Below are 56,785 nucleotides of genomic sequence, written 5' to 3' on the forward strand. Positions count from 1 at the left end.
CGCCGGAGGTGCGACGGTCTCGGGCGCTGGCGGGGTGGTCGGTGCAGGGTCGGTCGGCGCGCTGGTCGTGGGCTCGGGGTCTGTCGGCTCGGGCCCCGGGGTCTCCTCGGTGATGCCCGAGCCGTCGCCGCCAGCGGCGGCGCGCTGCTTCTCGGCGCCGACGACGGTGCTGTCCGTCGTGGTGCTGATCTCTGCGACGTTGGTGTACTCGCCGAGAGACGGGTCTGTGAGGTCGACGGCGTAGGAGAGGGTGACGAACTCGTCGGCGCGGATCTCGTCGAGGACGAGTGTCAGGCCGCTGGGCCCGCAGTCGAGGTCGACGATGCGCTCGGGCGAGTCTTCGCCGAACCACGTGACGGGTGACTCTGGTGCGCTCGAGACGGCTCGGACCTGGACTGTCCCGCACACCATCGCCTGCCCGGGACCGAGGTCGTCGGTCACGGTGACAGGGCCGCCCGAACCGGCGTCGGACGCGGGCAGCCGGACCTCCCACGTGAGGGCCTCGCCGGGCTCCGTGGTGCCCTGGTCGGGGCGGTTCCAGTACGCCCACTTCGCGGCGGTCGGGCTGGGTGGGCCTGTGCCCGGCCCCGTCATGGTCACGGTGACCGACCGCCCGGCGATCGTGACGACGGTGGTCACGGGGTCGGTGCCCAAGAGCTCGGTGTTCCACTGGACCTCGAAGAAGCCTGTGCCACCCACCCCGGTCCGTCCGTCGACGTAGTCGGTCAGTGTCACGACTGCGGTGCTGCCCTGCCAGACGGCACGTGCGACCACGACCCCGTCAGGCCCGAGCAGGTCGAAGGGGACTGTCGAGACCGGCACGAGCTCGGGCGGCAGGTCGACTGTGAAGGTGTCACCGGGCTGGGCCGAGTCGGGGACAGCCCACTCGACGTCGAGCCGCACGCCGTCCCACGGGCCGAAGGTCGTGGTCGACAAGGTCGCCGCCGTGACAGCCGGCGGCAGCTCTGCGGCCGAGGCGAGACTGGCCGTGGGGGCGAGCAGCAGGCCGGCGATCAGCGCGGTCACGGAGGCTCGGCGCACCGCGAGTGCACCGACGACCCTGCGGGCGCCACGGGGGCGGTGGACGGCCCGGAGGGCCGGGGCGGCAGAGCCGGTGCGGGCTGGTGCTGCGGCGGGTGTGCCGGTGCGGGCCTCTGGGCTCGAGATCGGGGGGTGCATGAGACTCGGTGCTCCTTGCTGTGGACAGTGCCCGCGACAGGTGCGGCGGGCTCTCGGCTGTCGAGCGACGGCTGGTGCGTCATGAGTGGAGACTCGCGCGCCCAGGCCGCATGACGCGGCGGGGTGTTCTTTCACCCGGTGGGCGTGGTGCCGGTGTCGCTGCAGAGGGAGAGCCCACGCCCCGGCCGGTCCGGTGGCGGGATGGTGCACGGACTGGCACGACACCGGCGACGACGCCCGACAGGGGGAGTCTGGGTCTCTGACGTCAGAGACCCGTCAGGGACCTGTCACCGCACGTCAAGGAACCGTCAACGCCGACGTCCGGGACCCTCCAGCCCGGATAGACCGGTGGTGTGCACCTCTCGTGTGCGCCGACCGCCTGACCCGCGGTCGTCCTGACGTCCGAAGGCGTGACAGACATGGCCGACCTGGCCTACATCCTCCTGACGGTCGCGTTCTTCGCGACCGTCGCCCTCGTCGCCCGTCGCTCCGGCGACAGGGACGCGTCGTGAGCGCGGCCGACTGGGTGGCCCTCGCGGTCTCCGTCGTGGTGCTCGGATACCTCTTCACGGTGCTGCTGCGCGCCGGTCGGGGGCGATGACCATGAGCGAGACCTGGACGGCCGTCGGGCAGATCTCCCTGCTCGTCGCGGCCCTCGCCGCGGTGCACCTGCCGCTCGGTGCCTACCTGGCCCACGTGTACACCTCCCCGCGCCACCTGAAGGTCGAGCGCCTCGGCTACCGCCTCATGCGGGTCGACGCCGACGCCGAGCAGCGCTGGACCTCGTACCTCTTCTCCCTGCTGGGCTTCTCCCTCGTGTCTCTGCTGGCCCTGTACGCGCTGGGCCGCCTGCAGGAGCACCTGCCGATGAACCTCGGTGTGAGCGCCTTCGACCCCGCGGGCGCGTGGAACACCGCGGTGTCCTTCGTGTCGAACACCAACTGGCAGTGGTACTCCGGCGAGGCCGCAGCCGGTCACGTCTACCAGATGGTCGGGCTCGCCGTGCAGAACTTCGTCTCTGCTGCTGTCGGCATCTCGGTGGCCATCGCCCTGGTCCGCGGCTTCGCGCGGTCCGGCACGGACGGGCGCGTCGGGAACTTCTGGTCCGACCTCACGCGCACCTGCGTCCGGGTGCTGCTGCCGATGGCTCTGCTCGCCGCGGTCGCGCTCCTCGCGACAGGCGTGATCCAGAGCTTCGACCCGCACAGCACGGTCCAGACCCTCTCGGGCGGCACGCAGTCGATGCTCGGCGGACCCGTCGCCTCGCAGGAGGCCATCAAGGAGCTCGGCACCAACGGCGGCGGGTTCTTCAACGCGAACTCCGCCCACCCGCTCGAGAACCCCACGCCGGTGAGCAACCTGCTCGAGATCTTCCTGCTGCTCGTCATCCCCTTCACGCTCCCGAGGGCCTTCGGCCTCATGGTGCGCGACACCCGCCAGGGCTTCGCGATCGTCTCGGTCATGGGCTCGCTGTTCCTCGCCGGGGCGGCCCTGCTCACCTGGGCCGAGATGTCCGGCCCAGGCCTCGCGGCCCAGGCCGCAGGCGGTGCGCTCGAGGGCAAAGAGCTGCGCTTCGGCACCGCTGGCTCGGCGCTCTTCGCCGCCGCGACGACAGGTACCTCGACAGGTGCGGTCAACTCGATGCACGACTCGCTCACAGCACCCGGCGGCGGTGTCGCCGTCTTCAACATGCTGCTCGGCGAGATCGCCCCCGGCGGTGTCGGGTCCGGCCTCTACGGCATGCTCGTCCTCGCGATCGTCGCGGTGTTCATCGCCGGTCTCATGGTCGGACGGACACCTGAGTACCTCGGCAAGAAGATCGGCCGCCAGGAGATCACCCTCGTGGCGCTGTACATCCTCACCGTCCCGCTGCTCGTCCTCGTCGGCACGGCACTGGCCATCTCGTTGCCCGCTGGCCAGGCCGGCATCCAGGAGGCCGGCCCGCACGGGCTCTCCGAGGTGCTCTACGCGATGACCTCGGCCGCCAACAACAACGGCTCGGCCTTCGCCGGGCTCACCGTCGCGACGCCGTTCTACAACACGCTGCTCGGCGTCCTCATGCTCGTCGGACGCTTCGTGCCGATCGCCCTCGTGCTGGCGCTCGCGGGCAGGTTCGCCAGCCAGAAGACCGTCCCCGCGACCGCAGGCACCCTGCCCACGCACCAGCCGCTCTTCGCGGGGCTGCTCGGGTCTGTCGCGCTGGTCGTCGTCGGTCTCACCTTCATCCCCGTCCTGTCCCTCGGTCCGATCGTGGAGTCGCTCTCATGAACCGCCCAGCCACCCGTCACCCGGCCGCACAGCAGCCGACCGACCAGCACGTGGAGCAACCTCCCGCAGGCTCGACCACCGACCCCGTCGCGCCGGTCGCCGACGGCGCAGCACAGCCTGGTGGATCCGCGGCAGCACCCTCCGGACGCCGCGCGTCGAGCCTGTCCTGGCCGCAGGTGCGCTCCGCCCTGCCCGGTGCCTTCCGCAAGCTCGACCCGCGCGAGCTGCTCGACTCGCCGGTCTTGCTGATCGTCGAGATCGGCGCCGTCGCCTCGACGGTCCTGGCCGTGGCCGACCCGTCGGTCTTCGCCGTGACCATCGTCGTGTGGCTGTGGGCCACAGTCCTGTTCGCGACCCTCGCCGAGTCCATCGCCGAGAGCCGCGGCAAGGCGCAGGCCTCGTCGCTGCGCGCCACCCAGACCCAGACGACGGCCCGCCGCGTCGACGCCCCTGTCGACACGACCCGGTACACGGGCAACCTGCTCGCGCTGCCGACCGTCGACGTCGCGTCGTCCTCGCTCTCCGTCGGCGACGTGGTCGTCGTGCGGGCCGGCGAGGTGATCCCCGGTGACGGGGACGTGATCGAGGGCGCCGCGTCGGTCGACGAGTCGGCCATCACGGGGGAGTCCGCGCCGGTGATCCGCGAGTCGGGCGGCGACCGCTCGGCCGTGACCGGCGGCACCGTGGTGCTCTCCGACACGATCGTCGTGCGCATCACCGCGGCCGCAGGGTCCACCTTCGTGGACCGCATGATCGCCCTCGTCGAGGGGTCGGAGCGTCAGCGCACCCCCAACGAGATCGCGCTCAACATCCTTCTCACGTCGCTGACGATCATCTTCCTGCTGGCTGTCGTCACCCTCCAGCCCTTCGCCGTGTACTCCGGGTCGCGCCAGTCGCTGCTCGTCCTCACGGCCCTGCTCGTCTGCCTCATCCCGACGACCATCGGTGCGCTGCTCTCGGCCATCGGCATCGCCGGGATGGACCGTCTCGTGCAGCGCAACGTCCTCGCGATGTCGGGCCGGGCCGTCGAGGCCGCCGGTGACGTCGACGTGCTCCTCCTCGACAAGACCGGGACGATCACCTACGGCAACCGGCAGGCGAGCGACCTGCTCGTCGCCCCCGGAGCGACGATCGCCGACCTCGCCTCTGCTGCTCGGCTCGCGTCGCTCGCCGACGAGACGCCCGAGGGACGCAGCGTCGTCACGCTCGTCGACGCCGGGTACGCCGAGCACGTCGCGGCGACCACGCAGGACGACGGGGCCGTGGTCGAGCTCGTGCCGTTCAGCGCGACCACCCGGATGAGCGGCATCGACGTGAGCCCGGCCGAGCGTGCGGGCACGACCTCCACCCCGCGGACCAGCATCCGCAAGGGGGCCGCGAGCGCAGTCCACGCCTGGGTGCACTCGACCGGGGGGCACACACCCGACCAGGTGCAGACCCTGGTCGACGGGGTGAGCGCGTCGGGCGGGACACCGTTGGTGGTGGCCCGGCAGACGGGCGCCGGACCCGCGCAGGTGCTCGGGGTGATCCACCTCAAGGACGTCGTCAAGACGGGCCTGCGCGAACGCTTCGACGAGCTGCGTGCCATGGGCATCCGCACCGTCATGGTCACCGGTGACAACGCGATCACCGCCCGGGCGATCGCTGAGGAGGCCGGGGTGGACGACGTCCTCGCGGAGGCCACGCCGGAGGACAAGCTCGCGCTGATCCGCCGGGAGCAGGAGGGCGGTCACCTCGTGGCCATGTGCGGGGACGGGACGAACGACGCCCCGGCCCTCGCGCAGGCCGACGTGGGTGTCGCGATGAACACCGGGACCTCCGCGGCCAAGGAGGCCGGGAACATGGTCGACCTCGACTCGGACCCGACCAAGCTCATCGAGGTGGTGCAGATCGGCAAGCAGCTGCTCATCACGCGCGGGGCGCTGACCACCTTCTCGATCGCCAACGACATCGCGAAGTACTTCGCGATCCTCCCGGCGATGTTCATGGTGGTCTTCCCCCAGCTCGAGGTGCTCAACATCATGCGGCTCTCGAGCCCGGAGTCCGCGATCGTCTCCGCGGTGATCTTCAACGCGCTGATCATCGTGGTGCTCATCCCGCTCTCGCTGCGCGGGGTCGCCTACAGACCGGCGTCGGCGTCGACCATGCTGCGTCGCAACCTCCTCGTCTACGGGCTGGGCGGCCTGGTCGCCCCGTTCCTCGGCATCAAGCTCATCGACCTGCTCGCCTCGCTTCTCCCTGGGATCGGCTGACATGGCACACGACAACTTCTCCGCACGCCAGCCCGCAGGGGCTCGCTCGTTGAGCACCCGCCGCGGTGCGGTATCTCTTGCCCGGCAGAGCCTCGCGGGGCTCCGGGTGCTCGTGGTCCTCACGGTCCTGCTCGGGGTCGTCTACCCCCTGGCGGTGTGGGGGGTCGGGCAGGTGGCCTTCCGCTGGCAGGCCGAGGGCTCGCTGCTCACGGCCTCGGGGGATCGGACCACGTCGCGCTCCGACGCCGTCGGCTCGGCGCTGGTCGGGCAGGCCTTCACCGGGGACGAGTACTTCCAGCCGCGTCCCTCGGCTGCTGGCGACGGGTACGACACCCTCGCATCGGCGGGCTCGAACCTCGGACCGCTCAACCCCGACCTGGTCGCGACGATCGAGGAGCGCCGAGCAGCCGTGGCAGCACAGGACGGCACCGACCCGGCCGCCGTGCCCGCCGACGCGCTCACGGCGTCGGCCTCGGGGCTCGACCCGCACGTCTCGCCCGAGTACGCCGAGCAGCAGGTAGCCCGCGTCGCGCAGGCTCGCGGGCTCGACGAGGGGACGGTCCGGGCGCTCGTGGCCGAGCACACCCAGGGCCGCGACCTCGGGTTCCTCGGCGAGCCGCGGGTCTCCGTGCTCGAGCTCAACCTCGCGCTGGGCATGATGTCCTCATGAGGTCGAACGATGGGTGACAGGCGCACGGGGCGGCTCACGGTGTACCTGGGGGCCGCCCCCGGCGTGGGGAAGACCTTCGCGATGCTCGACGAGGCCCGACGCCGCCGCGACCGCGGCACCGACGTGGTCGTCGGGCTCGTCGAGACCCACGGACGGCAGGCGACGGCCGAGCAGGTCGGCGACCTCGAGGTGCTGCCACGTGCGGTGATCTCCTACAGGGGGACCGAGCTCGGGGAGCTCGACGTCGCCGCGGTGCTGGCCCGCGCACCCCAGGTGGTGCTCGTCGACGAGCTCGCGCACAGCAACGCGCCGGGGTCGACGCACCCCAAGCGCTGGCAGGACGTCACCGACCTCCTCGAGGCCGGGATCGACGTGGTGACGACGGTCAACGTGCAGCACCTGGAGTCCCTCGGTGACGACGTGCACGCCATCACCGGCGTGCGCCAGCGCGAGACCGTGCCCGACCACGTGGTCCGGGCCGCCGACCAGGTCCAGCTCGTCGACCTGTCGCCCGACGCCCTGCGCCGCCGGCTCGCGCACGGCAACGTGTACCGCGCCGAGCAGATCGACGCGTCGCTGTCCTCGTACTTCCGTGTCGGCAACCTCACCGCGCTGCGCGAGCTCGCGCTGCTGTGGCTCGCCGACAGCGTCGACGACGCCCTCACCCGCTACCGCTCCGACCACGCGATCGACGGGACGTGGCCCGCCCGCGAGCGCATCGTCGTCGCCGTCACCGGCGGGCCCGAGGGGGAGACGCTGCTGCGCCGCGGGGCGCGCATCGCCCAGCGCACCGCCGGGTCCGAGCTGCTCGCCGTGCACGTCCTGGCGACCGACGGCCTGCCCTCGGCGCCACCGGCCGCGATCGCCGCCGACCGCGAGCTCACCCTGGCGCTCGGCGGGACCTTCCACACGGTCGTCGGTGAAGACGTCCCGTCGGCTGTCGTCGACTTCGCGCGGGGCGTCAACGCGACCATGATCGTCGTCGGCGTGTCCAGGCACTCCCGCGTGCGCGAGGCGCTGCTCGGCTCGTCGAGCACCCAGACCGCCCAGCTCGCGGGGAGCATCGACGTGCACCTGGTCACGCACGAGCAGGCGCGGTCCGGGTCGCCGCTGCGCCGACGGTGGTCGGCGCTGTCCAGGGCCCGGCAGGTGGCGGGGTGGGCGCTCGCGGTCGTGCTGCCGGCACTCCTCACGGGGTTGGTGTGGTGGTTCCGCGGCGACGTGTCGCTGACGACCGAGCTCATGCTGTTCCTCGCCGGGACTGTCGGGGTCGCGCTGGTCGGCGGGCTGTGGCCGGCCGTGGCCGCGGCGCTGCTGTCCTTCGTCTGCGTCAACTGGTTCTTCACCCCGCCGACGGGGATGCTCACGGTCTCCAGCCCGGAGAACGCCCTCGCCCTCGTCGTGTTCGTGGTGGTCGCGGTGTCGGTCGCCTCGGTCGTGGACCTCGCGGCGCGCCGGACCGCCCAGGCGTACAGGGCGCGGGCCGAGGCCTCGACGCTCGCGGCGCTGTCCCGCTCGGTGCTGTCCGGCGACGACTCTGCCGACGCGGTCGTGTCGCGGCTCGCCGAGACCTTCGCGGTCTCCGAGGTTCGGCTCGAGGAGCGCGCGGGCCCGAAGGCTCCGTGGGAGACGGTCGCCTGCACCTACCGAGCCGGGCAGCGCGGTGGCGACGACGCCTCGACGTCGACGGTCCGGATCGACGACGACCGCCGTCTGGTGGTCGTCGGGCGGACGCTCCCTGCGAGCGACCAGCAGGTCCTCGAGGCCTTCGCGGCACAGGCGGGCATCGTCCTGGAGTACAGGCGGCTGCGCGAGGCCGCGTCCCAGGCTGCCGTGCTCGAGCAGGCCGACGCGACCCGCACGGCGCTGCTCGCCGCTGTGTCCCACGACCTGCGGACACCGCTCGCCTCGATCCGGGCGGCGATCGACGGGCTCAGCGCGCACGACGTGGCGCTCGCCCCCGAGGACGAAGAGGCGTTGCTCGACACCATCGGCGGGTCGACCGCGCGCCTCGAGGCGCTCATCGCGAACCTGCTCGACCTGTCCCGCATCCAGACCGGCAGCGTGCGCGCCGTGCTCCAGGCACGGTCCGTCGACGAGATCGTGCCCGTGGCGGTCGAGGGGCTCGGTGCGGGGGCTGTCGACCTCGCAGTCCCGGACAACCTGCCGCTCGTGCTCACCGACGCTGGGCTGCTCGAGCGCGCCGTCGCCAACGTGGTCGCCAACGCTGTGCGTTTCTCGCCGGCCGGGGTCCCGGTGCTCGTCACGGCCTCGGCACGGCCGGGCGAGGTCGAGATCCGCGTGGTCGACCGCGGGCCCGGTCTCGACGACGAGCGCAAGGACCGCATGTTCGAGCCGTTCCAGCGGCTGGGGGACACCTCGCCCGACGGTCTCGGGCTCGGCCTCGCCGTGGCGCAGGGGCTCGTGCGGGCCGTCGGGGCTACCTTGGTCGTCGACGACACCCCGGGAGGTGGGCTGACGATGGTGCTGACGGTGCCGACTGCGGAGGGCGCTGCTGACGCCGTCGCCAGAGCTGACGACCTGGACCGTGCCGAGACGACTGACGTGTCGGTCGGGACGGTCTCGCCCCGGCTGTCCGAGGTCGCGCGGTCCGGTGACGCCGGGTCTGGTGGTTCGGCACGCTCCGGCGACGGCGGCCTGCTGTGACGGCCGCGGGTGCAGCTGGAGCCTCGGCTGCGGTCCCCGGCACCGCAGTGCTCGTCGTCGACGACGACGCCGGTCTCGTGCGTGCCCTCGCCATCAACCTGCGCACCCACGGCTGGGTCGTCACGACCGCGACGAACGGGGCCGAGGCCCTCGACGCAGCGGCGAGCAGCCATCCTGACGTGGTGCTCCTCGACCTCGGCCTGCCGGACATGAGCGGCCTCGACGTCATCGCCGGGATCCGCGGGTGGAGCCGGGTGCCGATCGTCGTGCTCTCGGCCCGCCAGCTCGGTGACGACAAGGTCGACGCCCTCGACGCCGGCGCGGACGACTACGTGACCAAGCCCTTCGCGATGAACGAGCTGCTCGCCCGGCTGCGCGCTGCTGTGCGGCGGGCCGCGCCCGTCGACGAGGTGCAGACGCCCGTGGTCGAGGCCGGTGACCTGGTGATCGACCTCGCGCGCCGCAAGGTCCAGCGCGCGGGGGAGGACGTGCGGCTCAGCCCCACCGAGTGGTCGCTGCTCGAGGTGCTGGTCCGCAACCGCGGCAAGATGGTCGGCCGTGTGCAGCTCCTCCACGAGGTGTGGGGCCCGTCGTACTCGGCCGAGACCAACTACCTGCGGGTCTACACAGCCCAGCTCCGCCGCAAGCTCGAGGCCGACCCCTCGGCGCCGCGCCACATCATCACCCAGCCGGGCATGGGCTACGTCTTCGAGGTGTGAGCGGGGGCGTCAGCTCTCGTCCGGGACTCCTGACATGAGCTCTTTGAGCCGGGCCGTGTCCGTGTCGTCCCAGCCCTCGGGTGCGCCGAGCGCCGCGAGGCCGTCGGAGTAGGCCAGGTGGTAGGAGTGCCCGTGCCCCTGGGGCACGTTGCCGGCGACGAACATGTCGAAGGTGACCTGCCAGAAGGTCACGACGGGGACCCAGGTCATCTCGAGGCGGTCGGGTCCGGGTTCTGACACCCAGTCGGGCTCGCGCCAGAGCACGTCGAGGGACCACCAGATCACGGCGTCGGAGGCGTGCTGCAGGTAGACCACCCGGGGTTCTTCCCACGTCCCGGGGATGTCCCACACGTCCGCTCCGCTGCCGGGCTCGGTGCCGAAGCGCACCTGGCGCCCGCCCTCGTACACAGGGCTGTACTCGAGGCTGCCAGGGTCGCGGTTCTTGGTGAAGTACGCCCAGTTGGGCGTGAAGCTCGGCGTGCCGACGAACAGCGCACCCTGGGTCCGCTCGGTCATGTCCTGCAGGCCGCTGAAGGCACCCTGCGCGCCGAAGCTGCCGAGCGAGAGACCGTATGCGACGAGGAAGGGCCGGGAGTCCTCGGGCTGCTCGAGCCACGCGTCGTACACGGCCTCGTAGAGCGCCTTGCCGGCGGCGGGCGGGGTGTCGCGGTCGGAGAGGAAGCTCACCCAGCTCGGCAGGTAGGAGTACTGCATGGCGGCGATCGCCGTGTCACCACCGTGCATGTACTCCAGGGTCTGGGACATCGACGGGTCGACCCACCCGGTCCCGGTGGTCGTCGCGACGACGAGGATCTCGCGGTCCCACGCGTCGGTCCTGTCGAGCTCGTCGACGACCAGCGCGGCCACGGCGTCGATGTCCTCGGCGGACTGGAGCCCTGCGTAGACGCGGATGGGCTCGACCACGTCATCGGCTGCCACGACGTCGCCGCCCGCCGCGAAGTCGACGATCTGCTCGACGCTCGGCCCAGAGCTGACGAAACCGCGTCCCTGGAACCCGAGGTCGTCCCAGTCGACCACGGACTCGGGCGATCCGGACCGCAGCGGTGACGTCGGCTCGACAGCACCGTCGGGGGTGCCCGCGTCGGTCGCTGCGCTGATGTTCTTCAGGGCGGTCATCGCCCCGTTGATCAGGGTCCCGTTGACGAGCAGCACGGCGACCACCGTGACCGTGACCGCCCCGACGAGCCGTGCGACGCGGGCCGGGACCCACCGGCCGAGGAGGTCTCCGGCGCGCCGGCTGCACCAGCGCAGCCCTCGGGCGACCAGCAGTAGCACGAGCGCGAGCCCGACGCCGAGGAGCACCACGAGCATGACGTGCGACTCGGGGGTCGCCTCGATGCCGAAGAGCGTGCGCAGGTCGCCCTGCCAGCGGGACGCGAGGACGAGGAACCACGGCACCAGGACCGCAGTGAGCCCGGCGAGCACGAACCAGAGCGTCCGGGTGGTGCTCGCGTCCCACCGCGCGTGGAAGCCGAGCCGCCGGGTCGCCCAGCCGAGGAAGGCGCCGGCCGCGTAGCCCGCGATCATCGACAGCCCGGTGAGCAGCCCCTGGAACAACCAGCCGCGGGGGATGAGCGACGGCGTCATGGAGATGCAGTAGCAGGTGAGGGCGAGCACGAGCCCTGTGGGGGAGAAGCGCCGGGCGAAGGACTCCAGCCGGAGCCTCAGGCCTCGCGGGCGCTCGTCGTGCTGCTGGTCCGCGGCCGCGCTCTCGCCGTGCTGTTGGCGCCGGCCTGGACTCTCACCCTGCTCCGGACGCTCAGCGGGATCTTCACCGTGCTGCGGACGACCTGCCGAGGGCTCCATGTGCGTGACTCTAGCGGGAACCGCCCTGGTCGCGGCAGGGCGGTTCCCGCGGTGTCGTCAGCCCGGGGCGTCAGGACTTCTTGTCGCCGATGTGGTCGGTGATGTCGTCCGGGATCCCGTCGAGGTTCATGTCGTTCGTCCGGTCCGTGCGGCGCGCGTCGTGGCGCAGCGCCAGGGCTCCGAGGGTCGCGGAGATCACCGAGGCGAGCAGCACGGCGATCTTCGCGCCCGTCCCGTGCTCGCTGCTCGGGTCGAAGGACAGCTCGACGATCAGCAGCGACACCGTGAAGCCGATCCCGGCGAGCAGGCCGACCGGCAGCAGGTCACGGATACCGATGCCCTGCGCGAGGCGCAGGGGAGTCAGACGGGTGACCAACCAGGTGGTGCCCAGGATGCCCAGGCACTTGCCGACCACGAGTCCTACGACGATCCCGATCGTGACTCCCTGGCCGAGCACGTCGAGCAGCGAGCTGCCGACCACGGTGACGCCCGCAGCGAAGAAGGCGAAGACAGGCAGGGCGATGCCGGAGGAGAGCGGGTTCCACGTCCGCTCGAAGCGGTGCGTGCGCGTCTCCTTCTCGCCGTGGACGACGAGGGCCGGCACGAGGAAGCCCATCGTCACGCCGGCGACAGTCGCGTGGATCCCCGAGGCGTGCACGAGGGCCCAGACGACCACGGCTAGCGGGAGCAGGAGCCACCACCGGACGGTCCTGGCCCTGACCAGGAACCTGAAGAGGACCAGGCCGAGCACTGCGAGGGCGAGCGGACCCCAGGACAGCGAGTCCGTGTAGAAGATCGCGATGACGATGATCGCCAGCAGGTCGTCGACGACGGCGAGGGTCAGCAGGAAGGTGCGCACAGCTGTCGGCAGCCCTCGCCCGAAGACCGCGAGGACGGCGAGCGCAAAAGCGATGTCGGTGGCCGTGGGGATCGCCCAGCCACCGAGGGCTGTGGTGTCGCCTGTCACCAGGACGACCGTCACGAAGAAGATCGCCGGGACGGCCATGCCGCCGACAGCGGCGAGCATCGGCACGGCCGCCTGCCGTGGTTCGCGCAGCGAGCCTGCGACGAGCTCGTGCTTGAGCTCGAGACCGACGACGAAGAAGAAGATCGCGAGCAGGCCGTCCGCCGCCCACCCGGCGACCGACAGGTCGAGGTGCAGGGAGGCCGGACCGATCTTCGTCTCGGAGAGCGTGGTGTAGATCTCGCGCCAGGGGGAGTTCGCCCAGACGATGGCGAGGATCGCGGCGCCGATGAGAAGCATGCCGCCGGTCGTCTCGCGCGTGACCCACCCGGCGAGACGCGCCGGGACGGTCTGCGCCGCGGGCGGAGCCGAGTCCTGCGGGGACCGGGTCAGCGGCTCGTGGCCTGACACACCGTCAGGCTCGTGCGTGGGACCTGGAGAGACAGGGGTAGACATGGGGGCTCCTTCGGAGGGTCGACAAGGTCATCGCCGACCAGACTTCCCGGCACACCACGAGACAGCGTAGTCGCCAGCCTCGTCCCCTGCCTCCGGGCTGGCATGCTGGCACGGTGACCGACGACACGCAGACCGACGACACGCAGATCACCGATGCCCAGCCCGGCGAGTCCCAGACCGCTCCTGCCCCGCTCGACCGCCTCGTCTGGCCCCGCAGGACCGAGCGTCTGAGCCTGCGCCGCGTGACCATGGCCGACGAGGCCGCGATCTGGGAGTACCGCCGGCTCGACGAGGTCAGCCGGTGGGGTTCGTGGCTCCCGACCGACAGGGCAGACTGGCACGAGATCCTCGGCAGGCGGCTGCGCGACCTCCTCGTGATCGAGCTCGACGGCCGCGTCGTCGGGGACCTCATGGTCCGTGTCGAGGACTCCTGGGCACAGCGCGAGGTGGCCGAGCACGCGAGAGAGCAGCAGGCCGAGCTCGGGTGGACCCTGAGCCCCGATGTCGGAGGCCAGGGCTACGCGACCGAGGCCGTGCGAGAGGTGCTGCGCCTGTGCTTCGAAGACCTCAAGGTCCGCCGGGTGGTCGCCGAGGCCTTCGCGGACAACGAGCCGTCGGTCCGCCTGGCCGAGCGCGTCGGGATGCGCCGCGAGCACCACGCCGTGGCCGACGCGCTCCACCGCGACCTCGGGTGGGTCGACTCGGTCGGCTACGCGCTCCTCGCCCACGAGTGGGCTGCCCGGCAGTGACCGTCCGCAGGTGAGGCCGTCACCACTCAGCCCCAAGTCTCAGCGCTCAGCCTCGTAGGCGAGCAGCGCCAGCTGGATGCGGTTGGTGAAGTCGAGCTTGGTGAGCGCACTCGAGATGTGCGACTTCACGGTGCCCATCGACAGGTACATCTGCTCGGCGATCTCCGTGTTCGAGAGCCCCTGCGCGACGGCGCTCGCGACGTCGCGCTCGCGGTTGCTCAAGACCGACAGCCGGGCGACTGCCTGGTCCGCCCGGGACGAGCCGACCGGCGCAGCCGCGGCAGCGCCGGGCACGGACTCAGCTGTCGCCCGGTCGATGAGCACCTTCATGACGTCGGGGGAGAGCACGGGGTCCCCGTGCGCGGTCCGGCGCACGGCGTCGACGATCTCCTCGGGCGGGGTGTGCTTGAGCAGGTAGCCCGACGCACCGGCCTGGAGGGCCCCGAGGATGGTCTCGTCTCCGCCGAAGGTCGTCAGGACGATGACCTGCGGTGCCTCGACCTCGGGCGCGGCACCCGAGTCAGCATCTGCGCCCGCCGGCTCGCCCGGCTGCGCGCTCGTCTGCGTGCCCCCGCGCAGGGCGCGCGTCGCGGCGATCCCGTCCATGACGGGCATGCGGATGTCCATGAGGACGACGTCAGGCCTGTGCTCGGCGACGGCGTCTGCGACGAGGGAGCCGTCCGCGACCTCCCCGACGACCTCGATGTCGGGTGCCCCGGCGAGCATCAGCCGGAGCCCGGCACGCACGAGGGCGTCGTCGTCGACGATGAGGGTTCTGATCATGAGCGCCACGGTAGCCGGACCTTGAGCCTGAAGGCGCCCCCGCTCGCCCCGGCCTCGAGGGTGCCGCCCTCGAGCAGGACGCGTTCGGTGAGCCCTGTGAGGCCCGCCCCGGCCCCGGGGATGGTCGAGCGCGGTGTGGAGATCTGCGTGACGTTGGTGACCTCGACGACCACCTCGTCGCCCGCGGTGCCGCGCAGCAGGACGTTGACCGGCACCTCCGGCGCGTGCTTGCGGGCATTCGTCAGGCCCTCCTGGACCACCCTGAACACCGTGCGCTGGAGCTGCGGGCGGGCCTCCTCGAGTCCCGGCGCGTCCGAGGTGACGTGGATCTGCTGACCCGCGGCGCGTGCTTCCTCGACGAGGGTCGCGAGGTCGGAGATGGCGGCCTGCGGGGCGGCTGTGCCGGTCTCGTCGTCCTGGTCGTCGCTCGTGTCGGTGCGCAGCACGGTCAGCACCTCGCGGAGCTCCTCGAGCGCCTGGTGGGCGTTCTCGCGGATCACCGTGACGGCGTCGTGCACCTCAGTCGCCGTGAGCGGGGCGGCGTTGCCGCTCTCCGCCTGCCGAGTCCTGTACTCGAGCGCGCCCGCGTGGACCGACAGCAGCGAGATGCGGTGCGCGAGGACGTCGTGCATCTCGCGGGCGATGCTCGAGCGTTCACCGCGGCGGGCGTCGACGAGGCGCAGCTCTTGCTGGCTGCGCTCCTGCTCGGCGCTCTCGCGCAGGCTCAGCACCAGCTGGCGTCTGGCCCGGACCGCGATGCCCCAGGCGAGGACCATCATCCCGATGAGCGCGCCGAAGATCAGCGATCCCCAGTCGCCGGCACCCCCCTCGGTGATCCTCAGGTGCAAGAACGAGACGGGGATCTGCAGCAGGTTGACCGGGACGGACACGGGCCACGGTCTGTGCACGGCGAGGGTGAACAGCAAGATCACTGTCGCGGCACCCGTGCTCAGGGTGAAGGTCGACAGCACCAGCGCGACGAGGCTCAGGGCGAGCGGGAACCGTCGGCGCCACCAGAGCGCGAGGGACAGCAGCACCCCGAGGACGGGGTCGAGGACGCCGTCGACGAGCGGGAGCTCCCGGGGACCGTCGAGTCCGAAGGACACCTCGCCTGTGCTCGGGTCGGGCGCCTGGGCGAGAGCCGTGAGCGCCACGAAGCCGAGCGAGACGAGGAAGGCGATGCTGTCGATCGCCCAGTCGCGGGCGGTCCGGCGGGGGACGCGCCGGGTCGCCCCGTTCTGCGCGGCCCCGGCGAGGAGCCCGGGCAGCGCCCAGCGCGCGTCGACCACAGGGCTGTCCGAGACTCGCATGCGACGACCCTACGGCGCGCCGGGAGCAGGGCGCGACGGTCGATGGGCCGATCTTCGCTGCTGGATCGGCACCCGGCTCTCGACCGATCGACCGAGTCTCACCCCGCCGCGGCGAGGTCGCGCAGCCGGAGGACGGTGGTCCAGTTCCGGGCGGTCCCGTCGACACCGAGGGTGCGGCGGAGCAGTGCGGGGGTGAGGCGGGTGGTCCCGGCGCCCTCGGGGTAGACCGTGTAGGAGGTCCCTTCGTGCCATGCCATCTGCTCGGGGTGCGGCGTCAGGTCGAGACCGGCGACGGCTTCGGCCGTCGGTCGGGTCGCGTAGAAGGTGACGAGCAGCTTGGACGGTGCTGACTCCGCCTCGGCGGGGAAGGGGTTGTTCTCGACGACAGCGTCGAGGGTCTCGGGGGACACCACGACGATGTCGACGTCGAGGCCGAGGCGGTCCAGCAGCCCGGCGTGCACCAGCGCACCGACCTCGGCCTCGGTGGTGCAGGTGGCTGCGGGGCTGCCCGGGGTGGGCGCTGAGACCACGAGGTTGCCGCTCGCGAGGATCGTCGTCGCTCGCGTCCAGCCGGCGGTCTCGCCGACGGCGCGCAGGTCGGCCGAAGGGACCTTGCGGTGCCCGCCGACGTTGACGCCGCGGAGCAGGACGACTGCTGTGGTGAGGGTCACGGGTCGAGACTAGCGGTGGTGGGTGTCGGTGGCCGGGAGCAGACTGAGCGGGCGGTCAGGTGCCGCCACCCGAGACTGCGCTGGGACGCGCACGGCCCAGGCCTGCATCCCTGCGCCTCGGGCACGTCAGCTCGACCAGCGAGGACACATGATGAGCGCTCCCAGCTCGACAGGACCGTCGGCGCAGGTCGACCTCGGCGGACGCAGCCCGTGGAGCGTTCTGCCACCGCTGCTGCTCGGGTTCTTCATGATCATGGTCGACACGACCATCGTGAACATCGCGGTGCCGACCCTCGTCGACAGCTTCGACGTGGGGCTCTCGGCCGTCGGGTGGGTGACGAGCGCCTACCTGCTCACCTACGCCGTGCTGCTGCTCGTCACCGGGCGGCTGGGGGACAGGTTCGGGCCGAAGAACATCTTCGTCGCGGGTCTGGTCGTCTTCACGCTGTCCTCCCTGTGGTGCGGGTTCTCGGGGAGCATCGGCATGCTCATCACCGCGCGGGCCGTGCAGGGGGTCGGTGCGGCGCTCATGACACCCCAGACGATGGCGATCATCACCCGGGTGTTCCCGCCGCAGAAGCGCGGCGCCGCGATGGGTGTGTGGGGGTCGGTCGCGGGGATCGCGACCATCACCGGGCCTGTGCTCGGCGGTCTGTTCGTCGAGACGCTCGGGTGGGAGTGGATCTTCTTCATCAACGTGCCGGTCGGCCTCGTGGCGCTGTTCTTCTCGTTCCGGGCGCTGCCGGCGCTCGCCACGGACAAGAAGTCCTTCGACGTGCTTGGGGTGGTGCTCTCGGTCATCGGGCTCGGTGCGCTCGTCTTCGGTGTGCAGGAGGGGGAGACCTACGACTGGGGTCAGGTGTGGGGGCCGGTGTCGATCCCGCTGATCCTCGGGGTCGGCGTCGTGGTGATCGTCGCCTTCGTGCTGTGGCAGCGACGGCTCGGGCCGGACGCGCTGCTGCCGCTGAGCCTGTTCCACCACCGCAACTTCTCGCTCGCGAACGTCTCGGGCATGACGGTGTCCTTCGCGATGATCGGGATCTTCTTCCCGCTCACCCTGTTCTTGCAGACGACCCTCGGCCTCTCGCCCCTGCACGCCGCGCTCGTGAGCCTGCCGAGCTCGGTGGTCTCGGGCGTGGTCGCGCCCTTCGCAGGTCGCCTCTCCGACAGGGTCCCGGCCAAGTGGGTGATGGTCACCGGCTTCGCGTCGCTCGCCGTCGCGACGGTGTGGCTCGATCTCGTCATCGCCCCCGGGATCTCGGCGTGGACGATCGTCGTGCCGATGCTGTTCTTCGGGCTCGGCACGGGCTGTGTGTTCTCGCCCATGGCGAGCCTGGCGACGGCAGGGCTCGACCAGTCGACCGCCGGCGCCGGGGCCGGGGCCTTCAACACGACGCGTCAGGTCGGCGGGGTCATCGGCTCGGCTGCGATCATCGCGATGCTCCAGACCCGCCTCGCCGTGACGCTTCCCGCAGCGGCGCAGGATGCCGCAAGGGCTCTGCCGGAGCAGTACCGGCAGTCCTTCGTCGACGGCTTCGCGTCGATGGGCGGTTCCTTCAGCGGGGCTGGCGGGTCGGTGCCCGTGCCCGACGGCGTCCCGGCCGACGTGGCCGACGCGATCTCCTCGGCGGGGTCTGCGGCCTTCGGGACGGGGTTCGCCCAGGCTGCCGGGGACACGATGCTCCTGGTCGCGGGGGTTCTTGTCGTCGGGCTGGTCTCGGGGGTGCTGATGCGCCGCGAGTCCGGGCACGTCTGACGGGCACGCCCCCCGCCGTCGCCCGTGTGAACTTTGGGTGACATCTCGCGACATCTGTCCCACGAGGGATGTGCTCTGAATCACACGGGCGTAGTTTGCAGGAGACGGACGACACCCGTCGTCCTCCGGGAGGCCAGCCCATGGAGCATCAGCTCCGAGCAGGACGGCCGTCCGCGGCCACGCCCCTGCGTGGACCGGCGGACCGCCAGACCCACTCGCCCGACGGTGACGTGCCCCGCACGCACCGCCCGGACGGCAGGCGCACACAGTGCGCCGGAGGGAGCTCGTCGTGGTTGCTGAGAAGTCTGTGGTAGCTGGGAAGACTGCTGGGACGGTCGTCGGGACCGACACGTCAGGGAGTGACGAGGCTGTCGGGACGGAAGGCCGCAAGACCTTCGTGCTCGACACGTCTGTCTTGCTCTCCGACCCGAAGGCGCTCGTGAGGTTCGCCGAGCACGACGTGGTCCTGCCGATCGTCGTCATCACCGAGCTCGAGGCCAAGCGCCACCACCCCGAGCTCGGGTACTTCGCCCGGAGCGCCCTGCGCATGCTCGACGACCTCCGCGTCAAGCACGGCGGGCTCGACCACCCGATCCCCGTCGGCGACGGCGGGTCGTTGCGCGTCGAGCTCAACCACACCGACCCCTCCGCGCTGCCTGACGGGTTCCGGCTCGGCGACAACGACACCCGCATCCTCGCGGTCGCAGCGAACCTCGCGGCTGAGGGCGCCGACGTCACCGTGGTCTCCAAAGACCTCCCGATGCGCGTCAAGGCGTCGGCCGTCGGGCTGAGCGCCGACGAGTACCGTGCCGAGCTCGCGGTCGACTCCGGCTGGACGGGGATGGGCGAGCTCGACCTCGCCGAAGACCAGATGGCCGAGCTGTGGGAGCACGAGTCGATGGAGCTCGCCGCCGTCGACGCGGCGTCGGTGACCGCCGCAGAGCCGCTGCTCTGCCACAAGGGTCTCGTGCTGCACTCGACCCGCGGGTCGGCGCTCGCCCGGGTCACGCCTGACAAGCACCTCCAGCTGATCCGCGGCGACCGCGAGGTCTTCGGGGTCCGGGGGCGCTCGGCCGAGCAGCGCATCGCGATCGACCTGCTGCTCGACGACGCGATCGGCATCGTCTCCCTCGGTGGCCGCGCCGGGACCGGCAAGTCGGCCCTCGCGCTCTGCGCGGGCCTCGAGGCCGTGCTCGAACGACGCCAGCACCGCAAGATCATGGTCTTCCGGCCGCTCTACGCCGTCGGCGGGCAGGAGCTCGGTTATCTGCCGGGCTCCGAGGCCGAGAAGATGAGCCCGTGGGCCCAGGCCGTCTTCGACACCCTCGGTGCGCTCGTGAGCAAAGACGTGATCGACGAGGTCATCGACCGCGAGATCCTCGAGGTCCTGCCGCTGACCCACATCCGCGGCCGGTCCCTCCACGACGCCTTCGTGATCGTCGACGAGGCCCAGTCCCTCGAGCGCAACGTGCTGCTCACGGTGCTCTCGCGGATCGGGCAGTCGTCGCGGGTGGTGCTCACCCACGACGTCGCCCAGCGCGACAACCTGCTCGTCGGGCGCCACGACGGCGTCGCCGCGGTGATCGAGGCGCTCAAGGGGCACCCGCTCTTCGCGCACGTGACGCTGACCCGGTCCGAGCGGTCTGCCGTAGCGGCGCTGGTCACGGACATGATGGAGCGCATCGAGGTGTGAGGGTGTGGGCGTGGGCCGTCTAGGTCGCGTCGTCGGACGCGCCGGTCCACGCCCGACGGCACGTCAGTGGGCTGCGGCACGCCGTTCGCACACGATCGTCCCCACGGGTCGCTGCCCGCGGGTGGCCCTGCGGTGGGTCTCGACCACGTCGAAGCCCGCTGCGTCGAGCAGCCTGTGCAGGTCGTCGGCCGGCCACCTGTAGGCACGCAGGACAGCGTGCTCGAAGGCTTCGCACGAGGCGCCGTCAAAATAGCCGAGGACGAGCTCGCCGCCGGTCTGCAGGATCCGGGCGAACTCGGCGATCGGCGTGCCGATGGTCGACGGGTCGTGGTGGATCGTGGAGAACCAGGACAGGACGCCACCCAGGGAGGCGTCGGGGGCGTCGGTCCGGTCGATGCTCTCGAGGTCGAAGCGGATGCCGGGATAGGTCGACCGGGCGTGCCCGACGAACTCGGGCACCACGTCGATCCCGCGGGCGTCGAGCCCGAGCTCCGCCAGATGGTTCGTCCAGTGACCGGGACCGCAGCCCGCGTCGAGGACGGGGCCGCTCACGCGTCCAGCCCACGACTCGACGATCTGGCGGTCCGAGGGATGCACCGCTGACATAGAACCCAAGAGGGCCGTGTACTCGGCTGCTCGGGCGGTGTAGGCGGCGGTCGTCTCGGTCACGTCTCGACGGTACCGGGGGTGACGGAGTCGCAGAGGGCGATCCGCGCTGTGCGCACGACAACCGCCTCCGCTCGTCTCGGGTACTGAGCGTCACCGCCGTACGTCTCGGGTACTGAGCGTCGCCGGCGCACGGCTCGGGGCTGCCCGTCGACGTCCCTCACCCACCGAGGTGGGACGCGTCCGGGAGCATCTCGGGGCACGTGCCGCCCGGGGTCGTCGCGAGCTCGAAGTGCCAGATCTCGTTGGCGTAGGTCTGGCACAACCCGTAGTCGGGTCCGTGCTCCAGCAGCCAGTACATCGCGTCCAGCGGACCGATGTCGACGGCTGTGCCGGTGACGTGGGTGGACGTCTCGGGGGTGGCGACGAACTGGCGTGCGTCCTCCTCGCTGCCGTAGGTGGCCAGCGCCTCGTCGTAGAGCTGTCCCTGATAGCGGGCGCTGCGCCAGCCTGTCGTGACGTAGAGGGGCTGGCCGTCCAGGGTCGCCTCCGCGGTCGCGGCCTCGACGGCGGCGCGCAGCGCCGGGTTGAGCCTCGTCACGGCGGGCAGGTCCGCTCCCGCGGTGATGTCGGTCCCGGCGGGGATCAGGCCGTCGGCCTCGGTGAGCGGTCCGGTCTGGGGCGGCTCGTCGGACGTGACGTCGGAGCCGACGGAGACGGACGACGTATGCGCCGACGCTGTCTCGTCAGGGCTCTGGATCCACCCCGTCACGCTGAGCAGGACCAGTCCCACCAGGGCTGCTGCGAGCACTGTCCCGAGGAGGATCGCCAGCAGGGTGAGGATCCCGGAACGGACGGGTCGGGTCGGGCGGGGTGCGGTGCTGTTCGTGATCTGCATGGTGACCATGCGACCTCGGCGGATGTTGCCAGGACGTATGGCCGGGCGCATACGCTCCCGACATGTCGTGCATCCTAGGGTGAGCGGATGCGAGTACTGATCGTCGAAGACGAGGCCTTCATGGCCGAGGCCGTGCGTGACGGGTTGCGGCTCGAGGCGATCGCCGCCGACATCGCCGGGGACGGCGACACAGCCCTGGAGATGCTCGCGGTGAACGAGTACGACGTGCTCGTCCTGGACCGTGACGTCCCGGGCCCGGACGGCGACGAGATCGCGAGGATCGTCTCCCAGGAGCCCGGTGGGCCTCGGATCATCATGGTGACGGCCGCGAGCCGGATCGACGACAAGCAGGCCGGGTTCGGCAGCGGCGCCGACGACTACCTCACCAAGCCCTTCGTGATGCGTGAGCTGGTCTTGCGGCTGCGGGCGCTCGAGCGCAGGAGAGACGTCGGTCGACCCCCGGTCGTGCGGTCGGCCGGCCTTCGCCTCGACCCGTTCCGGCGAGAGGTGTACAGGGACGGTCGGTACGTCGCGCTGACCCGCAAGCAGTTCGCTGTGCTGCAGGTGCTGCTCAACGCCGAGGGTGGCGTGGTGAGCGCCGAGCAGCTGCTCGAGCGTGCCTGGGACGAGAACGCCGACCAGTTCACGAACGCGGTCCGCATCACCATCTCCGCGCTGCGCAAGCGCCTCGGTGAGCCGGCGCTCATCCGCACCGTGACGGGCGTGGGCTACCAGATCGACGACGCGACGGACGTCGACCACGATGCCTAGGACGCGCCCAGGCTCCTCGCGCCCGCGCGGGCTGTCGCTGCGGTGGCAGCTGACCCTGAGCTACGCCGCCTTCGTCGTCGTGGTCGGCGTCGTGCTGATCGCCGTCGGTGTCCTGCTGCTGCGGTTCGTCCCCGAGGGCAATCTCGTGTCGTTCGGCGGTGGGTTCGCACCGTCCCGTTCCGACCTCATGCCGGTCTTCGTCAGGTACGCCTCCGCCGGGCTGGTCTTCCTCGCCACGATCGGCCTCGGTGGTGGATGGTTGCTCGCCGGGCGCCTGCTGCGGCGCCTGCGCCTGATCACCGGCACGGCCGAGCAGGTCAGAGCCGGTGACCTGGACCACCGGATCGACATGGTGGGTCGCTCCGACGAGCTGTCCGGGCTCGCCGACACCTTCGACGACATGCTGGACCGTGTCCAGGCCTCCGTCGACGAGCACCGACGGTTCGCGGCGAACGCCTCCCACGAGCTCCGGACACCGCACGCGGTGATCCGCACGATGCTCGAGGTCGCCCGTGCGGACCCCGACCGTGACGTGGAGCAGCTGCTCGGACGTCTGGAGATCGTCAACGAACGTTCCATCGCGCTCACCGAGGCCTTGCTCTCCCTCGCCCAGGCGGACAGTGCCGCGCAGGGACGCGAGCCGGTCGACCTTGCGGCGCTGGCGGCCACCGCCGCCGAGGACCTGAGTGCCGCTGCTGCCAGCCGTGACGTCGTCGTCACCTGCGACCTCCTCGCGGCAGCGACCACCGGCCACCCCGGGCTGCTCGGACGGCTCGTGACCAACCTCGTGCAGAACGCCGTGGTGCACAACCACCCCGGCGGTCACGTGCAGGTCGCCACGTGGACGGACGAGCGAGGTGACGCCCTCGTCGAGGTGGCCAACACCGGTCCGGTCGTCAGCGACGAGGTCGCGGCCACCCTCACCGAACCCTTCGTCCGCGCAGCGGGCAGGACGCGACCGCGCGACCCGTCGCACGTCGGCGCGGGGCTCGGTCTGTCGATCGTCGCCTCGGTCGCGCGCGCCCACTCCGGGCGCATCACCGTGGTGCCCCGTGCCGGTGGTGGCCTCACGGTGCGGGCGCAGATCCCTGCGTCGTAGAGAGAAGTCACAGTGATGGGACAGGACGACAGACCGCGCTCGCGGTCTGCAGCGGGACGGTCGACGACCACGGCGCCGAGCGGCAGGCTGGAGCGCACCAGCGTGCTCGGGTGGATCGCCGTCGTGGTCGTCGCGACGGCAGCGGTCCTGTCGATCGCCCCCGGGACGCTCGGCTGGTCGACCGAGAAGGGGATCGCGCAGGCCGTCGCGCTGCGCACCTGGCTCCTGTGGGGCTTCGCCGGGATCGCTGCGGTGTCGCTGCTCGCCGCAGTCGGGATCGGCTCCCGAGGACGGCGCCCGGTCCGCACGACGGCCGTCGCCGTCGTCTGCGTGCTCGCGGCAGGGTCGCACCTGCTCGTGCTCGACGCCCGCGGTCTGGACGCCGGCGCCCCCGTGCTCGCCAGCGACGAGCGCGACGGCGACATCACCGTGCTCACCGCCAACGTCCGGGGCGAACGGGCAGGGGAGGAGGCCGTCTCGGCCGTCGTCGATCGTGTCATCAGCAGCGGAGCCGATGTCGTCGCGCTCCCCGAGGGGCAGCCTGTCGTCGGCGAGGTGGTCGCGCAGCTCACCGCCCGCGGTGAGTCCTTCCAGGTCTTCCCTACCTTCGGCGCCGGCCCCAACCGGGGCACCGCGCTCCTGGTCGCGGAGTCGCTGGGGGCCTACCGCGAGGTCGACGGGCCCGTCGGCGGGGTCCGGGTCGAGCCTGTCGACGGCGACGGCCCACCGATCGCCGCCGTGCACCCGACCTCCTTGCCCCCGGACCCGACCGACGACCTGGGGGCGTGGCGCAGCGAGGGCTCTCAGGTGCAGGAGCTCTTCCAGACCATGACGGGCGGCATCGTGGCCGGAGACATGAACGCCACGCTCGACCACGAGCATCTGCGCGAGACCGGCACCTACGTCGACGCCGGATCAGCCGTCGGGATCGGCGGGTACGGCACGTTCCCCAGCTCTCTGCCCGGTGTGCTCGGCACGACCATCGACCACGTGCTCGTCGACGGGGGACGGTTCGCCGTCCACGCGGGTGCGGTCGTCGACGTCCCCGGCACCGACCACCGTGCCGTCGTGGTCCGGGTCGCGCCCAGGTGAGTCACCGGGTGGTCGACAGAACCTGCCCGCTGATCGTCAGGACGGTCCACGGACGCCACCAGACGTCCGAGATCGTCCGGACAGGTCTTGCTACCTTTCATCTCATGGGCCACCTCTCGACGCACGTGCCGGTGTTCACCACCGACCTCGACGACCGGCTGGCTCCCGTGGACGACGGTCGCTCGTGGCGGCCCTGACCGCCCGGCGACGGCACACGGTGAGCGTGGCGGTCGCCAGCACCCTCCTTGCGCTGGCGGGCTGCAGCTCGACAGTCGCGCCGTCCGAGCAGGGCACCGTCGTCGACCTGCTGCGGCAGGACTGGGGGCACGTACCCGGGGTCGTCGTGGACGGCGCAGGTCTGCGGGTGACGGCGACCGGGCGGAGCATCGTCGAGCAAGACGGCGGGGGAGGCCACCCGGACCCGGCGGTCAACCTCGCGGGGACGCACCTGGTGGCCCCAGAGGACTTCACGCTCCGGGCGACGTTCACTGACGTGACAGCCGACGCCACCTTGGCCGTCTACGACAGCCCGCCGGTGATCGCCGACGAGTTCCGGATCGAGCCCGCGGGTGTCCAGCTGACGCTCCGCGGCGACGACCTCCGGATCGCTGTCTTCGACGGCTCGCACCCGCAGGACGTGACCGACCCTCAGTCGGCGCACGAGGAGCACGTCACGCTCCTCGACCCCGCGGCGGAGCTGTCTGTGCACAGTTCTGGTGATCGGCTCGAGATCGCGAGCGACGGTGAGACGCTGTCCTCCCTGCCCGTCGGCGACGTCTTCGGCTCCGGCGAGCTCTGGCTGGGGTTGTCGAGCGAGGAGGGAGCCTTCACGGTCAGCGCGCTCGATGCCGCTGCGCCGAGCGGTGCTCACCTGGCCGCTGCCGGGCCCGCCGTGGCCGACGCTGAGCCGTCTCCGGACGGTCTTCAGGCTCTGGCCGCAGGCTCCCGCCCGGACTTCCTGGTCGGCGCGGCGGTGGCCCTCGGGCCGCTCGTCTCGGACGCGCAGTATGCGGACGCCGTCGTGGGCAACTTCGGCGTGATCACACCGGAGAACGCCATGAAGCCGCAGGCGCTCTCCCCGCGGCAGGGGGAGTACAGCTTCGAGGAGGCTGACGCCCTCCTCGACGTCGCGGCGAGCGCGGGGATCGCCGTGCACGGCCACACCATCGCCTTCACCGAGGCGATGCCGCGCTGGATGCGTGAGCTCCCCACGGGCTCCGAGGAGGAGCGCCAGGAGAGCGCCGAGGTCCTGCTCGACTACGTGACCACCGTCGTCACGCACTTCCGGGGGCGTCTCGACTCGCTCGACGTCGTCAACGAACCCTTCGACCTCGAGCAGGGGACCAGCCTGCAGGAGAACGTCTGGTTCCGTGTCTTCGGGCCGACCTACCCGGTCGTCGTCTCGCAGGCTGTCCACGACGCAGACCCGGACGTCAGGCAGTTCATCAACGAGAACGGTGCCGACGTGCCGGGTCCCCGTCAGGACGCCCTGCTCCAGCTCGCCCTCGACACGAACGCGCAGGGTGGGCACATCGACGGTGTGGGTCTCCAGGCTCATGTGTACGACCTCGACACCGATGCCCTCTCAGCCGACGATCTCGCGACGACCTTCGCCAGCGTCGAGGACGCCGGGCTGCTCGTCCGGATCTCCGAGAACGACGTGACGGACAGCGAAGGCCAGACGGTCCAGGCGGAGCAGTACGCCACCGTGCTCGCGGCCTGCTTCGCGTCGACCGCCTGTGTCTCGTACACGACCTGGGGCGTGGACGACGCCTTCGACTGGTGGGTCGACGACGACTGGACCCTCCAGCAGGGCCACGACCTCCTGTTCGACGACGGAGAGCCGACGCCCGCGTACGACGCTGTGAGAGAGGTCCTCGCGGGCTGACGAGCTCTGGGCCAGCCAGGCGCCGAGGTCAGCTGCGGATCACAGGGCGTGCACGGCGAGCGGTGCTCTCCGGGCTACGGTCAGCCGTCGTAGGCGACGTAGTGCAGCTCTGGCTCCCGGCGCTCGTCGTAGAGGGTGCCGTACGCCGTGGCGATGACGGAAGGTTCCGCGTCGGGGTGACCGCCGCCGATGAGAGCCCTGATGCCCACGTGAGCGACGTAGACCCCGTGGTCCCGCAGGGCGTCGTGCAGGTTCAAGGCCCAGTTCCGAAGACCTGCTGCGGCGATGTTGACGTTGCCGAGGAAGGGCGTGGGGTTGATGGAGCCGCCGCCCGTGGTGATGAGGACGGTCCCGGTGCCGGCGGCGATCATGTCCGGCAGGACGGCTCCGACGGCGCTGAGGGCACCGCCGAGGTAGAAGTCGATCTGCGGCTGCAGGTTCTCCATCGTCACCTTCAAGACGTCGACCGGCGTCAGGGTCGGGTCTGCGGGTGAGAACTCCAGGACGTCGATCGGTCCGAGCTCGTCCTTGATCGAGCGGAGAGCGCTGACGACCGTCTCGGGCTGACTGACGTCGGCGGTGAACCCCCGTGCGTGGACACCCTCGTCTGCCAGGGTCTGGGCGAGGGCGTCGAGCTTGGTCTGGTCGCGCGCCACGAGAGCGACATCGAAGCCCTTCCGGCCGAAGGTGCGGGCGATCTCGAGACCCAGGCCCGGGCCTGCTCCGATGATGGTGATGAGCGGCATGGTGCGTCCTTCTGCGGCCCGGCGTGGTGCGGGTCGGCGTGCTCGTGGGATAAGTTGAGGGCGTCCTCAGCTGTGGCCACCTTATGTTGAGGCCACCCTCAATGTCTATGGGAGTCGACATGCCGCGCACCCCGGGTCTCCGTCGAGACGCCCAGGCCAACGTCGAGAAGCTGCACGCAGCTGCCCTGGCGGTGTTCTCACGCAAAGGGCTGTCGGCCCCGCTGGACGACATCGCCCGGGAGGCCGGGGTGAGCATCGGGACGCTCTACAACCGCATGGGGTCACGAGAGGCTCTCATCGACGCCGTGGTCCCAGCCGTGGCGGGGGAGAAGCTCAAGGCGCTCACGGAGCAGACGCTGAGCCGCACCTCCCCCCGCGCGAGGCTGGAGACGTTCATCTCCGAGATGATCGACCTGCAGCTCAGCGACCCGGCGCTGAACGACGCCATGCTCCGGCTCTTCCCGGACGCCACCGCGCTCATCAATGCGTGCGACCGGTCGACTGCGCTCGGGAAGGAGCTCGTCGACGAAGCCCATGCCGCGGGAGTTCTCTCCCGGGACTTCACGGCCGACGACCTCATGGCCGTGCTGTGGATGGCAGGGACGGCGAGCAAGGACCCGGCCGCCCCCGAGGGCTGGCGTCGGGTCGTCGACCGCAGCATCGCGTCCGCCTGGATCGCGTGACGGCGCTCCAGGCCTAGGACCGTGCGGCTGACCCGGGACTGTCGTCTCCGGGCAGGCGCATCTGCCCGGAGACCGTCGGCTCTAGGGCGCCGACGCCCCGAGCTGTACCGCCAGCTCCATGCAGCGCACGCGGGCCGGGGAGACGTCGTACGGCATGCTCCAGATGACGTCGGCCACGCTCTTGGCGCGGGAGCCGTCTGCCGGGTCGGGGTCGGGCATCGTGTCGCCGTCCTCGGGCGGGTGCCGCTCGTCCCATGCCTCGAAGATCGCGTCGTCCTCCGCCAGCTGACCGGACTCCTCGATGACGCGCATCAGCTCGGTCTCGAAGGCGGCCCGCTCGGCCGCCACCTGCGCCACCCGGGGGTCGTCGACGGCGACCGTGTCGTCGAGCGCCGCCTCGGCGGCGTCCACGCGGTCGGCCTCGGCGCGCAGCTCTGGATCGAGGGCCAGGGCGAGGAAGCGGCCCGCCTGCATGACGGCGCCGAGCGGACCGAAGACTCGTTCGGTGACCAGCAGGGTGTCGAGGTCCTCCTGGCGCAGCGAGCCCTCGGGCGCAGCCGCGAGGCGACCCGAGACGAGGTCGTCGAGCAGCCCCTGCCGGCTGCCGAGGGCCCGCATCCGCTGCACAGTGGCGCGCCTGCGCTGCAGCTCAGCCTCCTGCGCTGCGAGGGTGTCCTCGAGCCGGGCCAGAACATCGTCGACCTCGCCCTCGTCGCCGTGACCGTCGGGTGCAGCGCCGGCGAAGGCGTCGCGGATGTCCTCGAGGGCGATCCCGGCGTCAGCCATGCGTCGGACCCAGAGCAGGCGGATGATCTCCTCGTAGCCGTACCGGCGTCGGCCGTCGCTGCCCCGCTCGCGCTCCGGGAGCAGGCCGACCTGGTGGTAGTGGCGGATCGTCCGGGGAGTGATGCCGACGAACGCCGCGGCGTCACCGATCAGGACCTCACGGGGCGGGGGCGGGAACAGGGGCATGGTCGACCTCTCGGAGCGGGACTGGACGTGCTTCGAGCAGACCACATGACGCTGCGGCAGGAGCAACCCGACCTCGCGCAGGCATCGATCCTGTCGTCAGCGTGCGGGGGAGTCTGGGGTCGGTGCGGCCTCCGCGAGCTGCTTCAGCGAGATCACGGCTTCGGCCCACATCTGGCGCATGCTGGGGGCCCACTCGTCAGGGACCTCGACCTCGACGTCGAGCGTGGTGACCCCGTCCGTCTCGCTGAAGGCGTACGACTCGCGCAGGCCGACGACCGGGCTCTCGCGCGTCACGACGCCGCGGTCGATCTCTCCGTCGTACCGGATCGTCACGAGCTCGGTGGGCCTGTTCTCGACGATGGTCCCGACGAGACCGCTCGTCTGGCCGTCCGCGCTCGGGCCGACGAAGCGGATCTCCGCGCCCTCGTCCCACCCGCCCTCGTAGGTCGATCCTTCGTGGAAGGCACCCGTCCACTGCTCGTACGTGTCCCGGGCGAGCATGGTGTCCCACACGGTGCGAGCGGGGGCGTGGACGTCGACGCTGGCTCTGATGATCTCCATGGACGATCGTAGGCCTCTGCACCCCACGAGCCGCAAGAGTCCGAGGCGGATCAGGCGCGGAGGTCGTCAGCGGCCGCCGGGGTGACGCCGGTGGCTCCTCGCTTCCGGTCGTAGTGCCGACGGGCTTTCATGCGGTTCCCGCAGACCGCCATCGAGCACCACTGTGCGCGGTTGCCGTGGCTGCGGTCGATGAGGAACAGACGGCAGTCGGGGTTGCCGCACGAGCGGAGCCTGCCCGGTCGGGTCTGCTCGAGCTCGCTCCACGCGATGACGGCGCGGGCGGCCAGGAGGCTGTCGTCGGGTGCGTGCAGCTGCCACTGCAGGGTGCCGGAGCTGATCGTCGGGACCTGGGTGACGTCTCGGAGGAACGGGGCGAGCGACTGGGGTTCAGCGTCTCCGCGGACCACCCCTTGGAGCACCTCGCGGACCTCGCGCACCAGCTCCACCTCGTGGGGTGTCCCGGTGCCGCCACGCTCCGACGTCCAGGCGGCGGCGGTCGCGTCGTCGCCCAGGGCGTCGACGATCTTCTCGCCCTCCACCGGGGTGGAGTTGAGCAGGTCGAGCAGGAGGACTTCGTTCGGGGATACCTCAGCCATGGCCCCAGTCTAACCCCAAGGCCGCTGATTGACAGGTTAGACACAGCCCCATAGGTTGCGTCTAACCACATAAGGCAATTGAAGGAGTTAGACATGGTCCAGGTCTACCACCGTGAGCGCACCGTCGACGGGCACCAGATCTTCTACCGCGAGGCGGGCGACCCGGCCGCCCCGACCCTCGTGCTCCTGCACGGGTACCCGACGAGCTCGTTCATGTTCCGCCACCTGATCCCGCTGCTCGCCGACAGCTTCCACGTCGTTGCTCCCGACCACCTCGGCTTCGGGCTCTCTGACGCACCGAGCACGAGCGAGGTCGACTACAGCTTCGACCTGCTGGCCGACATCACCGAAGGACTGCTCGCCGATCTCGGGGTTGACCGTTACGCGATCTACGTCCAGGACTACGGTGCCCCCGTCGGCTGGCGGCTCGCCCTGCGGAGGCCCGAGGCGATCACGGCGATCATCACCCAGAGCGGCAACGCCTACGACGAGGGCTTCGTCGAGGACTTCTGGGAGCCTGTGCTCGCGTACCAGCGTTCGCAGGACGCCACGACGGAGGCGGCGATCCGCGGGGCACTGAGCCTCGACGCGATCCGCTGGCAGTACGCGCACGGAGTTGCCGACACCACGCTCGTCGACCCGGAGGCATGGGCCCACGACCACGCCCTGGTCTCGCGCCCCGGCAACGACCTCGTCCAGCTCGCGCTCTTCCGCGACTACGCGACCAACGTGGCCCTGTACCCCCAGGTCCACGAGTACTTCCGCACCAGCCAGGTGCCCCTGCTGGCTGTCTGGGGCGAGGGTGACGAGATCTTCGGACCCGACGGTGCGCGCGCCTTCAGCCGAGACCTGCCTGACGCCGAGGTCCATCTCGTCCCGGGCGGGCACTTCCTGCTCGAGAGCGCCGTCCACGAGGTCGCCGACCTCATCCGCGACTTCCTCGGTTCGAGAGTCACCGGAGCCTAGCCAGGATCAGGTGTGCCGGGGCGAGACCAATGAGCCGGTGGGTGTGAGCCGCTGACTTGCCCGGTGGCGGTGGCGGTGGCGGCGGCGAACGCCATGTCACGCGCCGTTCTCGCCTGGTCAGAATCCGAACGCAAGGAGAGCTGACGTCTGGCCTTTGCGTAGGGCATCCAGCGCGAGCCGCTCGTACGCAGGGACCTGGTCCGGCAGATCGTCTAGGTGAAACCAGGACAGCTCGGCACACTTGGCAGGCTCGAGGATCTGCGGATCGCCTTCCCACGCGTCGCAGACGAAGAACCAGTCGACGCGCTGTTCTGTCGGGTTCGCCGTGCCATCGGTGCGCTGCATCACCGTGATGGCCGACACCGACTCAGGGGCCAGCTCGACGCCGAGCTCTTCTCTCGCTTCGCGGATCGCGGCGGCAGGCGCGGTCTCGCCGAGCTCGATGTGACCGGCCGCCCCCGCCGTCCAGCAGCCGTCCATGTACCCGGTGTTCTGCCGCAACTGCAGCAGCACGGATCGACCGTGGCGTAGGAACACGTAGGACGCAGGGACGACGGAGAAACGGTTCATCGTGCTCAATACTCTACAGAGATCCGTGATGACGATGGAGGTCTCGATCGGTCACCGTCGCGGAGGGGCTTATCGGGCCGGCCGACCCAAGACACCTCAGAGATGATCCTCTCCGCTGGCTGGGCGCCCGGGTGACGTGACACCTTGCGTCCCCGCGTGCGTGTGACGATGACAGCAACCTGTGCCTTCGGCGTCGTTCTGCGACCGGTAGGCGCTCAGAGCCCGGCGCGCTCGAGGACCTCGTCCCAGTAGACCTCGGCCTCTGTGCGGCCTCCCGTCGTGGCGCGCTCGTAGTCCGCCAGGAGGGCGTCTGACTGCTCGTGGTACCGGGTCAGCCAGCGTTCCTTGTCGTCTCTCCAGCACCCGACGAGTGCCAGGCGGTGTGCTTCCATCTGCTGCTGGCCGCAGAAGTGCTTGCGCAGGCTCCGGCCGACGGAGGCCTCGCCGGCGAACCACACGTAGCCGTCTCCGGGCGGTGTCTCGTAGGAGGTCGCGGCCTCCGCCATGAGGGAGGCCGAGCGGCCGTTGCCCGCGACCATCCAGCCGATCGTCACGGCAGCGTCCTCTGCGTGCTCGAGGATGTGGTCCGAGTGCGCGACCTCGGCGATGGCGTGCACCCGGACACCGGCGCAGTGGCTCGGGCGTGACAGGGTCTGGCCACTCATCCCACGGGTGGACGTGACTCACCCGAGAGTCGCTCTATGGTACTTCCGGCCCCTCAGGACCGGTGGCTCGCACCTGGTCGAGGTCAGCCTTCTCCCCGTGCACACTCCTCGAGGTAGTCCATGCCCTTGACCTTCGTCCACCCGGCCGCCGTCTTGCCACTCATGCGTGGCCCTCTCGTCGGCGCAGCCCTCGTAGCAGGAGCGCTCGCACCGGACGTCCCGTACTTCCTGCGGGCTCTGCCCATCCCCGTCAGTGCGCAGTCGTGGTGGGAGCCCTTCCTCAACGCCACCACCACGCACCGCTGGCCCGGGATCCTCACCGTCGCCATGCCCCTGGCCCTGGTGCTCTACCTCGCGCTCGCCCTGTGCCGGCGGCCTGTCCGCTGGGTCCTGCCCCCGACCTCTGGGCCAGAGAGCACCGCGAGGGCACCCGTACCCCTGTGGCTGGTGAGGGTCGTGGTCTCGCTCGCGCTCGGTGTGCTCACCCATGTGGTCTGGGACTCCTTCACCCACAGTGATGGGTGGATCGTGGAGAACGTCGCCGCGCTCAGCACCGAGGTGATCGGTTCCCTCACCTGGGCTCGGCTGCTCCAGCATCTGAGCACCGCTCTCGGCCTGCTCGCGATCGTGGTGTTCGCCGTGCGCCACCGCGATGCCTGGCTCACCACCTCCGCCATCGACACCGCTCGCCGCACGCGGTTCCTGCGCATGACGGCCGTCCTCGTCGCCTCGGCTGTCGTCGGCCTGATCACCGCAGCTCTCGTGGGGTACGAGGCTGGTGCAGGCGTCGAGCACCTGCTCTCTGACGCCGCCATCGGCGCCGGTCTCGGTGCAGCCGGCAGTGGTGCCATGGTGGTCGTCGCGTGGTGGACGATCCGACCTGACCGTCGACCGGCGAGCCAGGCGCACGCACCTCAGCAGCCGCCCCGAGGACGATCGTCTGCGGTGGGATGAGCGGGTTCGGTCGTCGGGCCTAGCAGTGCGCGACGTGGTCGTAGAAGGCGCGCAGAGCCGCCTCCGTCTCGCTGCGTCAGCTGTCTGTCAGCGTCCCGGTGCAGTGCCATCGGTGGCGACTAATTCCGTTGACCCTCTGACCTGCGCGAATGAGCATGGGTGGCATGAGCACCACCCAGGGGACGAACCCCGACCGCACCTTGCCCACCCCGAGCGACCGATGGACCGTGTCCGTCGTCGCCCTCCCCGAGTCCCTCGAGAGCCAGGGCGCCGAGCCCTTCCTCGGCGCCTGCGACGTCCAGCACGCTGTCGAGACAGCGACCTGGGGTCACGGCGACCTGTACCTGCCCCCCGAGATGCGTCTGGCGATCATGCGCGACGCGAGCACGACCGAGCGTCTGGCTCTCGTGGCGACCCGTGCCGACATCGAGGGCGAGCCGACACGAGAGGACGTCGTCGGCGCGGCCTTCCTCGCGATGGAGCTGACCGGCAACACGCACCTGGCGACCTTCGACGTGAACGTCCGGCCCGACGCTCTGCGCTCGGGCGTGGGCACGGCGCTGGCCGACGCCGTCGAGGCGATCGCCGCCGAGCGCGGCCGCACGACCCTGGTCCTGGACGTCGGGCACGCCGGCGAGCCTCCGGCGGACGCCGAGGACGTCGTGACCCCGCCGACAGGTGCAGGGCGCATCGCCGGGGACGCACCCGGTGTGGCCTTCGCCCGCGGTCGCGGGTACGTGCTCGAGCAGGGCGAGCGGTACAGCGTGCTGCACTTCCCGCTGGCCGACGACGGGGTCGTCGACAGGTTCCTCGCCGAGTCCCTGGCCGCGGCAGGCCCGGACTACGAGGCCGTCACGTGGTACGACCGCTGCCCTGACGAGCTGGTCGGGCAGTACGCGGCGCTCTCGACCCTCATGTCGACTGCGGTCCCGGTCGCCGGTCTCGACCTCGTCGAGCACGTGGTGACCGTCGAGGAGGTCCGCCAGACGGAGCAGACTGCGCGGGACTCGGGGAACGACGTCATGACGACGGCGGTCCGCCACCGCCCGTCCGGTGAGCTCGTCGGCTACAGCGAGATCCAGATGCCGTCCTCCTACGGCTTCCTCGCCTTCCAGGACGACACCCTCGTCGCACCCGCGCACCGCGGGCACCGCCTGGGCATGCTCCTCAAGGCGCAGAACCTCGTGGCACTGCGCACCCTGCGCCCTGAGCTCGAGCGCCTGCACACGTGGAACGCCGAGGAGAACCGGCACATGCTCTCGATCAACGAGGCGCTCGGCTTCGCCCCGACCGGTGTCGTCGCGCTCTGGCAGAAGCGCGTGGCCTGACGACGAGAGGCTGACGGCGTCGACCTCCAGGTCGACGCCGTCCTCGCACCAGCGACGTGCGCGGCCGGCGGGCACCAGTCCCCGTACGCCGCGCCGGGCGGGCGTGGTGAGACAGCTGGCACCAGCCATGGTCGAGCGCGCCGCGGTGCGCTACTTTCGGCCTGTGGGGACCTGCGGTCGGCATCTGTTCTCGGAGCCGGGCACCGGTGCGAGCAGACCGGTCCTGACGGTCGACGATGCACCTGTCGGGGGCTCGAGCGCTTGAGCAGGACCCCGCGGGGCCGTCGAGCGCTCGGCTCGGTCGCCGTGAGGGAGGTGCGTCGTGAAGCTGCTGCTCACGTCGGGAGGCATCACCAACCCGAGCATCAGCCGGGCGCTGGTCGGCATGCTGGGGCGGCCGATCGCGGAGTCCAGCGCGCTCTGCATCCCGACGGCGCAGTGGGGCCACCCGGGTCGCGAGCCGGTCTCGGTACCGGATCTTCTCCGCGGGCGCGCGTGGGGCGGCACCACGTCTCTGGGGTGGAAGTCTCTCGGCGTCCTAGAGCTCACTGCGCTGCCCACGATCGGTGCGGAGCACTGGGTGCCCTGGGTGCGTGAGGCCGACGTGCTGCTGGTCGCCGGTGGTGAGGCGACCTACCTGAGCCACTGGGTGCGGGAGTCAGGCCTGGCCGATCTGATCCCGCGGCTGGTCGACACCGTCTGGGTGGGCGTCAGTGCGGGCAGCATGGTGATGACCCCTCGCATCGGTCCTGCGTTCGTGGGGTGGCCGTCTGCACCAGACGACTGCACCCTCGGCGTGGTGGACTTCTCCATCTTCCCGCACCTGGACGTCTTCCCGGAGAACACGCTGGCCGCGGCCGAGCGCTGGTCGGCAGGGATCGACGGGCCGGCCTACGCCCTCGACGACCAGAGTGCTGTCACGGTGGACGACGGGGTCGTCGAGGTGGTCTCAGAGGGGCGCTGGACTCTGCTCGACCCAGGAGCCTGAAGACAGAGACGCGATTGATGTGGCGTACATCACAACTTTGCTCCGTACGATGGCGTCATGCGAGCGGCCCAGAGGTGTCTTGCACTTCAGAGGGATGTCGTCGGCCGTGCACCATCACGAGTGCCGTCCTCCGAGGCGGCACGAGGGAGGGGGAGCTGTGGAGCAGACACCGGTCGACTGGTCGCCTGGCGACAGGGCGGTCGCTCGGTCCGGCGTGCAAGGACGCGGGGACCTCGAGGCGCCGCACGGGGCAGACCTCGAGAGGCTGAGCGACGAAGAGCTCGCAGGTCGCGCCCGCACCGGCGACCCCGTGCCGTTCGAGATGCTCTGGCGACGTCATGCCGATGCCGGTCGTAGGGTCGCGAGCCGTTTCACGGCCGCCAGCGACCCCGACGACATCGTCCAGGAGGCCTATCTGCGCATCTTCTCCTCTCTGGGACGCGGACGAGGTCCAGACGGGCCGTTCAGGCCGTACCTCTACCAGACCATCAGGAACATCGCGATCACCTGGTCGCGCCAGCAGACGTCGAGCATCGAGCTGCTGGCAGACCTCAGCGACGGCTCTGACCTCTCCGAGTCGGTCCTCGAGGGGACCATGACCGCCACCGCGTTCCGCTCTCTGCCCGTCCGCTGGCAAGAAGTCCTCTGGTACACCGAGGTCGAGGGCCTCGAGGCAGCCGACATCGCGCCGTTGCTCGGGATCAGGCCGGGTGCCGTCTCGGCCCTGTCCTACAGGGCCCGAGAGGGCTTGCGACGAGCATGGTTGCAGGCGCACGTGAGCTCGACGGCCTTGCCCGAGGAGTGCCGATGGTCCGCCGAGCGGATGGGAGAGGCCAACCGTGATGCGCTGAGCCCCACGAACAGAGAGCGTTTCGACCGCCACCTGGAGGGGTGCTCTCGGTGCACCCTCACGCTCGATGAGGTCGACGAGGCCTCTCGGCGTCTGGGCCTGGTGCTCGTCCCGATCCTCGTGGGAGTCCCCTGGTCGACCCTTCAGGGGGCCACCGCCGTGCCTGCGGTCGGGGTGGTGACGGGGTCCTCAGCCCTACCTCCAGGCGGTCGGGTCGGTCGGTGGTCGGCGTTCTCGTCGGTCGTGCAGAGCGGTTCCCGCGTGTCCGTGCGAGCGCTCGCCGTGCTCGTCGCGGTCCTCGTGACGATCTCGGCGGCCGTGGTCCTGGCCTGGGGGGTGCTCCGCGACACGACTGCGGAAGGATCCGGAGGCGCCGTCAGGACAGCATCTGCCGCCCCTGTCCCCGACCCTGCGCGCAGCGGCGAGCCGGCGGAGCCCGGCACGCTCGACGAGCCGTCGGCCCCCGGCGACCTGGGCGCCGTCGACGGTGTCCCGCTGCTGCCCCCTGCGGATCCGGCCGAGCCCTTGGTCTCCGGAGGTGAGCGGACAGGGTCGACGACGACCGCCCAGACACCGACCCCACCCGGTGGGGTCCCGGGGGCGACGAGCGGGAGCGAGGACAGCCCGGGCCTGCACGAGCCGGCTCAGCCGAGCCTGCCCGAAGAGCCGGGCACCCCCGACGGTCCGAGCATCCTGGGGACCGACGACCGCCCCGGTGCCCCGACGCTCACCGGTCCTCCCGCAGAGGTGCCGCTGACGGTCTTCCCAGGTCTCTCGGGTGTCGCGGCTCCGGACTCGTTGGTGGTGATCTCGACCGTCGCGGGCGACAAGCTGGCTGTTGCCCGCGCTGATGCCCGCGGGACGTGGTCTGCCCTCGTGTGCACGGCCGCGGTCGGCGAGTCCTCCGTGTGCTCGGCCGACGGAGAGTCTCTGGCGGTCGTGGCCCGCGTCCTCGACGAGCGCACGGGTCTGGTCTCAGAACCGTCTGGAGCCCTCAGCTGGACCTTCGAGAGGCCGACGGTCGTGCTGTCGAACCCCGCAGGGGGGCCGTTCGTCAGCGGGGACATCCCTGTCGAGCTGGCCGGATCAGCGGGTCAGGTCGTCCAGGTGATCATCGACGGCACCCCGACAGGTCGATATCACCTGTTGCCGCAGTCGGGGGTGCTCGTGTGGCGGGACGCCGCAGCGGGGTCGCACACCGTGGGCGTGAGGTACGTGACTGTCGCGGGCGAGGGGACCGGCGCAGCCCCGACGGCCTTCGGCCCGGTCCGGAGCATGACGGTCACGATCGAGCCTGCGGCAGGGTAGGCGAGCGGAGCAGCGGAGCCGAGGCCAGGACTGCTGGGCGCCGGAGGCTCCCGGTGGTGGTCTGCGGAGCGTCCCGGCGCAGGCGGCAGAGCCGTGGTCCGACGATCCGTGGAGGCCGGAGAGAAGACGGTGGCACTCTCGCGTCATGCTCGCCCGTCGGCCGAGTCTCTCTGATGAGAGGGCGTGGCACCAGGCCGCGCCCGGTCGAGATCGGAGGCGTCCGTGGGACTCGAGACCCCGTCCAGCTCTCTCGTGGTTCCCACGGTCGGCACGAGGGCGCAGGTGCGCGCGCTCGGTGACAGCGACATCGCTCTCGTCGAGGCGACCCGTACGGGCGACCCCGACGCGTTCCTCGAGCTCTGGACCCGCCACGTCGAGGCTGTGGCGCGTCTGGCCCGGCGGCTCGTCGCGGACGAGAGTGCGGTCTCGTCCGTGGTCAACGACGCGTTCGCGGTCGTCATGATCGACATCGCCCAGGACCGCTACGCCCGCGACCGGGTAGGTCTGGAGCCGTTCCGGCTCTCTGTCTACACGGCTGTCGCCGACCTCCTCGGCCACCCTCGCCCCGGTGGCAGGTCATCAGCCCCGGTCCTGCGAGCGCTGCACAGGCTGCCACCTCGGATGCAGTCGGTCGTGTGGTACGTCGACGTCGAGGAGATGGGGTGGGGCGAGGTCGAGAGGCTCGTCGGCGAAGGGCCCGCCGAGGTGCGCACTGCATACAGGCTGGCCCACACCACCTTGCGTGCTGAGTGGGTCATGGACCTGCTGGAGGACGAGACGGTCCCCGACGGGTGCGTGTGGAACCTGCGGCGCACCGGGTCACGGGCTGCTGGGTGGCTCTCGTGGTCTGCGGCCAGGCGCTACGACCGGCACCTGCGCGGCTGCACGTGGTGCCAGGAGCTCGCCGAGGCACTCAGGTCTCCAGCCTCTGTGCTCGCCCACGAGGCCCGCCTGGTGTTCGACGTCGCTCCGCGCCCAGAAGACCGTCAGAGCCCACCGCGGTCGAGGACCTCGTCCCCGGAGATCTCGGCCCCGGCCTCTGCGGGGGTCTCGAGGGTGGGGCGCTCGTAGTCTGCCAGGAGAGCGTCAGGCTGCTCGTGGTCCCGGCCGGCCCCAGGCCTGGCCGCGCGCTATCGCCCTGCTGTCTGCTCCCACCTGTCGTGCACCACGACAGTCATGAGCACCCCGACCGCAGCGCCGAGCACTGTCGTCAGTGCCCGGTCGAGGGCCAGTGCTCCGTCGGCCGGAGCCCCGAGCGACGTCATCATCAGCGCCATCGGCGTGATGACGAGCATCGCGACGGCGTAGTTGCGCAGCACGAACAGCTCGGTGACGACCTGCAACACCACGACCACCGCGACGACCACCCAGAACCCGAGGTGCGCCTCGAGCAGCGGCCAGGCGAGGAGTGCGCCGACCGCTGTGCCGACTGCACGCTGGAGGGCGCGCGGGGTGTTGGTGTGGATGTGCCGGCCCTGGAGCGCCGCCGCCGCACCGACCGCGGCCCAGGCCGGGTGACCCCAGCCGAGGGCCAGTGCGGCGAGCGAGGCGACAAGCGCGCCGATGCCGATCCGCAGGACGGGGACCGTCACCTCGCCCGAGTGCACCGTCTCCCGCGCTACCTGGAGCAGGGAGCGGCGCTCGGGGACCCGCAGGTCGGAGTCGACGGTGACCGAGGCGCTCTCGCCGTCTTCTACCTCGACGAGCAGCAGCGCGAGGTCACGGGCCGCCGGGGCGGTGCGACGGTGGCTGAGGTCGTCGGCGAGGACCTCGCGGGCCTGGGCGAGCCGGGTCGGGTCGAGGGGCTCGGTGCGCAGCGCGCGCCGCACAGCGAGTCCGGCGGGCTCGCTCGGGCGCAGGACGTACCCGGAGAGGCAGACGAGCCACGCGAGCACAGCACCCCCGAGCGTCGCCCCGGTCCGGACGCCGACGTCCGTGAGGCTCGGGTCTCCGGCGACGGCCGCCCCGGCGGCGAAGATCGCCATGACCGGTCCGGGCGGACCTGTCCGGACGGCGAGGGTGAGCAGGCTGGTCCCCGCGGCGACGAGCGCGACGACGAACATCTCGACAGGTGCGGGCCACCCGGCGAGGGCGGTGAGCGACGCGACGGCGACGGCCCCGGTGATCATCAGCCCGGCGATCCCGACGAGCTCGGCCCGGCGCCTGTAGGGCGCCCACCGCACGTAGACCGACGCGAGAGCGCCCAGTGCGGCAAAACCAGCAGCGCCCGGGAGCCCGGACAGGTGCCCGAGGACGAGCGCGGCCCCCACGGCGAACCCGGCACGCAGCGCGGCGGCCACCGTCGCGTCGGCCGGCTGCATGGTGAGCGCGGCGGCGAGGTGGCTCGTCGAGAGCAGCCCGCGCGCCGCAGCACGTCGCGTCGCAGGTGGTCCGGGCGGGGTCGTCGTGGTGAGCACGGGGGAGTGGTGTCCTCTCGGGTGGGGAAGCTGTAGTCTCACGACCAGTGTTTCACAAGTATTTTACTGAGAAAATAGTTGGGGGCTGAGATGGACTTCACGGAGCAGGTCGTCGCGCAGTGGGCCGAGCAGCGACCAGACCTCGATGTCTCACCCGTGCTCGTCGTCGGACGGGTCATGCGGATCGCTGCCGCCCTGACGGCAGCCAGCGACACCAACCTCGCCCCCGAAGGGCTCACCCGCGGGGAGTTCGACCTGCTCACAGCTCTGCGGCGGGCTGGTCGGGCGCTGCGACCGAGCGAGATCACGACGGTCACCCGGGCCTCGGCAGCGGCGATCACCAAGCGCCTGGACCGCCTCGCCGACGAGGGGCTCGTGGAGCGCACGGGGACCGAGCGGGACCGACGCGTGGTGCTGGTCACCCTGACGTCGGCTGGCGTGGACACTGTCGACAGGCTCTTCCCCCGGCAGCTCGAGCGAGACGCCGGGGTGCTCGCCGGGCTCGACGCCGACGAGATCGCGGTGCTCGAAGGTCTGCTCGCCCGGATGCTCCGCACGGTCGAGGCCCCGGCGCTCTGAGCGCGGCACCGTCACCCGGCCGCTCGGCATCTCCGCTCGTCACGCGCCATCCCGCCGGGCAGCGAGACACTCTTTCCTGCGCGACGTCAGCGGCTCGCGCCGTGGCCGCGCAGCCGCACGATCTCGTCGGAGACGTTGCGCCGCGCCGTGGCCTCCCAGCGCTCTGACCCCACAGCCGTCCTGAAGAACGGTCCGGCGTCGAGCAGCCGCTCCAAGATCTCCGCGCGCGCCGGGGCGAAGACCTCGTCGGGCACGTGCGTGTACTCCCGGCGGACCTGCTCGGTGTAGCGGGTGTAGCGGTCCGGCGCGCTGGCGAGGATCGCGAGGTCGGCGTCGCACACGAGCGCACCCGCGTGGTCGTCGAGGGCCGGGTCGTGGTGCGTGGTGAGCAGGACGAGCCGCTGCACCTCGGCGATCTCGGTGCTCTCGACCCAGGCCGCGACCTCGGCTGCCTCGGTGCCCTGGGCCTCCCCGGTGCCCTGGGCCTCCGCGGTGCCCTGGGCCTCCGCGGTGCCCTGGGCCTCCGCGGTGCCCTGGGCCTCCGCGGTGCCGACCGCGGTGCTCGTGGCTCCCATGGCTCCGAGCACCTCGCCCGCGAGGGCGGCCGACGCTGCCTCGTCAGCGCCCGCCGCGCCGTCGTGCACGGCGTCGTGGAACCACAGCGCGAGGGCGACGGCCCGCGGCGCTGTCTGGTCCGGGTCGAGGACCACGAGGGAGTCGAGCACGTGGGTCAGGTGCGCGGGCCCGTGATAGGTGCGGTGGGGCTCGTACCAGCGGTCGAGGAGCTCAGCCCCGACCGTCGGCGTCCCGGGCAGCAGTGCGTCCCAGCGTGCCTGGAGAGCAGCCCGCTTCGCGGCACCCCGCGCGTGGCCGGCGACCCGCAGCCCCGCCGCCGTGAGCCTGCGCACCAGCTCGCGGCGGTCTGTGGGGACGGCCCCGAGGGCGACGAGCTCGGCGAACCTGGCCTCGGGCACGTCGTAGTGGTCGAGGTCGAAGGCCCGCCGTGCGATCCCTGCGCGGGCTGCGAAGTCGTGCAGCTCGTCGAGGGAGAGGTCCGAGACGAGGTGGGACCACAGGGTGCCGTGGGCGGGCCACAGCGGGGCGTCGATGAGCACGGTCACCCGCGCGACACTACCGCCGGACGGGCCGCTGCCGTCAGTCGAGAGCGCGCCCGCGCAGCGCGTCGATCTCCCGGCGCTCGCGCTTGGTCGGGCGTCCGGCGCCACGGTCGCGGACCGGGACGGCAGGGGTGTCGAGCTTCGTCGGGGGCGGCGGAGAGTGGTCGACCAGGCAGTCGGGGACGACGGCGGCGCCCACCCGCCGGGTGATCGGCCTGGTCACGACGACGATCCGCTCGAGACCCTCGACCCGGACCCGCACCTCGTCGCCCGGACCGACGGGGGTCGCAGGTTTTGCCCGGTCACCGTTGACGCGCACGTGCCCCGCGCGGCACGCCGCCGCGGCGAGCGTGCGGGTACGGAACAGGCGGACGCACCACACCCACGTGTCTACCCGTGCGCGTGCACCCGGCTCGGTCATGGTCGGTCAGCTCCTTCGGACGGTCCTGCTCCAGGGTAGGCGAGGGCGGGGTCCTCGGTGCGCGGAGCGCAGACGACGCAGCGCCGAGACCCGGGAGGGACTCGGCGCTGCGAGGCCAGCTGTGCAGCCGTGGGAGTCAGGCCTGCGGCGGGCGCGTCATGGCGAGCACGTCGAGGGCCGAGTCGAGCTGGGCCTCGGTGACCTCTCCACGCTCGACAAAACCGAGGTCGATCACGGCCTCGCGCACCGTCAGACCGTTCTTCACGGAGTGCTTGGCCACCTTCGCAGCAGCCTCGTAGCCGATCACCCGGTTGAGCGGTGTGACGATCGACGGTGACGACTCGGCGAGAGCACGGGCCCGCTCGACGTTCGCGGTGATGCCGTCGACGGTCTTGTCGGCGAGCAGCACTGAGGCGTTCGACAGCAGGCGGATCGACTCGAGCACACCGAGCGCGATCACGGGGATCTGCACGTTGAGCTCGAAGGAGCCGCTCGCACCGGCCCAGGCGACGGTCGCGTCGTTGCCGATCACGCGGGCGGCGACCATGAGCACGGCCTCCGGGATGACCGGGTTGACCTTGCCGGGCATGATCGACGACCCGGGCTGGAGGTCGGGGATCGCGATCTCGCCGAGGCCTGTGTTGGGACCCGAGCCCATCCAGCGCAGGTCGTTGCAGATCTTCGTGATGCTCACGGCGATGCTGCGCAGCGCGCCCGAGAGCTCGACGAGGCCGTCGCGGCCCGACTGCGCCTCGAAGTGGTCGCGTGCCTCGGTGAGCGGGAGGCCGGTGTCTTCGACGAGGAGCGCGATGACGCGCTGCGGGAACCCGGCCGGGGTGTTGATCCCGGTGCCGACGGCGGTCCCGCCGAGGGGGACCTCGGCGGCGCGGGGGAGCGCGGACTCGAGACGCTCGATGCCGTAGCGGACGGCGGCGGCGTACCCGCCGAACTCCTGGCCGAGCGTGACTGGCGTCGCGTCCATGAGGTGCGTGCGGCCGGACTTCACGACGGTCGCGAACTCGGTGGCCTTGGCCTCGAGCGACGTCGCGAGGTGGTCGAGGGCGGGGATCAGGGTGCGGACGACGCCGGCCGTCGCGGCGACGTGGACCGAGGTCGGGAACACGTCGTTGGACGACTGCGACGCGTTGACGTGGTCGTTCGGGTGCACCTCGCGGCCCAGGGCACGAGTCGCGAGCTCGGCGATGACCTCGTTGGTGTTCATGTTCGACGACGTGCCAGAGCCCGTCTGGAAGACGTCGAGGGGGAAGTGCTCGTCGTACCCGCCCTGGGCGACGGCCTCGGCGGCGTCGACGATGGCCTGGGCGAGGTCCGCCTCGAGGACGCCGAGCTCGGCGTTGGCCTGCGCGGCGGCCTTCTTGACGCGGGCGAGGGCCTCGATGTGGCTGCGTTCGAGGGGGGTCCCGGAGATCGGGAAGTTCTCGACGGCACGCTGGGTCTGCGCACGGTAGAGGGCGGCCGCGGGGACGCGGACCTCGCCCATCGTGTCGTGCTCGATGCGGAACTCGCCGGTGACGTCGGTGTCAGGTGCAGTAGTCATAGGACCATCGTGCCGCACGCGCCCTGGTCAGCACGAGCCGGGCCCGCCGCGGTCCCCGCGAGGTCGCACCTTCGTCCCCCGGGTCGCACCCTCGCCCCCCAGGTCGCCCTTCGTCGCGCGAGGTCGCACCGTCGCTCCCCAGGTCGCACCCTCGTCTCCCAGGTCGCACCTCGTTGCGCGAGGTCGTACGGACACGCCGGAATCAACCTCTGGAGAGTTGATGCTGGCGTGTCCGTACGACCTCGGGGGTGGGGGTGCGACCTCGGATGGGAAGGTACGGCCTTGCGGTCCGTGTCAGACGTCGAACTCGGCGTCGCCGATGTCGCCGATGGCCTCGATGAGGCGGGCGTGCCCGTCGGCGAGGTCGTACTCGACACCGACGATCGCGCAGCGACCCTCTTCGACGGCCTTGGCCAGGCCTGCGGAGTAGGAGTGCAGCATCGACACCGTGTGGCGCACGTGCTCGCGCCGCAGCACGTCGGCCGACACAGTCTCGAAGCCACCGCCGTTCGCGGAGGTGATGCCGACGATCGACGGGATGACGCGGTCGACGACAGCCCTGACGAAGCCCGTCGGCTGCTCGCCCGTCGCGAGGGCATGGGCGGCGGCGGCGACCGCGCCACAGCTGTCGTGCCCGAGGACGACCACGAGGCGGGTGTCGAGGACGTCGACGCCGTACTCGATCGACCCGATCACCGTGGTGTCGACGACGTGCCCGGCGGTGCGGACCACGAAGACGTCACCGAGGCCCTGGTCGAAGATGATCTCGGCCGCGACCCGCGAGTCTGAGCAGCCGAAGACCACGGCGAAGGGGTGCTGGGCGACCTTGAGCTGCTCACGCCTGTCGAACCCCTGCGAGGGGTGCTCCATCTTGTCCTCGATGAACCGCGTGTTGCCTGCGCGGAGCTCGGCCCAGGCGGCCGCGGGGGTGTCGTGGTGAGGCATGAAGATCCTTCTCTCGTCCGTCGGTGCGCGGAGCAGGGCGGAGGCGCACCGTCTTGATGATGCGCCTCCGCCCGGCCGTGGCGCTCGTCCGTCTCGTCAGATCAGACGGTCGGCGTCAGCTCGCGGAGCCTGGGCGGGTTGGCACCGGCACGGGACACGGTGATCGCGGCGACCTTGACGCACTGCTCGAGGACCGCTGTCAGGGTTGCCTCGTCGATCGCGGCGAGCTGTGCGCGGTGCGCAGCACCGAGCAGTCCGGCCGACCACAACCCGTGCAGGAGCGCCCCCATGAAGGAGTCGCCTGCGCCGACGGTGTCGGCGACCTCGACGCGCGGCGCAGCCACCTCGAGCCTGTGGTCCGCGGTCACCGCGACGGCGCCGTCACCGCCGTAGGTCACCACGACGACGGCCGGCCCGCTGCGCTGCCAGCGCGTCGCGACGACGTCGAGGTCCGCGCCGGGGTAGAGCCAGTGCAGGTCTTCGTCGCTCACCTTGACGACGTCGGCGCTGGCCACGAGGGACTCGACGACGGGGCGGACGTCTCCTGGCTGCCCCATGAGCGTGGGACGGATGTTCGGGTCGTAGGTGACCGTCGCCCGCGGACGTGCTGCGGCGAGCACCCGACGGACCCCTGCCGCACCGGGCTCGAGGACCGCGGCGATCGAGCCCGTGTGCACCACGACGGTCTCGTCAGGGATCACGACGTCGGCGGGCAGAGCCCAGGTGAGGTCGAAGTCATACGTTGCACCACCGTCGGCACCGAGGTGGGCTGTGGCGATCGACGTGGACGCTGCACCGTCGCTGCCGGGCGCCAGCTCCACGTGAGAGCCCGAGAGCCAGCCGCGGATCCTGTCGCCGTAGCTGTCCGTCCCGATCCACGCGAGAAGCTGGGCGCGGCGGTCGAGCCGTCCGAGGGTCAGCGCGACGTTCGCCGGGCTGCCGCCCGGGTGCTCGTCGACGGTCCCGTCGGCGCGGTGCACCACGTCGATGAGCGCCTCGCCCACCACGAGGGCGAGCGGCTCGGCGGACTGCTGGGGGCTGGGCGGGGTCATCGAGGGTCCTTACTCGTCGTCGAGATCGGTCGTGCTGCCACCCGCATCGGTACGGGCGGCATCGAGCTTCTTGCGGGCTCCGTCGAGCCACTCCTGGCAGCGTGCTGCGAGGGCCTCGCCGCGCTCCCAGAGAGCGAGCGAGGCCTCGAGCGGCTCGCCGCCGGCCTCGAGGCGGGCGACGACCTGGACGAGCTCGTCGCGCGCCTGCTCGTAGCTGAGCGCAGACAGGTCGTCTGCGGCGCCGTGGGAGGTGGTGCTGTCAGCAGTCATGAGAGAAGTACACCAAATCTCTAGCGGGTGGTGGCGGTGATCTCGCCGGAGGCGAGGCGGATGCGCAGGGCGTCGCCTGTCGCGACGTCGTCGGGGGAGCGGACCACCCCGCCGTCGGGTCCTTGGACGACCGCGTAGCCGCGGTCGAGTGTTGCGGCGGGGGACAGTGCCCGGACCTGGGCCGCGAGGCGGTCGACGGTCGACGACGCGCTGCTCAGCAGCCTGTCGAGGCCTGAGCGCCCAGCACGGACAGCGGCCTCGACGTCGCGCTCACGGGTCTCGATCATCGTGTGCGGGGAGGCCAGCACGGGGCGTGACCGGGTCGCGTCGAGCCCGGCCTGCTCTTGGCGGACACGGTGGGTGACCGCCGAGCGCATCCGGCTCAGCGCCTGGGTGAGGCGTGCGCGTTCTTCGCTGACGTCCGGCACGATCCGCTTGGCGGCATCGGTCGGTGTGGAGGCGCGGTAGTCGGCGACGAGGTCGAGCAGCGGGGCGTCGGTCTCGTGGCCGATCGCGCTGACGAGCGGCGTCCGGCAGGCGGAGGCCGCCCGGACGAGCGCCTCATTGCTGAAGGGCAAGAGGTCTTCGACGGCGCCGCCGCCACGGGCCACGACGATCACCTCGACGTCGGGGTTCGCGTCGAGCTCGGCGATGGCGGCGCTCACCTGCGGGACCGCGGAGACCCCCTGGACGGCGACCTCACGGATCTCGAACCGAACCTGCGGCCAGCGGGCGCGGGCGTTGACGACCACGTCGTGCTCGGCCTTGGACTCACGCCCGCACACCAGCCCGACGACGCGCGGCAGGAACGGCAGCGGCTTCTTGCGGCCGAGGTCGAAGAGCCCCTCGGCGGCGAGCACCCGCTTGAGGTGCTCGATGCGGGCGAGCAGCTCGCCGACGCCGACAGGCTTGAGCTGGTCGGCCTGCAGCTGGAAGGACCCGCGCTTGGTCCAGAACGTGGGCTTGGCGCGGACCACGACGTGCGCGCCCTCGTCGATCGGCGCGGTGACGGCATCGAGGACCTTAGCGTACACGGAGACGGGCAGGGACATGTCGGCGTCGGTGTCGCGGAGCGTCAAGAACGCCATGCCCGCGCCCGGCCTCCGGTTGAGCTGTACGACCTGCCCCTCGACCCACAGCGGAGCCATCCGGTCGATGTAGTCGCTGATCTTGGCCGAGAGCAGCCTGACGGGCCACGGGTTCTCGGCGGTGGTGTCGGCCGCCTTCGCCGCGAGCGGCTGACGCGCAGCAGTGGCGTCGGTCGAGGCGGTCTCGGGTGCGGTGCTGTCGGGATGTGCCACCTGTCTAGAGTGCCCTATGCCGCCGACACCGGGTACAAGCCTGTGACCAGGCTGTGTACTCTCGACGCATGCCTGTGGGGGGATGGGCGATCAGCCCAGCATCAGTTCTTGACGTCACGTCCGAGACCAGGCGGGCCGCGCAGCGGCTCGCCGACTCGGGGAACGACACCATCGCTGCTGTCGTGCGCGGAGGAGGGGGCAGCGCCATCGTGCAAGCTGCGCTCGACGACTTCGCCGCCCGGGCAGCGCCGTTGGCTCACTGGTCGTCTGCCAGAGCCCAGGCCGTCGCTGACGGCACCGAGAGCGCGCTCCGGGCGTACGACCAGGCCCAGGTCGAGATGGCTGACGGCTCAGACCGCTCTCAGGTGGGGAGCGATCGCTTCGCACCGAGGATCGCCTGGTGAGGCGCCTCGTCACTGCGCCTTCGGGGGCGCGCGTGGACACAGAGGCGGTCTTCGACGCGGCCCGCGCTGTCGGGAACCAAGCCGAGGCCCACGCGGGCGCGGGTGCTGAGGCGACGACGTCGTGGTTCCGCGTGGCCGACGGCTACTCGGCGCCCGAGACCCAGCAGCTGCTCGGATCCATGGAGCCGGTGCGGACGGCGTCGGAGAGCTTCTCGACCGCTGCCCAGGCAGTCGCCCGGGCCTTGACGACCTTCGCGATCGAGGCCGAGGCGGCGGAGGCCAGGAGGGCTCGGGCCGCCACCTCGATCGCCTCGTTCCGCACCGTCGCGAAGGGCGACGACTCGTGGCAGCAGGACCCTGTGATGGTTACGCAGAACAGCGTGCTCACGAGCGAGGTGGCAGCAGCGGAACAGGAGCTCTGCGAGGCGGAGGAGGCGTGCGCTCGGGCTATCGCGTCGATCCCCGTTGACGCGCCGGCCTTCGACACGAGTACTGCAACCGTGCCCTGGAGTGTGCCTGCGGGCACAGGAGGATGGGGATACCCCGACGAGGTCTTCGACGTCGTCCTGAACCCCTTCTTCTTCTGGGGCATGAAGCCCGAGGAAGTCACAGCATGGTGGAACACCGTGCCTGCAGAGTCGCAGGCGATCTTCATCGCATCGTTCCCGGCTCTGATCGGCAACCGGGACGGGATCCCGGCGAAGGTTCGGGACGAGGCAAACCGTTCTCAGCTCGCTGAGCTTCGAACGGCGCTTATGTCGGACAAGGCGCGCATAGAAGGTGCCTTGGAGGGTGTTTCTGAGTTCATTCTCATCGAAAAAGGGATCTGGTCGTTCGACAGTCGTAAGATTTTGGTCAAGAATCCTGACTGGGACAGGCTCGTTCTCGAGGGAGACCGCGTCCGCTCTAAGATCCTGGCGCTCGACGCCCTTGAGGAGGTCATCGATCGCCCTGGGCCGGTCCGGCTTCTGCTCCATGCTGACTTCCAAGGCCCCTCGGCCAAAGCTGCTGTGGCGGTAGGTGACCCAGATGTGGCAGATCATGTGGGCGTGCTCGTTGGTGGGACAGGCACAACCGTGGCCGGTGGCATAAGGAACTTCGACCGTGACGCCGAGAAGCTGCTCGCAAAGTCTCGCGAGCAAGTCATGAGTCCGGACGAGGGGGTATCGATCGTCGCCTGGCTCTCATACGATGCTCCGGGAGAGCTCACCGACGCCACTAGTCGTAGTTACGCAAGTGTCGGAGCGCCTCTGCTGGCTCGGTTTACGCGTGGACTTGACGCAACGAACATCTACTCCGGGGGAGGCGGCGAGGGGCCGCATGTCACAGTGATGGCTCATTCATACGGCGCCGTGGTCGGTGGTGACGGGGCTGCGATCAAGGGCTCGATGATCGACGATCTCGTGGTTTACGGTGCGCCAGGGATCGGAGACGGCGGCGCCGACGGCGTTGGCAAGTATTCTATGCTTGCGCCGGACGACCCGATCATCCTCTACCAAGGAACACTGGCGCACGGGCGTGAGCTCGGAGACGTGCCCCATGATCGATGGGTCGCGACTCCTCCCATGCCTCCTCTGACAGGCTATGTCGATCCGGCGCCGCTTGGATGGAAACAGCTCCCTGTAGTGGATCCTCTGGGGCCGAAGGACGGGTGGAGTGCCGGGAGCTCGGGGCACTCCCAGTATCTGCTCGATCAGTCGCTCAGTCAGTTTAACCTTGCAAATATCTTGACCGGTAACGCAGGGAAGGTGAGTTGATGGGAGGTAGGTTCCGTTCGAGAAATGGCACCGTCGCTCGAGTCGCTGCATTGTCGGCACTGCTCGCTGTGGGGTGTGGGGTGATCGCTGGTTGCGACGGAGACGGGGGCATGGTGCCGACTGAGAACTACACCGACGAGGCGATCACTCTTGCCGCGATCGACGAGCTGATGGCTCTGCCTAGCGTGGAGCTCGTCGAACCGACTTATGACGATCTTGCCCGGGCGATCCGGCAGGCGCTCGACGATGAGTTCGGGTCGAGCGACTGGGACGTCGAGGGAGGTCTGGCGACAGGGCCAGTGTGCAGCGGTCGCTTCCAGAGGCTGGAGGGTCGGTCGGTGTCGATCATGAGCCGCACCCTTGACCGCCCGCTCGAAGGCGATGACTGGACGCGCGCTGTCGACGTCGTCACGGGAGTCGTCGGTCCTGAAGGCTTCACCCACGAAGTTGTCGTGGCAGACCAGCCAGGTTCGCACCAGACGGAGATCTTCGGCGCTCGGGACAGTGTCGTCCGCATGTACTCCAACACGTCGTTCGGAGTCACAGTCGAGTCGGGGTGCTATCTCAGAGAGTCAGACCGATCCGCGATCGAGCAGTTCGGCGTCCCGGACCCGGAGCACTGGCGCCTCCTCTACCCTGACTCCACCGCCATCCCCACGGAGAGCTGAGCGCTGCTCGGCTTCTTTCCCAGACGTTCGGCCGACCGGAGTGGGGCGACAGTGAGTGAGGCGATGGAGGCGAGGGTGGCCCGGTCACAGCTTCCAGCCAGCTCTGCGTCACTACGGTCGAGGCTCCGGTGGACTGCTGCGCTGACGGGTCTCGGCCTCCTGGTCAGCTGTCAGGTCAGTCCGGGCGACCCACCGGTCCAGCCAGAGGTCGATGAGGCATCGTCCCTCCGTGCCCTCGAAGACCTGATGGAGCTCCCCAGCGCCGAGGACATGGAGGCTCGGTACGAGGCGCTCTCCAGCTCGGTGCGAGATGCACTCGATGATGAGCTCGGGTCTCTCGAATGGGAGGTCGAGCCCCGCGTGAGGCCGAGCGGGGCGTGTGCCGATGTGCCAGCGCACCTCGGCGGCGTCGTAGCCCAGGTGACGAGTCGCGCCCCGTCTCCGGTGATCGACGACGAGACGTGGACCAGGGTGGTCGCCGTCGTAGCAGCCGCCGTCGGCGCCTCCGGGTTCGAGGACATCGGCGTGGTGGCAGAGCAGGCCGGCTCTCGACAACACCTCTTCGCGGACGGGGATGCGCAGATCGTCATCTACGCGAACTCTGCCCTTGCGGTCGACGTCAGCTCAGGGTGCGTCCTCCGCGAAGACGACCGTGCTGCGACCGAGCGATACGGAGTCCCTGATCCGGCCTACTGGAACCTGCTCTACCCTGACTCGACGGTCGTCCCCGCCGAGAGAGTGAGCTGACGTTGACCGTGTCTCGACCAGGAGCTTCCAGAGCGCGGAAGGTCGGTGTCATCTCGGTGTTCGCTCTTGTAGGTGGCTTGTTGACCGGCTGCGTCGACGACAGCACGATGTCCACGGAGCAGGAGACCGACGAGGCAACCATTCTCGCGGACATCGACGAGCTGATGGCGCAGCCGAGCGCCGAGGACGCTCGGTCTGGATTCGAGGGACTCAGCCTCGAGCTTCGTGATGCACTCGACGAGAGATTCGGGTCGACAGGCTGGGTGGTGGAGAGCCGCTTCAGCAGGGGGACCGTCTGCGGTGGGACCTACGACGTGCTCGATGGTCGGTCGGTCTACGTGACAGCGTTCGCCGAGGACCAAGCTATCGACCACGAGGACTGGGCGGAGGCGGTCGACGTCATCTCCGCCGTGGCAGCCGACCACGGGTTCGACGACCCGCTGATGCTCGCAGAGGGGCCAGGCCTCCACCAGCTCGAGATCTTCGGCGACCGGGATAGTGTCATCCGGTTCGGCTCGGAGGTATCACTCGGTGTGACTGTCGAATCTGGCTGCTACCTCACGGACGACACGCGCGCCGCGATCGAAGAGTTCGGCGTCCCCGACCCGGACCACTGGCGACTTCTCTACCCCGACTCCACAGCCATCCCCAGCGAGCCCTGAGCCGCGCCCCGTTTCATTCCCAGATGTGAGGGTGTCGTGCCCCACCCCCTGGAAGCGGCCGCAGGGCTGGGGTGCGCAGGGCCTGTCGCCTAGACTCGACGACGTGACAACTCTTCCTCTCGCGACTGCTCGCACGTCCGCCGACGCCAGCGCCGACGGCACCGCCCAGGCGCCCGGACGCGTCCTGCTCGCCGCCCCGCGCGGGTACTGCGCCGGCGTGGACCGCGCTGTCATCGCCGTCGAGAAGGCCCTCGCGCTGCACGGTGCGCCGATCTACGTGCGCAAGGAGATCGTCCACAATAAGTTCGTCGTCGAGACGCTCAGCGACCGCGGTGCGATCTTCGTGGACGAGACCGACGAGGTGCCCGAGGGTGCCCGCGTCGTGTTCTCCGCGCACGGCGTCTCGCCCGCGGTCGTCGCTGCCGCCGAGGCTCGCTCGTTGCAGACGATCGACGCGACGTGCCCCCTCGTGACGAAGGTCCACAAGGAGGCTGTCCGCTTCGCCTCTGACGACTACGATATCTTGCTGATCGGCCACGACGGCCACGAAGAGGTCGAGGGCACGGCTGGTGAGGCCCCCGAGCACATCCAGATCGTCAACTCGCCCGACGAGGTCGACAAGGTCACCGTCCGCGACCCTGACAAGGTCATCTGGATCTCGCAGACCACGCTCTCGGTCGACGAGACGATGGAGACCGTGCGTCGTCTGCGCGAGCGCTTCCCGACCCTGCAGGACCCGCCCAGCGACGACATCTGCTACGCGACGCAGAACCGCCAGGTCGCCGTGAAGAAGCTGGCCCCCGAGTGCGACCTCGTGATCGTCGTCGGCTCGACCAACTCCTCCAACTCCGTGCGCCTCGTCGAGGTCGCGCTCAACGCCGGTGCCCGCGCGTCGTACCTCGTGGACTACGCCAAGGAGATCGACGAGTCCTGGCTCGACGGTGTCCGCACCGTCGGTGTGAGCTCGGGTGCCTCGGTCCCCGAGATCCTCGTCGACGAGGTGCTCGCCTACCTCGCCGAGCGCGGCTACGGCCAGGTCGAAGAGGTGCGCACCGCCACCGAAGACCTCATGTTCTCGCTGCCTCGCGAGCTCCGCGCCGACCTGAAGAAGGCCGGCGAGGAGACTCACCCGAAGCGCGGCAACCGCCGCTCGCTGACGGTCAACCCCGTCTGAGGTCGTCCAGGTCGACGAGCGACTCGTCGGCCGAGGCCAGCAGCTCGGGTGCGCTCACGACCCCGAGGTGCGGGCTGACCGGGGGAGGGGTCTCCAGGTCGGTGTCGACCACGTCGAGCTCCGCGAACCTTCGGGCACTGACGAGGACCCGCGTCTCGAGCGAGGCGACGGTCTTGTTGTAGGCGTCGGCCGCACCCTGGATCTGCCGGCCCAGCCGGGTGAGGTGGCTGCCCATCGTCGCGAGGCGACCGTGCAGCTCTTTGCCCACCTCGAGGACCTTCTGCGCGTTCTCCGCGAGGGCCTCTTGACGCCACGCGTAGGAGACCGTGCGCAGCAGGGCCATGAGCGTCATGGGCGTCACGATGACGACGTTGCGCCCGAAGGCGTACTCGAGCAACGCCGGGTCTTCTTCGACGGCTGCCGCGAGGAACGGCTCGGCGGGGATGAACATCACCACGAACTCCGGCGACGGCGCGAACTGGTCCCAGTACCGCTTCGACCCCAGGTCGTCGATGTGCTTGCGCACGTGCCGGGCGTGGGCTGCCAACCGCTCCGCCCGGTACGTCGGGTCGGTCGCCTGCTGTGCGTCGAGGTACCCGAGGAAGGCGACCTTCGAGTCGACCACGATGTTCTTGCCGCCGGCGAGGTGCACGACCATGTCGGGGCGCAGCGCCCCGTCGTCGGTCGAGACGTGGCTCTGCTCGACGAAGTCCACCCTGTTGAGCATCCCTGCCACCTCGACCACCCGGCGCAGCTGCATCTCGCCCCAGGCACCTCGGATGTCGGAGGTGCGCAGGGCAGAGACGAGAGACCCGGTCTGGGTGCGCAGCAGCTCTGACGCCTCACGCATCCCGCGGACCTGCTCGGCGAGCGCCGACGTGCTCGCGATCCGCGCCTCTTCGGCGACCTGCATCTGCTGGCGGACGTCGCTCAAGGAGCGGGTCAGCGGTGCGACGAGCTGCTGCACAGCCTCGGTGCGCGACGCGAGGTCGGCCTGCCCGGCCACCTGGGTCGCCCGGAGCCGCTGCTCCGCGAGGCCGAGGAACTGCTCGTTGTTCGAGGCCAGGGCATCGGCCGCGAGAGCACGGAACTGGTCGGAGAGCCGGTCCTGGTCGTGCTGCATCGCGAGGAGGCGTTCACCGGCCCCACGTCGCTCTGCCGCGAGCTCCGCCTCGGCACGCGCGACCGCGACCTCGCTCTGGCGGACGCGGGCACCGGACCGCACCACGGCGAGCACATAGCCGAGGACCGCACCGAGCAGGGTGGTGAGCGCGCACCAGAAGAAGGTCGTCATGGGCACAGCCTGCCCGCAGCCTCCGACACGGGAGCCAGGGGCCGGCAGAGACAGCACCAGCGAGAGACTGGTGCGCGCTGAGCCGGTCGGCACATCTCCGGGGCGGCATGGTGCCCTGCCAGGTCGGCGGGCACCGTCCCGTCGGCCCCCTCGCCGCGCCGCTGTCGGCGTCCGCGTCTACCGTGGGGCGATGACGGCGGGACAGCTGCGGGACCGGACGGCGGGTGGCCTCGGGCCGGGCGCCGAACCCGCGGACGGTCACGTCCCGGCTGTGCCCCCAGCCTTCGACCCGGGAGCACGACCGCCCTCACGGCCCGTCGCCAGGCATGTCGTCGCGCTCAAGGTCAGGCTGCTCGTCAACGCGCTCACGCGCAGCGTCTGGCAGATGATCGCGCTGGTCCTGTCCTTCGTCTACGGCCTCGCCGTGGTCGGTCTGCTGCTCGTCGCGCTGGCTGTCCTCGCGCGACGTGATCCCGCCCTCGCCGCGTCCTGGGTCGTGGTCGCAGGTGCAGCGCTCGTCGCGGCCTGGTGGGTGGTCCCGCTCGTGGCCTTCGGGGTCGACTCCACGCTCTCGGCCGAGCGACTGCGGCTCTTCGGGCTCCGGCGTCGCGACCTCGTCCTCGGGCTGGGTGCGGCGGGTCTTGTCGGAGCGCCAGGCGTCCTCACCGTCCTCCTGGTCGCAGGTTCGACTGTCGTCTGGCGGGCGGACCCGGCGGCGCTCGTCGCCGCGCTCCCGGCTGCTGTGCTGGCCGTGGCGACGTGCGTCGTCGGGTCCCGTACGTGGACGACCCTGCTGGCGCCGGCCCGCTCGGCGCGCAGGTTCCGGGACTCCGGGGTCTTCGTCCTGCTCGTCCTGGCTGCTGTCGCGGTCCCTGCAGCCGGATGGCTCGTCCCGCGCTCGACCGGGACGGTCCAGGTCGAGAGGCTTGCCGAGCTCGCCGGGTGGACACCCCTCGGAGCCGCGTGGGCAGTCCCCGCGGCTGTCGCGACCGATGACCTCGCCGGTGCTGCGGCACGGGCGGGCATCGCTGTCGCCGTCCTCGCGGTCCTCGTCGGCCTGTGGCTCCGCGGCCTCGCCAGAGCAGCAGTCGGACCTGCGCCGTCGACAGCCCGCCACCCTGGGGCGCACGGCTCGACGGCACGCCGAGGCGGAGGGCTGCTCGGAGGACGAGGCATGCTCGGCCGGCCTGTCGAGCGGCTGCTCGACCGCGTCCTGGGAGTGCAGGCCGCGGCCGTCGCCGCCAGGTGTCTCACCTACTGGCGGCGAGACCCGCGCTATCTCGGGGCCCTCGCCGTCGTGCCGTTCTTGCCGCTCGTGCTCGCCCTGCTCGACCGCGGCGACGGCGGACTTGTCCTGGTCGCCTGCCCGCTGGCGGCCTTCCTCGTCGGATGGACCATCTCGGCCGACGTGGCCTACGACCACTCAGCCTTCTGGGCGCACCTCGGTGCCGGGCTGCCCGGCCGCGCCGACAGGCTGGGGCGCGTCGTCGCGGCGACGCTCGTCGGTCTCCCGGTGACCGCGGCCGTGGTGCTCGGGGTCGTGGCGAGCACCGGCCGGTGGCAGGACCTCGCCGCGGTCGCGGGGATCTCCGTGGGCATCCTGCTCACAGCCCTCGGGATCTCGAGCGTCGTGTCGGCGCGGTTCGTCTACCCGGTGCCTCGTCCTGGGGACGGGCCGTTCTCCTCGCCCCAGGGGTCGGCGGTGGCCGACCTCGCCACGCAGGCCGGTGGCTGGGCCGTCCTGGCGCTGCTCGCGCTGCCGGAGGTCGCCGTCGGGGTCGTGGCCGTCGTCTCGAGCAGCCCAGGGCTCGGCTGGCTCGCCCTCGGGCTCGGTGTGGGTCTGGGAGGGTTCTGGTGGGTCGCCGGTGTGCGGATCGGCGCGGCGGTCTACGACCACCGCGCCCCCGAGCTGCTTCAGCAGGTGGTCGCGAGCCGATGACGCGAGCGGTCCGCGCTCAGCCTGCCGCGCCCGCCTTCGTCGTCGTCGCGTCCGCCATCGCCGGAGCGTTCGCCGTCGCACGAGGTGCGACCACCGCTGCCACGACGGCGACCAGCCCCGCGAGAACGAAGGCCCCGAGGTACCCGAACCCGCCGACGCTCGGGACCAGCCACGCGATGGCGATCCCGGCGAGGGCCAGCAAGAACGCGCTGCTCAGGGCGTCCGCGACCTGCAACGACGACGTGTTCGACCCCTGCTCGTGGGTGGGGGAGAGGTCGAAGACGAGGATCGCGAGCGTCGGGAACACCATGCCGAGCCCGAGGCCGCCGGCAGCCCACGCGACGTAGGTGAGCTCGGCCGGGACCGACGGGATCACGAGCAGCGCCACCCCCGCGATCGCGACGACGACGAGCCAGGTGCCCAGCCTCAAGAACGCGGCCGAGGACCACGTGAGCCTGCTGCGCATGAGCGAGCCGAGGGCCCACGTCACGGCGCCGGCTGTGAGGACGATACCCGATCGGGCCGGGCTGAAGCCCCGCTCCTGCTGGAGGATCAGCGGCAAGAACACCTCGGCGGCGTAGAAGGAGGACGCGACCAGCCCGCGGAGCGCGATGACCGTCGGCAGCCCGCGCCCCGCACGCAGCGTGCCCCGGGGCAGCAGTCGTGGGGCGACCGCGAGGACCACGACGGCGCCGACCGCGATCATCGTGTAGCCCGGGGCGCTGTGGTTCTCGGTCCCGAGCGACATCAGCGCGACGCCTGCGCTCGCCGCGGCAGCCCACCAGAGCGCCCCCCGGCGTGAGGCCGGGCCTGTCGCGGGCGGAGCAGCAGGGTCGTCGCCCGCGGTCGTGGCGGTCCTGGCGCTGTCCCGGACTGCGGAGACCAGCATGAGGACGGCCGGGACGGCGAGGATCGCGACCGAGAGGAACACCCACCGCCACCCGAGGTGCGACACGACGATCCCGGCGAGGAGC

General features: G+C 70.9%; 52 protein-coding genes (1 of these 52 cut by a window edge). 28 read left to right on the top strand and 24 right to left on the bottom strand.

The annotated features are described in order from the left end of the window. The coding region (locus tag HZZ10_RS09590; protein ID WP_179913335.1) for an Ig-like domain-containing protein at positions 1-1,179 on the bottom strand (1,179 nt) is incomplete at its 3' end. Between the two features lie 508 nt (positions 1,180-1,687). On the opposite strand from HZZ10_RS09590, the gene HZZ10_RS09595 reads away from it, so the two are divergent. From HZZ10_RS09595 to HZZ10_RS09620, 6 genes are read left to right on the top strand one after another with little or no spacing between them, the layout of a single operon-like run. Beyond that, positions 1,688-1,780 (top strand): potassium-transporting ATPase subunit F, encoded by a 93-nt coding sequence (locus HZZ10_RS09595; protein ID WP_156382663.1) that lies wholly within the window; start codon positions 1,688-1,690, stop codon positions 1,778-1,780. Continuing rightward, positions 1,777-3,447, top strand: coding sequence for a potassium-transporting ATPase subunit KdpA (gene kdpA / locus HZZ10_RS09600; protein WP_082543784.1), 1,671 nt, complete (start codon positions 1,777-1,779; stop codon positions 3,445-3,447). Before HZZ10_RS09595 ends, kdpA begins: the two co-directional genes overlap by 4 nt. Further along, positions 3,444-5,699: a potassium-transporting ATPase subunit KdpB gene (gene kdpB, locus HZZ10_RS09605; protein ID WP_257152695.1), complete on the top strand. Its 2,256-nt coding sequence runs from the start codon at positions 3,444-3,446 to the stop codon at positions 5,697-5,699. The genes kdpA and kdpB overlap by 4 nt, the downstream gene beginning before the upstream one ends. Before the next feature lies 1 nt (position 5,700). After that, positions 5,701-6,369 carry a K(+)-transporting ATPase subunit C gene (gene kdpC, locus HZZ10_RS09610; RefSeq protein ID WP_228087344.1) on the top strand — a complete coding sequence of 223 codons (669 nt, stop codon included), beginning with the start codon at positions 5,701-5,703 and terminating at the stop codon, positions 6,367-6,369. A 9-nt stretch (positions 6,370-6,378) separates the two neighbouring features. Next, positions 6,379-9,036: a DUF4118 domain-containing protein gene (locus tag HZZ10_RS09615; RefSeq protein WP_228087345.1), complete on the top strand. Its 2,658-nt coding sequence runs from the start codon at positions 6,379-6,381 to the stop codon at positions 9,034-9,036. Beyond that, positions 9,033-9,755 (top strand): response regulator, encoded by a 723-nt coding sequence (locus HZZ10_RS09620; RefSeq protein WP_179913336.1) that lies wholly within the window; start codon positions 9,033-9,035, stop codon positions 9,753-9,755. Before HZZ10_RS09615 ends, HZZ10_RS09620 begins: the two co-directional genes overlap by 4 nt. A 9-nt stretch (positions 9,756-9,764) precedes the next feature. Here HZZ10_RS09620 and HZZ10_RS09625 read toward each other — a convergent pair whose 3' ends face one another. Continuing rightward, positions 9,765-11,582 carry an alpha/beta hydrolase gene (locus HZZ10_RS09625; protein ID WP_179913337.1) on the bottom strand — a complete coding sequence of 606 codons (1,818 nt, stop codon included), beginning with the start codon at positions 11,580-11,582 and terminating at the stop codon, positions 9,765-9,767. Positions 11,583-11,652: 70 nt separating this feature from the next. After that, on the bottom strand, positions 11,653-13,002 hold the full coding sequence (nhaA, locus tag HZZ10_RS09630) for a Na+/H+ antiporter NhaA (protein ID WP_179913338.1): 1,350 nt from the start codon (positions 13,000-13,002) through the stop codon (positions 11,653-11,655). A 113-nt stretch (positions 13,003-13,115) separates the two neighbouring features. Between nhaA and HZZ10_RS09635 the strand changes: the two genes are divergently transcribed. Next, the gene (locus HZZ10_RS09635) at positions 13,116-13,751 is read left to right on the top strand and encodes a GNAT family N-acetyltransferase (protein ID WP_308507544.1); all 636 of its coding nucleotides are present in this window, start codon (positions 13,116-13,118) and stop codon (positions 13,749-13,751) included. Between the two features lie 39 nt (positions 13,752-13,790). On the opposite strand, the gene HZZ10_RS09640 is transcribed toward HZZ10_RS09635, so the two are convergent. From HZZ10_RS09640 to HZZ10_RS09650, 3 genes are all read right to left on the bottom strand, one after another. Beyond that, positions 13,791-14,534: a response regulator transcription factor gene (locus HZZ10_RS09640; RefSeq protein WP_179913339.1), complete on the bottom strand. Its 744-nt coding sequence runs from the start codon at positions 14,532-14,534 to the stop codon at positions 13,791-13,793. Beyond that, complete coding sequence (locus HZZ10_RS09645; RefSeq protein WP_179913340.1) at positions 14,531-15,844, bottom strand: sensor histidine kinase; 1,314 nt, start codon at positions 15,842-15,844, stop codon at positions 14,531-14,533. The genes HZZ10_RS09640 and HZZ10_RS09645 overlap by 4 nt, the downstream gene beginning before the upstream one ends. Before the next feature lie 98 nt (positions 15,845-15,942). Continuing rightward, a complete protein-coding gene (locus tag HZZ10_RS09650; protein WP_179913341.1) occupies positions 15,943-16,515 on the bottom strand; it encodes a DUF1697 domain-containing protein in 573 nt (190 codons plus the stop codon). Positions 16,516-16,666: 151 nt separating this feature from the next. Here HZZ10_RS09650 and HZZ10_RS09655 point away from each other — a divergent pair, with 151 nt between their 5' ends. Further along, positions 16,667-18,271: a DHA2 family efflux MFS transporter permease subunit gene (locus HZZ10_RS09655; RefSeq protein ID WP_179913342.1), complete on the top strand. Its 1,605-nt coding sequence runs from the start codon at positions 16,667-16,669 to the stop codon at positions 18,269-18,271. A gap of 397 nt (positions 18,272-18,668) precedes the next feature. Continuing rightward, entirely contained in the window at positions 18,669-19,964 is a 1,296-nt protein-coding gene (gene phoH2 / locus HZZ10_RS09660; protein ID WP_156382707.1) for an RNA 5'-3' helicase PhoH2, read from the top strand. Between the two features lie 63 nt (positions 19,965-20,027). Here phoH2 and HZZ10_RS09665 read toward each other — a convergent pair whose 3' ends face one another. Continuing rightward, entirely contained in the window at positions 20,028-20,633 is a 606-nt protein-coding gene (locus HZZ10_RS09665) for a class I SAM-dependent methyltransferase (protein ID WP_179913343.1), read from the bottom strand. Between the two features lie 157 nt (positions 20,634-20,790). Continuing rightward, a complete protein-coding gene (locus HZZ10_RS09670; protein WP_179913344.1) occupies positions 20,791-21,468 on the bottom strand; it encodes a M15 family metallopeptidase in 678 nt (225 codons plus the stop codon). Between the two features lie 87 nt (positions 21,469-21,555). On the opposite strand from HZZ10_RS09670, the gene HZZ10_RS09675 reads away from it, so the two are divergent. The 4 genes from HZZ10_RS09675 (at position 21,556) to HZZ10_RS09690 (ending at position 26,318) form a co-directional block, all read left to right on the top strand. Continuing rightward, positions 21,556-22,239 carry a response regulator transcription factor gene (locus tag HZZ10_RS09675; RefSeq protein WP_179913345.1) on the top strand — a complete coding sequence of 228 codons (684 nt, stop codon included), beginning with the start codon at positions 21,556-21,558 and terminating at the stop codon, positions 22,237-22,239. Next, the gene (locus tag HZZ10_RS09680) at positions 22,232-23,338 is read left to right on the top strand and encodes a sensor histidine kinase (RefSeq protein ID WP_179913346.1); all 1,107 of its coding nucleotides are present in this window, start codon (positions 22,232-22,234) and stop codon (positions 23,336-23,338) included. The genes HZZ10_RS09675 and HZZ10_RS09680 overlap by 8 nt, the downstream gene beginning before the upstream one ends. A gap of 15 nt (positions 23,339-23,353) precedes the next feature. Further along, positions 23,354-24,430 carry an endonuclease/exonuclease/phosphatase family protein gene (locus HZZ10_RS09685; RefSeq protein WP_179913347.1) on the top strand — a complete coding sequence of 359 codons (1,077 nt, stop codon included), beginning with the start codon at positions 23,354-23,356 and terminating at the stop codon, positions 24,428-24,430. Between the two features lie 184 nt (positions 24,431-24,614). Continuing rightward, the gene (locus HZZ10_RS09690) at positions 24,615-26,318 is read left to right on the top strand and encodes an endo-1,4-beta-xylanase (protein WP_179913348.1); all 1,704 of its coding nucleotides are present in this window, start codon (positions 24,615-24,617) and stop codon (positions 26,316-26,318) included. A gap of 80 nt (positions 26,319-26,398) precedes the next feature. On the opposite strand, the gene HZZ10_RS09695 is transcribed toward HZZ10_RS09690, so the two are convergent. Continuing rightward, the gene (locus HZZ10_RS09695) at positions 26,399-27,064 is read right to left on the bottom strand and encodes an SDR family NAD(P)-dependent oxidoreductase (RefSeq protein ID WP_179913349.1); all 666 of its coding nucleotides are present in this window, start codon (positions 27,062-27,064) and stop codon (positions 26,399-26,401) included. A 107-nt stretch (positions 27,065-27,171) separates the two neighbouring features. On the opposite strand from HZZ10_RS09695, the gene HZZ10_RS09700 reads away from it, so the two are divergent. Beyond that, entirely contained in the window at positions 27,172-27,747 is a 576-nt protein-coding gene (locus tag HZZ10_RS09700) for a TetR/AcrR family transcriptional regulator (RefSeq protein ID WP_228087348.1), read from the top strand. Positions 27,748-27,828: 81 nt separating this feature from the next. On the opposite strand, the gene HZZ10_RS09705 is transcribed toward HZZ10_RS09700, so the two are convergent. The 3 genes from HZZ10_RS09705 to HZZ10_RS09715 form a co-directional block, all read right to left on the bottom strand. Further along, on the bottom strand, positions 27,829-28,719 hold the full coding sequence (locus HZZ10_RS09705) for a MerR family transcriptional regulator (RefSeq protein WP_056130731.1): 891 nt from the start codon (positions 28,717-28,719) through the stop codon (positions 27,829-27,831). 96 nt (positions 28,720-28,815) lie between these two features. Continuing rightward, positions 28,816-29,280 carry an SRPBCC family protein gene (locus tag HZZ10_RS09710; protein WP_179913350.1) on the bottom strand — a complete coding sequence of 155 codons (465 nt, stop codon included), beginning with the start codon at positions 29,278-29,280 and terminating at the stop codon, positions 28,816-28,818. 50 nt (positions 29,281-29,330) lie between these two features. After that, a complete protein-coding gene (locus HZZ10_RS09715) occupies positions 29,331-29,876 on the bottom strand; it encodes a CGNR zinc finger domain-containing protein (RefSeq protein ID WP_179913351.1) in 546 nt (181 codons plus the stop codon). Positions 29,877-29,969: 93 nt separating this feature from the next. On the opposite strand from HZZ10_RS09715, the gene HZZ10_RS09720 reads away from it, so the two are divergent. After that, the gene (locus HZZ10_RS09720; protein ID WP_179913352.1) at positions 29,970-30,842 is read left to right on the top strand and encodes an alpha/beta fold hydrolase; all 873 of its coding nucleotides are present in this window, start codon (positions 29,970-29,972) and stop codon (positions 30,840-30,842) included. Between the two features lie 117 nt (positions 30,843-30,959). On the opposite strand, the gene HZZ10_RS09725 is transcribed toward HZZ10_RS09720, so the two are convergent. Both HZZ10_RS09725 and HZZ10_RS09730 read right to left on the bottom strand, forming a co-directional pair. Next, positions 30,960-31,412, bottom strand: coding sequence for an NUDIX hydrolase (locus tag HZZ10_RS09725; RefSeq protein WP_179913353.1), 453 nt, complete (start codon positions 31,410-31,412; stop codon positions 30,960-30,962). Between the two features lie 215 nt (positions 31,413-31,627). Beyond that, a complete protein-coding gene (locus HZZ10_RS09730; protein ID WP_179913354.1) occupies positions 31,628-32,077 on the bottom strand; it encodes an SIP domain-containing protein in 450 nt (149 codons plus the stop codon). 120 nt (positions 32,078-32,197) lie between these two features. On the opposite strand from HZZ10_RS09730, the gene HZZ10_RS09735 reads away from it, so the two are divergent. The 5 genes from HZZ10_RS09735 (at position 32,198) to HZZ10_RS09755 (ending at position 38,576) form a co-directional block, all read left to right on the top strand. Then, complete coding sequence (locus tag HZZ10_RS09735; RefSeq protein ID WP_228087350.1) at positions 32,198-33,031, top strand: DUF4184 family protein; 834 nt, start codon at positions 32,198-32,200, stop codon at positions 33,029-33,031. Positions 33,032-33,195: 164 nt separating this feature from the next. Continuing rightward, positions 33,196-34,359 (top strand): GNAT family N-acetyltransferase, encoded by a 1,164-nt coding sequence (locus tag HZZ10_RS09740; protein WP_179913355.1) that lies wholly within the window; start codon positions 33,196-33,198, stop codon positions 34,357-34,359. A 322-nt stretch (positions 34,360-34,681) separates the two neighbouring features. Beyond that, complete coding sequence (locus HZZ10_RS09745) at positions 34,682-35,347, top strand: Type 1 glutamine amidotransferase-like domain-containing protein (RefSeq protein ID WP_179913356.1); 666 nt, start codon at positions 34,682-34,684, stop codon at positions 35,345-35,347. A gap of 157 nt (positions 35,348-35,504) precedes the next feature. Then, entirely contained in the window at positions 35,505-37,505 is a 2,001-nt protein-coding gene (locus tag HZZ10_RS09750; protein WP_179913357.1) for a sigma-70 family RNA polymerase sigma factor, read from the top strand. A 222-nt stretch (positions 37,506-37,727) separates the two neighbouring features. Further along, complete coding sequence (locus HZZ10_RS09755) at positions 37,728-38,576, top strand: RNA polymerase sigma factor (RefSeq protein WP_179913358.1); 849 nt, start codon at positions 37,728-37,730, stop codon at positions 38,574-38,576. Between the two features lie 59 nt (positions 38,577-38,635). On the opposite strand, the gene HZZ10_RS09760 is transcribed toward HZZ10_RS09755, so the two are convergent. Then, positions 38,636-39,922, bottom strand: coding sequence for an FUSC family protein (locus HZZ10_RS09760; RefSeq protein ID WP_179913359.1), 1,287 nt, complete (start codon positions 39,920-39,922; stop codon positions 38,636-38,638). 90 nt (positions 39,923-40,012) lie between these two features. On the opposite strand from HZZ10_RS09760, the gene HZZ10_RS09765 reads away from it, so the two are divergent. Next, positions 40,013-40,501, top strand: coding sequence for a MarR family winged helix-turn-helix transcriptional regulator (locus HZZ10_RS09765; protein WP_179913360.1), 489 nt, complete (start codon positions 40,013-40,015; stop codon positions 40,499-40,501). Between the two features lie 86 nt (positions 40,502-40,587). Here the strand turns inward: HZZ10_RS09765 and HZZ10_RS09770 are convergent, their stop codons facing one another. The 7 genes from HZZ10_RS09770 to xseA all read right to left on the bottom strand — a co-directional run bounded on the left by HZZ10_RS09770 (position 40,588) and on the right by xseA (position 47,166). Continuing rightward, positions 40,588-41,622 carry a DUF4031 domain-containing protein gene (locus tag HZZ10_RS09770; RefSeq protein ID WP_179913361.1) on the bottom strand — a complete coding sequence of 345 codons (1,035 nt, stop codon included), beginning with the start codon at positions 41,620-41,622 and terminating at the stop codon, positions 40,588-40,590. A 34-nt stretch (positions 41,623-41,656) separates the two neighbouring features. Next, entirely contained in the window at positions 41,657-42,040 is a 384-nt protein-coding gene (locus HZZ10_RS09775; protein WP_179913362.1) for an RNA-binding S4 domain-containing protein, read from the bottom strand. 136 nt (positions 42,041-42,176) lie between these two features. Next, entirely contained in the window at positions 42,177-43,598 is a 1,422-nt protein-coding gene (locus HZZ10_RS09780; protein ID WP_179913363.1) for a class II fumarate hydratase, read from the bottom strand. Between the two features lie 294 nt (positions 43,599-43,892). Beyond that, the gene (locus tag HZZ10_RS09785; RefSeq protein WP_179913364.1) at positions 43,893-44,543 is read right to left on the bottom strand and encodes a carbonic anhydrase; all 651 of its coding nucleotides are present in this window, start codon (positions 44,541-44,543) and stop codon (positions 43,893-43,895) included. A 101-nt stretch (positions 44,544-44,644) separates the two neighbouring features. Further along, positions 44,645-45,595, bottom strand: coding sequence for a carbohydrate kinase family protein (locus HZZ10_RS09790; RefSeq protein WP_179913365.1), 951 nt, complete (start codon positions 45,593-45,595; stop codon positions 44,645-44,647). Positions 45,596-45,604: 9 nt separating this feature from the next. Beyond that, positions 45,605-45,865 (bottom strand): exodeoxyribonuclease VII small subunit, encoded by a 261-nt coding sequence (locus tag HZZ10_RS09795; RefSeq protein ID WP_056129356.1) that lies wholly within the window; start codon positions 45,863-45,865, stop codon positions 45,605-45,607. Between the two features lie 20 nt (positions 45,866-45,885). Then, positions 45,886-47,166, bottom strand: coding sequence for an exodeoxyribonuclease VII large subunit (gene xseA, locus HZZ10_RS09800; RefSeq protein WP_179913366.1), 1,281 nt, complete (start codon positions 47,164-47,166; stop codon positions 45,886-45,888). Positions 47,167-47,234: 68 nt separating this feature from the next. Here xseA and HZZ10_RS09805 point away from each other — a divergent pair, with 68 nt between their 5' ends. The 6 genes from HZZ10_RS09805 to HZZ10_RS09830 all read left to right on the top strand — a co-directional run bounded on the left by HZZ10_RS09805 (position 47,235) and on the right by HZZ10_RS09830 (position 52,578). Then, positions 47,235-47,570: a DUF6507 family protein gene (locus tag HZZ10_RS09805; RefSeq protein WP_179913367.1), complete on the top strand. Its 336-nt coding sequence runs from the start codon at positions 47,235-47,237 to the stop codon at positions 47,568-47,570. Further along, complete coding sequence (locus HZZ10_RS09810) at positions 47,567-49,327, top strand: alpha/beta hydrolase (protein WP_179913368.1); 1,761 nt, start codon at positions 47,567-47,569, stop codon at positions 49,325-49,327. Before HZZ10_RS09805 ends, HZZ10_RS09810 begins: the two co-directional genes overlap by 4 nt. A gap of 110 nt (positions 49,328-49,437) precedes the next feature. Beyond that, positions 49,438-49,995, top strand: a complete 558-nt coding sequence (locus HZZ10_RS09815) for an LppA family lipoprotein (protein ID WP_179913369.1) — start codon at positions 49,438-49,440, stop codon at positions 49,993-49,995. A gap of 63 nt (positions 49,996-50,058) precedes the next feature. Beyond that, the gene (locus HZZ10_RS09820; protein WP_228087367.1) at positions 50,059-50,742 is read left to right on the top strand and encodes an LppA family lipoprotein; all 684 of its coding nucleotides are present in this window, start codon (positions 50,059-50,061) and stop codon (positions 50,740-50,742) included. A 107-nt stretch (positions 50,743-50,849) separates the two neighbouring features. Next, positions 50,850-51,404 carry an LppA family lipoprotein gene (locus HZZ10_RS09825; protein ID WP_179913371.1) on the top strand — a complete coding sequence of 185 codons (555 nt, stop codon included), beginning with the start codon at positions 50,850-50,852 and terminating at the stop codon, positions 51,402-51,404. Between the two features lie 184 nt (positions 51,405-51,588). After that, positions 51,589-52,578 carry a 4-hydroxy-3-methylbut-2-enyl diphosphate reductase gene (locus HZZ10_RS09830; RefSeq protein WP_056130737.1) on the top strand — a complete coding sequence of 330 codons (990 nt, stop codon included), beginning with the start codon at positions 51,589-51,591 and terminating at the stop codon, positions 52,576-52,578. Here HZZ10_RS09830 and HZZ10_RS09835 read toward each other — a convergent pair. Then, positions 52,565-53,872, bottom strand: a complete 1,308-nt coding sequence (locus HZZ10_RS09835) for a DNA recombination protein RmuC (RefSeq protein WP_179913372.1) — start codon at positions 53,870-53,872, stop codon at positions 52,565-52,567. The genes HZZ10_RS09830 and HZZ10_RS09835 overlap by 14 nt on opposite strands. A 190-nt stretch (positions 53,873-54,062) precedes the next feature. On the opposite strand from HZZ10_RS09835, the gene HZZ10_RS09840 reads away from it, so the two are divergent. Continuing rightward, positions 54,063-55,811, top strand: coding sequence for a hypothetical protein (locus tag HZZ10_RS09840; protein WP_179913373.1), 1,749 nt, complete (start codon positions 54,063-54,065; stop codon positions 55,809-55,811). A 16-nt stretch (positions 55,812-55,827) separates the two neighbouring features. Here the strand turns inward: HZZ10_RS09840 and HZZ10_RS09845 are convergent, their stop codons facing one another. Continuing rightward, a protein-coding gene (locus tag HZZ10_RS09845; RefSeq protein ID WP_179913374.1) for an MFS transporter crosses the window boundary here: on the bottom strand, positions 55,828-56,785 show its 3' portion. The gene runs 596 nt beyond the window's last position; 958 of the gene's 1,554 nt are visible here — the last part of the coding sequence; the start codon falls outside the window, past its right edge — the gene reads right to left on this strand; it ends in the stop codon at positions 55,828-55,830.

The sequence above is a fragment of the Sanguibacter inulinus genome (assembly GCF_013415325.1).
Taxonomy (GTDB): Bacteria; Actinomycetota; Actinomycetes; order Actinomycetales; family Cellulomonadaceae; genus Sanguibacter; species Sanguibacter inulinus.

Coding starts and splice junctions, on each gene's coding strand:
- HZZ10_RS09625 (WP_179913337.1), bottom strand. CDS start 11,582: ATGGAGCCCTCGGCAGGTCGTCCGCAGCACGGTGAAGATCCCGCTGAG.
- HZZ10_RS09815 (WP_179913369.1), top strand. CDS start 49,438: ATGGTGCCGACTGAGAACTACACCGACGAGGCGATCACTCTTGCCGCG.
- HZZ10_RS09710 (WP_179913350.1), bottom strand. CDS start 29,280: ATGGAGATCATCAGAGCCAGCGTCGACGTCCACGCCCCCGCTCGCACC.
- HZZ10_RS09730 (WP_179913354.1), bottom strand. CDS start 32,077: ATGAGTGGCCAGACCCTGTCACGCCCGAGCCACTGCGCCGGTGTCCGG.
- HZZ10_RS09740 (WP_179913355.1), top strand. CDS start 33,196: ATGAGCACCACCCAGGGGACGAACCCCGACCGCACCTTGCCCACCCCG.
- HZZ10_RS09655 (WP_179913342.1), top strand. CDS start 16,667: ATGAGCGCTCCCAGCTCGACAGGACCGTCGGCGCAGGTCGACCTCGGC.
- HZZ10_RS09680 (WP_179913346.1), top strand. CDS start 22,232: ATGCCTAGGACGCGCCCAGGCTCCTCGCGCCCGCGCGGGCTGTCGCTG.
- HZZ10_RS09705 (WP_056130731.1), bottom strand. CDS start 28,719: ATGCCCCTGTTCCCGCCCCCGCCCCGTGAGGTCCTGATCGGTGACGCC.
- HZZ10_RS09695 (WP_179913349.1), bottom strand. CDS start 27,064: ATGCCGCTCATCACCATCATCGGAGCAGGCCCGGGCCTGGGTCTCGAG.
- HZZ10_RS09675 (WP_179913345.1), top strand. CDS start 21,556: ATGCGAGTACTGATCGTCGAAGACGAGGCCTTCATGGCCGAGGCCGTG.
- HZZ10_RS09780 (WP_179913363.1), bottom strand. CDS start 43,598: ATGACTACTGCACCTGACACCGACGTCACCGGCGAGTTCCGCATCGAG.
- HZZ10_RS09640 (WP_179913339.1), bottom strand. CDS start 14,534: ATGATCAGAACCCTCATCGTCGACGACGACGCCCTCGTGCGTGCCGGG.
- kdpA (WP_082543784.1), top strand. CDS start 1,777: ATGACCATGAGCGAGACCTGGACGGCCGTCGGGCAGATCTCCCTGCTC.
- HZZ10_RS09795 (WP_056129356.1), bottom strand. CDS start 45,865: ATGACTGCTGACAGCACCACCTCCCACGGCGCCGCAGACGACCTGTCT.
- HZZ10_RS09790 (WP_179913365.1), bottom strand. CDS start 45,595: ATGACCCCGCCCAGCCCCCAGCAGTCCGCCGAGCCGCTCGCCCTCGTG.
- HZZ10_RS09775 (WP_179913362.1), bottom strand. CDS start 42,040: ATGACCGAGCCGGGTGCACGCGCACGGGTAGACACGTGGGTGTGGTGC.
- HZZ10_RS09700 (WP_228087348.1), top strand. CDS start 27,172: ATGGGAGTCGACATGCCGCGCACCCCGGGTCTCCGTCGAGACGCCCAG.
- kdpB (WP_257152695.1), top strand. CDS start 3,444: ATGAACCGCCCAGCCACCCGTCACCCGGCCGCACAGCAGCCGACCGAC.
- HZZ10_RS09820 (WP_228087367.1), top strand. CDS start 50,059: ATGGAGGCGAGGGTGGCCCGGTCACAGCTTCCAGCCAGCTCTGCGTCA.
- kdpC (WP_228087344.1), top strand. CDS start 5,701: ATGGCACACGACAACTTCTCCGCACGCCAGCCCGCAGGGGCTCGCTCG.
- HZZ10_RS09645 (WP_179913340.1), bottom strand. CDS start 15,844: ATGCGAGTCTCGGACAGCCCTGTGGTCGACGCGCGCTGGGCGCTGCCC.
- HZZ10_RS09835 (WP_179913372.1), bottom strand. CDS start 53,872: ATGACGACCTTCTTCTGGTGCGCGCTCACCACCCTGCTCGGTGCGGTC.
- HZZ10_RS09840 (WP_179913373.1), top strand. CDS start 54,063: ATGACGGCGGGACAGCTGCGGGACCGGACGGCGGGTGGCCTCGGGCCG.
- HZZ10_RS09735 (WP_228087350.1), top strand. CDS start 32,198: ATGCCCTTGACCTTCGTCCACCCGGCCGCCGTCTTGCCACTCATGCGT.
- HZZ10_RS09825 (WP_179913371.1), top strand. CDS start 50,850: ATGTCCACGGAGCAGGAGACCGACGAGGCAACCATTCTCGCGGACATC.
- HZZ10_RS09725 (WP_179913353.1), bottom strand. CDS start 31,412: ATGAACCGTTTCTCCGTCGTCCCTGCGTCCTACGTGTTCCTACGCCAC.
- HZZ10_RS09765 (WP_179913360.1), top strand. CDS start 40,013: ATGGACTTCACGGAGCAGGTCGTCGCGCAGTGGGCCGAGCAGCGACCA.
- HZZ10_RS09670 (WP_179913344.1), bottom strand. CDS start 21,468: ATGCAGATCACGAACAGCACCGCACCCCGCCCGACCCGACCCGTCCGT.
- HZZ10_RS09785 (WP_179913364.1), bottom strand. CDS start 44,543: ATGCCTCACCACGACACCCCCGCGGCCGCCTGGGCCGAGCTCCGCGCA.
- HZZ10_RS09715 (WP_179913351.1), bottom strand. CDS start 29,876: ATGGCTGAGGTATCCCCGAACGAAGTCCTCCTGCTCGACCTGCTCAAC.
- HZZ10_RS09720 (WP_179913352.1), top strand. CDS start 29,970: ATGGTCCAGGTCTACCACCGTGAGCGCACCGTCGACGGGCACCAGATC.
- HZZ10_RS09615 (WP_228087345.1), top strand. CDS start 6,379: ATGGGTGACAGGCGCACGGGGCGGCTCACGGTGTACCTGGGGGCCGCC.
- HZZ10_RS09805 (WP_179913367.1), top strand. CDS start 47,235: ATGCCTGTGGGGGGATGGGCGATCAGCCCAGCATCAGTTCTTGACGTC.
- nhaA (WP_179913338.1), bottom strand. CDS start 13,002: ATGTCTACCCCTGTCTCTCCAGGTCCCACGCACGAGCCTGACGGTGTG.
- HZZ10_RS09685 (WP_179913347.1), top strand. CDS start 23,354: ATGGGACAGGACGACAGACCGCGCTCGCGGTCTGCAGCGGGACGGTCG.